At 69.5% G+C, this 52920-nt stretch carries 46 protein-coding genes, 2 tRNA genes and 1 pseudogene; 15 read left to right on the top strand and 34 right to left on the bottom strand.

Annotation, left to right across the window (positions count from 1 at the left end; translation table 11 throughout):
• Nucleotides 1–1533 (top strand): tannase/feruloyl esterase family alpha/beta hydrolase (locus VQ02_RS01815; protein WP_157080455.1); only part of this gene is annotated, 1533 nt, incomplete at its 5' end.
• Between the two features lie 33 nt (nt 1534–1566).
• On the opposite strand, the gene VQ02_RS01810 is transcribed toward VQ02_RS01815, so the two are convergent.
• Complete coding sequence (locus VQ02_RS01810; protein ID WP_048442438.1) at nt 1567–1806, bottom strand: hypothetical protein; 240 nt, start codon at nt 1804–1806, stop codon at nt 1567–1569.
• 218 nt (nt 1807–2024) lie between these two features.
• On the opposite strand from VQ02_RS01810, the gene VQ02_RS01805 reads away from it, so the two are divergent.
• From VQ02_RS01805 to VQ02_RS01780, 5 genes are all read left to right on the top strand, one after another.
• On the top strand, nt 2025–3746 hold the full coding sequence (locus tag VQ02_RS01805) for a sensor domain-containing diguanylate cyclase (protein ID WP_048442437.1): 1722 nt from the start codon (nt 2025–2027) through the stop codon (nt 3744–3746).
• Nucleotides 3747–4336: 590 nt separating this feature from the next.
• A complete protein-coding gene (locus VQ02_RS01800; RefSeq protein ID WP_048442436.1) occupies nt 4337–5128 on the top strand; it encodes an SDR family oxidoreductase in 792 nt (263 codons plus the stop codon).
• Between the two features lie 415 nt (nt 5129–5543).
• Nucleotides 5544–6461 carry a 50S ribosomal protein L11 methyltransferase gene (locus VQ02_RS01790; protein WP_048442434.1) on the top strand — a complete coding sequence of 306 codons (918 nt, stop codon included), beginning with the start codon at nt 5544–5546 and terminating at the stop codon, nt 6459–6461.
• Nucleotides 6462–6659: 198 nt separating this feature from the next.
• Entirely contained in the window at nt 6660–7832 is a 1173-nt protein-coding gene (locus VQ02_RS01785; RefSeq protein ID WP_048442433.1) for a zinc-dependent alcohol dehydrogenase, read from the top strand.
• Complete coding sequence (locus tag VQ02_RS01780; RefSeq protein WP_245239591.1) at nt 7829–8401, top strand: cyclase dehydrase; 573 nt, start codon at nt 7829–7831, stop codon at nt 8399–8401. Before VQ02_RS01785 ends, VQ02_RS01780 begins: the two co-directional genes overlap by 4 nt.
• Before the next feature lie 164 nt (nt 8402–8565).
• Here VQ02_RS01780 and VQ02_RS36655 read toward each other — a convergent pair whose 3' ends face one another.
• Complete coding sequence (locus VQ02_RS36655; protein WP_157080454.1) at nt 8566–8727, bottom strand: hypothetical protein; 162 nt, start codon at nt 8725–8727, stop codon at nt 8566–8568.
• Between the two features lie 414 nt (nt 8728–9141).
• Here VQ02_RS36655 and VQ02_RS01775 point away from each other — a divergent pair, with 414 nt between their 5' ends.
• Complete coding sequence (locus VQ02_RS01775) at nt 9142–10059, top strand: hypothetical protein (RefSeq protein ID WP_053080137.1); 918 nt, start codon at nt 9142–9144, stop codon at nt 10057–10059.
• A 189-nt stretch (nt 10060–10248) separates the two neighbouring features.
• Nucleotides 10249–10776 (top strand): peroxiredoxin, encoded by a 528-nt coding sequence (locus VQ02_RS01770; RefSeq protein ID WP_048442431.1) that lies wholly within the window; start codon nt 10249–10251, stop codon nt 10774–10776.
• On the opposite strand, the gene lpxB is transcribed toward VQ02_RS01770, so the two are convergent.
• The 14 genes from lpxB to VQ02_RS01700 form a co-directional block, all read right to left on the bottom strand.
• Nucleotides 10763–11959 (bottom strand): lipid-A-disaccharide synthase, encoded by a 1197-nt coding sequence (gene lpxB, locus VQ02_RS01765; protein WP_048442430.1) that lies wholly within the window; start codon nt 11957–11959, stop codon nt 10763–10765. The genes VQ02_RS01770 and lpxB overlap by 14 nt on opposite strands.
• On the bottom strand, nt 11956–12849 hold the full coding sequence (locus VQ02_RS01760) for an LpxI family protein (protein WP_048442444.1): 894 nt from the start codon (nt 12847–12849) through the stop codon (nt 11956–11958). The genes lpxB and VQ02_RS01760 overlap by 4 nt, the downstream gene beginning before the upstream one ends.
• Before the next feature lie 8 nt (nt 12850–12857).
• The gene (lpxA, locus tag VQ02_RS01755; RefSeq protein ID WP_048442429.1) at nt 12858–13676 is read right to left on the bottom strand and encodes an acyl-ACP--UDP-N-acetylglucosamine O-acyltransferase; all 819 of its coding nucleotides are present in this window, start codon (nt 13674–13676) and stop codon (nt 12858–12860) included.
• On the bottom strand, nt 13673–14128 hold the full coding sequence (gene fabZ / locus VQ02_RS01750; RefSeq protein WP_425339871.1) for a 3-hydroxyacyl-ACP dehydratase FabZ: 456 nt from the start codon (nt 14126–14128) through the stop codon (nt 13673–13675). Before fabZ ends, lpxA begins: the two co-directional genes overlap by 4 nt.
• 137 nt (nt 14129–14265) lie before the next feature.
• Complete coding sequence (gene lpxD / locus VQ02_RS01745) at nt 14266–15321, bottom strand: UDP-3-O-(3-hydroxymyristoyl)glucosamine N-acyltransferase (protein WP_048442427.1); 1056 nt, start codon at nt 15319–15321, stop codon at nt 14266–14268.
• Nucleotides 15322–15490: 169 nt separating this feature from the next.
• Nucleotides 15491–17992: an outer membrane protein assembly factor BamA gene (gene bamA, locus VQ02_RS01740; RefSeq protein ID WP_048442426.1), complete on the bottom strand. Its 2502-nt coding sequence runs from the start codon at nt 17990–17992 to the stop codon at nt 15491–15493.
• Between the two features lie 323 nt (nt 17993–18315).
• The gene (gene rseP, locus VQ02_RS01735; RefSeq protein ID WP_048442425.1) at nt 18316–19476 is read right to left on the bottom strand and encodes an RIP metalloprotease RseP; all 1161 of its coding nucleotides are present in this window, start codon (nt 19474–19476) and stop codon (nt 18316–18318) included.
• Nucleotides 19477–19629: 153 nt separating this feature from the next.
• Nucleotides 19630–20793, bottom strand: a complete 1164-nt coding sequence (gene dxr, locus VQ02_RS01730) for a 1-deoxy-D-xylulose-5-phosphate reductoisomerase (protein WP_048442424.1) — start codon at nt 20791–20793, stop codon at nt 19630–19632.
• Nucleotides 20790–21674, bottom strand: a complete 885-nt coding sequence (locus VQ02_RS01725; protein ID WP_048442423.1) for a phosphatidate cytidylyltransferase — start codon at nt 21672–21674, stop codon at nt 20790–20792. Before VQ02_RS01725 ends, dxr begins: the two co-directional genes overlap by 4 nt.
• Complete coding sequence (locus VQ02_RS01720) at nt 21674–22474, bottom strand: isoprenyl transferase (protein WP_048442443.1); 801 nt, start codon at nt 22472–22474, stop codon at nt 21674–21676. The genes VQ02_RS01725 and VQ02_RS01720 overlap by 1 nt, the downstream gene beginning before the upstream one ends.
• 90 nt (nt 22475–22564) lie before the next feature.
• A complete protein-coding gene (frr, locus tag VQ02_RS01715; protein ID WP_048442422.1) occupies nt 22565–23128 on the bottom strand; it encodes a ribosome recycling factor in 564 nt (187 codons plus the stop codon).
• 118 nt (nt 23129–23246) lie between these two features.
• On the bottom strand, nt 23247–23990 hold the full coding sequence (pyrH, locus tag VQ02_RS01710) for a UMP kinase (protein ID WP_048442421.1): 744 nt from the start codon (nt 23988–23990) through the stop codon (nt 23247–23249).
• A gap of 336 nt (nt 23991–24326) precedes the next feature.
• Nucleotides 24327–25250, bottom strand: coding sequence for a translation elongation factor Ts (tsf, locus tag VQ02_RS01705; protein WP_048442420.1), 924 nt, complete (start codon nt 25248–25250; stop codon nt 24327–24329).
• Nucleotides 25251–25393: 143 nt separating this feature from the next.
• The gene (locus VQ02_RS01700) at nt 25394–26443 is read right to left on the bottom strand and encodes a 30S ribosomal protein S2 (RefSeq protein ID WP_048442419.1); all 1050 of its coding nucleotides are present in this window, start codon (nt 26441–26443) and stop codon (nt 25394–25396) included.
• Nucleotides 26444–26866: 423 nt separating this feature from the next.
• On the opposite strand from VQ02_RS01700, the gene VQ02_RS01695 reads away from it, so the two are divergent.
• From VQ02_RS01695 to VQ02_RS35280, 3 genes are all read left to right on the top strand, one after another.
• Entirely contained in the window at nt 26867–28195 is a 1329-nt protein-coding gene (locus tag VQ02_RS01695) for a GT-D fold domain-containing protein (protein ID WP_167350697.1), read from the top strand.
• 686 nt (nt 28196–28881) lie between these two features.
• On the top strand, nt 28882–29556 hold the full coding sequence (locus VQ02_RS35285; protein ID WP_083468987.1) for an O-methyltransferase: 675 nt from the start codon (nt 28882–28884) through the stop codon (nt 29554–29556).
• 454 nt (nt 29557–30010) lie between these two features.
• Complete coding sequence (locus VQ02_RS35280) at nt 30011–30949, top strand: glycosyltransferase family 61 protein (protein WP_167350696.1); 939 nt, start codon at nt 30011–30013, stop codon at nt 30947–30949.
• A 248-nt stretch (nt 30950–31197) separates the two neighbouring features.
• On the opposite strand, the gene cynS is transcribed toward VQ02_RS35280, so the two are convergent.
• The 8 genes from cynS to VQ02_RS01655 all read right to left on the bottom strand — a co-directional run bounded on the left by cynS (nt 31198) and on the right by VQ02_RS01655 (nt 37485).
• Complete coding sequence (cynS, locus tag VQ02_RS01690; RefSeq protein WP_048442418.1) at nt 31198–31686, bottom strand: cyanase; 489 nt, start codon at nt 31684–31686, stop codon at nt 31198–31200.
• Nucleotides 31683–32087 carry an oxidoreductase gene (locus VQ02_RS01685; RefSeq protein WP_048442417.1) on the bottom strand — a complete coding sequence of 135 codons (405 nt, stop codon included), beginning with the start codon at nt 32085–32087 and terminating at the stop codon, nt 31683–31685. The genes cynS and VQ02_RS01685 overlap by 4 nt, the downstream gene beginning before the upstream one ends.
• A gap of 148 nt (nt 32088–32235) precedes the next feature.
• Entirely contained in the window at nt 32236–33708 is a 1473-nt protein-coding gene (gene gatB, locus VQ02_RS01680) for an Asp-tRNA(Asn)/Glu-tRNA(Gln) amidotransferase subunit GatB (protein ID WP_048442416.1), read from the bottom strand.
• A gap of 209 nt (nt 33709–33917) precedes the next feature.
• On the bottom strand, nt 33918–34232 hold the full coding sequence (locus tag VQ02_RS01675) for a hypothetical protein (RefSeq protein ID WP_425339869.1): 315 nt from the start codon (nt 34230–34232) through the stop codon (nt 33918–33920).
• Nucleotides 34223–35752 (bottom strand): Asp-tRNA(Asn)/Glu-tRNA(Gln) amidotransferase subunit GatA, encoded by a 1530-nt coding sequence (gene gatA, locus VQ02_RS01670; protein WP_245239590.1) that lies wholly within the window; start codon nt 35750–35752, stop codon nt 34223–34225. Before gatA ends, VQ02_RS01675 begins: the two co-directional genes overlap by 10 nt.
• A 29-nt stretch (nt 35753–35781) precedes the next feature.
• Nucleotides 35782–36069: an Asp-tRNA(Asn)/Glu-tRNA(Gln) amidotransferase subunit GatC gene (gatC, locus tag VQ02_RS01665; protein ID WP_048442414.1), complete on the bottom strand. Its 288-nt coding sequence runs from the start codon at nt 36067–36069 to the stop codon at nt 35782–35784.
• Nucleotides 36070–36195: 126 nt separating this feature from the next.
• Nucleotides 36196–36636, bottom strand: a complete 441-nt coding sequence (locus VQ02_RS01660; RefSeq protein WP_053080132.1) for a hypothetical protein — start codon at nt 36634–36636, stop codon at nt 36196–36198.
• A gap of 147 nt (nt 36637–36783) precedes the next feature.
• Nucleotides 36784–37485, bottom strand: a complete 702-nt coding sequence (locus VQ02_RS01655) for a metal-dependent hydrolase (protein ID WP_048442413.1) — start codon at nt 37483–37485, stop codon at nt 36784–36786.
• A gap of 143 nt (nt 37486–37628) precedes the next feature.
• Between VQ02_RS01655 and ruvX the strand changes: the two genes are divergently transcribed.
• Nucleotides 37629–38123, top strand: coding sequence for a Holliday junction resolvase RuvX (gene ruvX / locus VQ02_RS01650; RefSeq protein ID WP_048442412.1), 495 nt, complete (start codon nt 37629–37631; stop codon nt 38121–38123).
• A gap of 145 nt (nt 38124–38268) precedes the next feature.
• The gene (locus tag VQ02_RS01645) at nt 38269–38937 is read left to right on the top strand and encodes a DJ-1/PfpI family protein (protein ID WP_048442411.1); all 669 of its coding nucleotides are present in this window, start codon (nt 38269–38271) and stop codon (nt 38935–38937) included.
• 7 nt (nt 38938–38944) lie between these two features.
• Here VQ02_RS01645 and VQ02_RS01640 read toward each other — a convergent pair whose 3' ends face one another.
• The 5 genes from VQ02_RS01640 to VQ02_RS01620 form a co-directional block, all read right to left on the bottom strand.
• Nucleotides 38945–40984 (bottom strand): M23 family metallopeptidase, encoded by a 2040-nt coding sequence (locus VQ02_RS01640; protein WP_048442410.1) that lies wholly within the window; start codon nt 40982–40984, stop codon nt 38945–38947.
• A gap of 282 nt (nt 40985–41266) precedes the next feature.
• Nucleotides 41267–42094, bottom strand: a complete 828-nt coding sequence (locus VQ02_RS01635; protein WP_048442409.1) for a class I SAM-dependent methyltransferase — start codon at nt 42092–42094, stop codon at nt 41267–41269.
• Between the two features lie 87 nt (nt 42095–42181).
• Nucleotides 42182–42676 (bottom strand): Ros/MucR family transcriptional regulator, encoded by a 495-nt coding sequence (locus VQ02_RS01630; RefSeq protein ID WP_048442408.1) that lies wholly within the window; start codon nt 42674–42676, stop codon nt 42182–42184.
• Nucleotides 42677–42999: 323 nt separating this feature from the next.
• Nucleotides 43000–43076, bottom strand: a tRNA-Pro gene (locus VQ02_RS01625).
• Nucleotides 43077–43164: 88 nt separating this feature from the next.
• Nucleotides 43165–43241, bottom strand: a tRNA-Pro gene (locus VQ02_RS01620).
• A 323-nt stretch (nt 43242–43564) separates the two neighbouring features.
• Between VQ02_RS01620 and VQ02_RS01615 the strand changes: the two genes are divergently transcribed.
• Nucleotides 43565–45157 carry a histidine kinase famiy protein gene (locus tag VQ02_RS01615; RefSeq protein WP_425339870.1) on the top strand — a complete coding sequence of 531 codons (1593 nt, stop codon included), beginning with the start codon at nt 43565–43567 and terminating at the stop codon, nt 45155–45157.
• A gap of 92 nt (nt 45158–45249) precedes the next feature.
• On the top strand, nt 45250–46602 hold the full coding sequence (locus VQ02_RS01610; protein WP_048442407.1) for an esterase-like activity of phytase family protein: 1353 nt from the start codon (nt 45250–45252) through the stop codon (nt 46600–46602).
• Between the two features lie 449 nt (nt 46603–47051).
• Here the strand turns inward: VQ02_RS01610 and VQ02_RS01605 are convergent, their stop codons facing one another.
• The 5 genes and pseudogenes from VQ02_RS01605 to VQ02_RS38005 form a co-directional block, all read right to left on the bottom strand.
• The gene (locus tag VQ02_RS01605; protein ID WP_048442406.1) at nt 47052–47774 is read right to left on the bottom strand and encodes an ABC transporter ATP-binding protein; all 723 of its coding nucleotides are present in this window, start codon (nt 47772–47774) and stop codon (nt 47052–47054) included.
• A 4-nt stretch (nt 47775–47778) separates the two neighbouring features.
• Complete coding sequence (locus tag VQ02_RS01600) at nt 47779–49833, bottom strand: branched-chain amino acid ABC transporter ATP-binding protein/permease (RefSeq protein WP_048442405.1); 2055 nt, start codon at nt 49831–49833, stop codon at nt 47779–47781.
• 70 nt (nt 49834–49903) lie between these two features.
• On the bottom strand, nt 49904–50776 hold the full coding sequence (locus VQ02_RS01595) for a branched-chain amino acid ABC transporter permease (RefSeq protein ID WP_048442404.1): 873 nt from the start codon (nt 50774–50776) through the stop codon (nt 49904–49906).
• A 101-nt stretch (nt 50777–50877) separates the two neighbouring features.
• Complete coding sequence (locus VQ02_RS01590) at nt 50878–52092, bottom strand: ABC transporter substrate-binding protein (protein WP_048442403.1); 1215 nt, start codon at nt 52090–52092, stop codon at nt 50878–50880.
• 414 nt (nt 52093–52506) lie between these two features.
• Nucleotides 52507–52920: pseudogene (locus VQ02_RS38005) on the bottom strand (hypothetical protein); the annotation flags it as partial.

The following is a 52920-nucleotide window of genomic DNA, read 5'->3' as shown; positions in this document are numbered from 1 at the left end:
GGGATCGCGGCCGGGGTGGTGGCTGGCCTGGCGGCGGGGCCGGCGCTGGCCGCCGAGTGCGGGGCGCTCGCCAGCCTCAAGATCGAGGCGGTGAACCTCCACTCCGCCGCCGAGGTGCCGCCCTCCGGCGATCTGCCGGCCTATTGCCGGGTGCTCGGCACCGTGCGGCCGGCGATCAGCTTCGAGGTGCGGCTACCGCTCCAGAACTGGAACGGCAAGTACTACGGCACCGGCTGCGGCGGCTTCTGCGGCACCCTCGACTCGGACCGGCCGGGCTTCACCAACGCGATGAATCACGGCCTGCGCCGGGGCTACGCCGCCTCGACGATGGATTCGGGCCACTGGGGTACCGGCTCGGTCGACGGTCGCTGGGCCGCCGGCGACCTCGTCGCCCGGATGGATTGGGGCCAGCGCGCGGTGACCGAGACCGCCCGGGCCGCCAAGGTGCTGGTGCGGGCCTTCTACGGCCGGCCGCAGGCGAAGGCCTACTTCGCCGGCTGCTCCACCGGCGGCCGCATGGCCGCCATGGAGGCGCTGAAGTACCCGAAGGACTTCGACGGGATCATCAGCGGCGCGCCCGCCCTCGACTATACCGGCCTCGTCGCCACGACCTTCGCCTGGGTGACGAAGGCCAATGCCGGAGCGGACGGCAAGCCGATCCTGACCACGCCGCGGATCAAGCTCGTGGCTGACGCGGTGGCGGCGGCCTGCGGGGGCGAGGATCGCCGCCTCGGCCTCGTCGCCGACCCGCGGCAATGCGGCTTCAAGCCGGCCTCCCTGCGCTGCACCGGGGCTCCTGCCGCCGAGTGCCTGAGCGAGGCCGAGGTCGGGGTGCTGGAGAAGTGGTACGCGGGCCCGACGGATGCCGGCGGCCGGGCGCTCTACCCGGGCGGCATCCCCCTCGGCTCCGAGGCGCACTGGCCGCGCTGGCTCACCGGCCTCGGCAACGCCCCGGCGATCCTGCCGCTCTTCGCCGGCGATTTCCTGCGCTACATGGCGTTCTGGCCCTCGCCCGGGTCGGCCTACCGGGTGACGGATTTCGACTTCTCCGCCGATCCGGGCCGGATGGCGCTGCAGGCTCAAACCTACAACGCCGCCACCTACGATCCGGCGGCCGGAACGGTGCGCCCCGCCGCCGACCTCGCGCCGTTCCGCGACGCCGGCGGCAAGCTCCTGATCTATCACGGCTGGGGTGATCCCCTGGTCACGCCGTTCATGACCGTCGCCTTCTACGAGGCGCTGGCGAAAGGGGCCGGAGGCCTCGATCCCCTGCGGGACACCGCGCGCCTGTTCATGGTGCCGGGCATGGACCATTGCGGCATCGGCACCGACGGTCCGGGCATCAGCGACACCGGCATCGATCCGCTGACGGCGCTGGAGCGCTGGGTCGAGGCCGGCGAGGCGCCGCGCGAGCTCGTGGCGACGAAGCGCGACGCCGGCGGGGCGGTGCTCTGGTCGCGGCCGGTCTGCGCCTACCCGCAGGTCGCCCGCGCGAGTGCCGACGGGACCGGCCTCACCTGCGCGGCGCCGTGACGAAGCGGCGCGAGGTCGGCCGACCCCGCGCCGCTACGCGTCCGGGACCGAGCGGCGGCCCTGGCTGTGGAGGCGCCGCTCGCGCGCCCCGCGCTCGGCGGCATCGGTGAGATGGGTGATGAGGGCGCCGGCGGTGCCGAGGGGGATCAGCAGGAAGATCGTGTCGCCGTCCGGCCCGTTCAGTTCGGCCGCCAGTGTATCGCCGCCGTCGATGGTGCTGACGGACGTGATGCTGGCGATCGAGAGAACCCGGGGTCGTGCGTCGTTGGTCATGCCTGCCACTCCTGCGGCACAGATGCCACGAAAGCGGCCGGGGGCAACTACTAACAGGGCGCACCCGAGAACAAGTCCGCCCGCCGGGGAGAGGCAGACGGCTTAGGCCGGTCGGCCGGCCGGGGATGGCGGGTGCGATCCGTCGCATTCGAGTGAACGGCTGAACCAATCGTTTCGGCGGTCGGGCGAGAACGGGCCTTCGAGGGCGGAGGCGCGTCGTGTCGTTCAGGAATCGACTCCGGTTCGAGCACCAGCTCGCCGCCCTGGTCGGCCTGCTCTGCCTCGCCCTGGTCGGGGCGACGGTGGGCGGGGCGGTGTGGCTCGAGCGGCAGAGCGCCCTTCAGCTGGCCGAGGCACGGCTCGTGCGCCTCGCCGCCGGCATGGCGGAGACCCTCGACGCGACCCTCAGCGAGCGCTTCCGCGAGATCCAGGTCGTCGCCGGCCTCGCGCCCCTGCGCGAGCACTGGATCGGTGATCCGTCGGTCACCCGCAGCGTCCTCGCCGCCATGCGGACGACGGCGCCGGACTACGCCTGGCTCGGCTTCGTCGCGCCGGACGGGCGGGTGAGGGTCGCCACCGACGGGATGCTCGAAGGCGTGGCGGTGTCCGGGCGGACCTGGTTCGAGACCGGGCTGGTGCGGCCCAATGTCGGCGACGTGCACGAGGCGCTGCTGCTGAACCGCCTCCTCGCCCATGGCGGCGCCGACCCGCTGCGCCTCATCGACCTCGCGGCGCCGGTGCGCGACGCCTCCGGCGGCGTCATCGGGGTTCTCGCCGGGCACCTGAGCTGGGACTGGGCCGCCCGCGTCCGCCGCCGGTTCCTCGACGAGGGACTGCCCGGCACCGACCTGTGGGTTCTCGACCGGCGCGGGCGGGTGATCCTCGGGCCGCATCTCGGCACCACGCCGTTCGGGCCGGCCCGGATCGGCGCCATGGTCGAGCAGGCGAGCGGCAGCTTCGCGGCCGCGATCGGAGGCGAGGCGCGGCTGGCGGGCTTCGCCTCGGCGGCGAAGGGCGGGCGGACCGACATCGCGGCGGGCGACCCCGGCCTCGGCTGGTTCGTGGTCGCGACCCGCTCGGAAGCGGCGGCCCTCGCTCCGGTTCAGCGCCCGGTTCAGGCGCTGATCGGCCTCGGTGGCACCGTGGCGCTGATCGGCATCGCCCTGGCCTGGTGCCTCGGTCGCCGCGCCGCGGCCCCGCTCCGGCGGATGACCGTTGCGGCGGACCGGATTGGCCGCGATGCCGAGGCCACCACGCTGCCGCGCCTCGACGGAGCCCTGGAGTTCGTGGCGCTCTCCGCGGCCCTGCGCTCGCTCCTGCGGCGCATCGGCACCGTCGAGCGGGAGCTTAGCGTTGCCGCCGCCCACTCGACCCGGGTCGCGGACTTCTACCGGCGCCAGATCGAGGATCTGCGCCAGGTCGCCGGCACCGACGCGCTCACCGGGCTCCTCAACCGGCGCGGCTTCGTGGGGCCGGCCGAGAACGCCTTCGCGCAGGCCCGGAGCGGCCGGTGCGGGGTCGCCGTGCTGGTCGCGGACATCGACCACTTCAAGCACGTCAACGACCAGCACGGCCACGATGCCGGCGATGCCGTGATCCGCCACGTCGGCGCCCTCCTGGCGGACGCGGTGAGGAGTTCCGACATCGTGGCCCGCTTCGGCGGCGAGGAGTTCGTGGTGCTGCTCGTCGGCCTCGGCGCGGCCGATGCGGCGCTCATTGCCGAGCGTCTCTGCGCCACGGTGCAGGCGGCGAGCATCGCCTGTGGCGGCCGCGCCATCACGGTCACGATCAGCATCGGGGTCGCGGCGGTCTCCCCGCGCGACCCGGACATCCAGGCGGCAATCGCCCGTGCCGACGCGGCCCTCTACGAGGCAAAGGCCCGGGGCCGCGACCGGGTCAGCCTCGCCGCGGCGATCGACGAGGTCGAGCGGGCGGCGTGAGGCCCGGGCTCATCCATGATCCAGGCGCACGGTCCGGCGCACGACGCCGAAGGCCGAGGTCAGGCTGCCATGGGTCACGAGGGCAGCCGGCCGCGCATCCGCCAGGGCATGTAGCGCTCCGCTTCATGCGGAACCGAACCGCGCCAAGCTCCGTTTCTACACCATCAGAGTATCTGTGGCGTAGAGGAGATAACGATGCTGAAAGGTGGACTGTTGTGGCTGATCGGGATTCCGCTTCCGATCATCCTGATTTTATTCTTCTTGGGTTATCTGCACTGACCGGATCGGCAGAGACTGTCGGCCGCGGCGCCGGATCGGTGTGAAGGCAGGTGCTTCTCTGCCTTCACGCGGCCGGCGAGCGGCCGAAGGCATGTTCGACTTGATCGACAGGGGGCGGCGTCCATCGCGCGCACCGCGCGACCGCCACATCGTGCCCCGTCGCCATGTGGCGTCCCGGACCCTCCCCCCGGGCCGCTCCTCAGCAAGGCCGCTCTTGCGCGGCGCTGTCACAACTTGGCAGACAGGCGCGACGGACGGCCCACCCGACGCACGGGCGCAGGGCTGCCGAACGACGCGGGGAGGAGACGGACATGGCGCATAACGGCACGGCGCAGGAACTCGCCGGCAAGGTCGCCTGGGTGACGGGCGCGGGCAGCGGCATCGGCGAGGCGGCGGCCCTGGCCCTCGCGGGAGCGGGTGCCCGGGTGGTGCTCACCGGGCGCCGGGAGGAGCCGCTGCGGGCGGTGGCCGACCGGATCGCCGCCGCCGGCGGGCAGGCCGAGATCGAGACCGGAGACGTCACCGACGCGGCCCGCATCAAGGCCATCGTCGCCAAGATCGCTGAGCGCTTCGGCCGGCTCGATGTGCTGGTGAGCAACGCCGGCAGCAACGTGCGCGAGCGGCGCTGGGACGCCCTGGCGCCGGAGGGGGCCCAGGCGGTGATCGAGGCCAACCTGTCGAGCGCCTTCTACGCCTCGCTCGCGGTGCTCCCGCTCATGCGCGAGCAGGGCGACGGCGTGCTGATCCACACCGCCTCCTGGGCCGGGCGCTACGTGAGCCCGGTGAGCGGCCCGGCCTACACGGCGGCCAAGCACGCCGTCGTGGCGATGAGCCACAGCATCAACATGGAGGAATGCGTCAACGGCATCCGCTCGACGGTCCTGTGCCCGGCGGAAGTCGCGACCCCGATCCTCGACAAGCGCCCGGTGCCGGTGAGCGACGAGGACCGGGCCCGCATGCTCCAGCCCGACGACATGGCGGCGCTGATCCTGTTCGTCGCGACGCGACCCAGGCACGTCTGCCTGAACGAGGTGGTGATCAGCCCGACCTGGAACCGCGGCTACGTCCCGGATGCCCGCCTGGGGTCGCGACTGGGGGCATGATCTCCGCGTGACCTCCGTTGTTGGAGGCTGCCGGCGCCTCACGCGCCGGCAGACGGGGCATGGGCCTCGGCCTGCCGCTGCAGCTCGCTCCGGTGGAGTCGGCTGAGCAGCATGAGCATGCGGCCCGGGAGAGCCGTGTCCTCGGCGGTGAGCGGCGCCGTCCAGCGCCAAGTGGTCGAATCCCGGAGGGCGGGTGAGTCCTGCCCGGGAGCCTGAGCCTGCCCGGCGGATCCCTCCGGCCGAACCTGCTCGCGAACTCGGGTACGCATCGCACGATCCTTCAACGGCCGGCTTCTGGCGACCGGCGCCGCAATGAACGCCGATTCGCCGTCCCGGTTCCCACGGTGCCGTCCTGATGCCGCGTGGGCGTGACGGGGCGGTGACGGCGGCCGGCGCGGATGCTATTGGCGCCGGCATGCTCGAAGGCCTGCCGCCCCACCGCCCGACCCACGTGCTGCGTCTCGACACGGACGAGCGCGCGGCCCGCGCCATGACGGACCTGATCGGCGAGGTCTTCGACCCGACCGAGACCGCCGTCGCGGCCTTCGAGGCCGAGGACGGCCGGACCTGGCATCTCGAGGCCTACTTCTCCGAGGAGCCCGACGAGGAGGGGGTGCGCGAGCTGATCCGCCCGATCGTCGGCGACGCGGCCGACCGGGCGGTCTTCGTGGCCATCGGCCAGCAGGACTGGGTGCGCGCCTCCCTCGAGGGGCTCAAGCCCGTCCGCGCCGGGCGCATCCTGGTCCACGGCTCCCACGACCGCGGCCGGGTGCGGGCGAACGACCTGCCGATCGAGATCGAGGCGGCGCTGGCCTTCGGCACCGGCCACCACGGCACGACGCTCGGCTGCCTCCTCGCCCTCGTCGACGAGGTGAAGCGCCGCCGGCCGGCCCGCATCCTCGACGTCGGCACCGGAACCGGCATCCTGGGCCTCGCCGCCGCCCGGCTGCTGCACACCCGGGTGGTGGCCGGCGACCTCGACCCGGAGGCGGTGGCGACCGCCCGGACCAACGCGGCCTTCAACGGGCTCTCCAACCTGATGGCCTTCTACGAGGCGCCGGGGCTGCGCCACCCGCTCGTGCGCGCCAGCCGCGGGTACGGCCTCGTCTTCGCCAACATCCTGGCCCGGCCGCTCACGCGGCTGGCGCCGAGCCTCGCCCGCGCGGTGGCGACGGACGGCACCCTGGTGCTCTCGGGGCTGATCCCCCGCGACGTGCCGGGCGTGCTGGCCGCCTACGCGGGACAGGGCTTCCGCCTGCGCCGGCGCCGCCTGATCGAGGGCTGGGCGACCCTGGAGCTGCGCCGCGGCGGTGCCGCGCCCAGGCCGCGCTGAAGGCGCGAGCCTCTTCGTCGATCCGCCCCGAAGGCGCCGACCTCTGGCTCCGGCCGAGGAACAGCCCCGTCCCTGATCGGTTGTCGGAGCAACACCGACTACCGGTGGGGAGTATCTTCCTCCCGGCCGGGGGACGGTCCGTGCGCGCGGAGCCATTCCCGGTTCGTCCGCGGCACCAGCCCCGGAGACCGATCAGCGATGAAGGCCCTCGTCTGGCACGGCACTGCGGATATCCGCTGCGACACGGTTCCCGATCCGACAATCGAGGATGGGCGCGACGCGATCATCAAGGTGACCTCCTGCGCCATCTGCGGCTCCGACCTGCACCTCTACGACCACTTCATGCCCGGCATGAAGTCGGGCGACATCATGGGCCACGAGACCATGGGCGAGGTGGTCGAGGTCGGCCGGGACAACAAGGCGCTGAAGGTCGGCGACCGGATCGTGGTGCCGTTCACCATCATCTGCGGCCAGTGCGACCAGTGTAAGCGCGGCAACTTCTCGGTCTGCGAGCGCACGAACCGCAACAAGACGCTCGCCGACGCCGCCTTCGGCCACACCACCGCAGGCCTGTTCGGCTACACCCACCTCACCGGCGGCTATCCGGGCGGCCAGGCCGAGTACCTGCGGGTGCCCTTCGCCGACGCCACCCACATCAAGGTGCCGAAGGGCATCCCGGACGAGAAGCTGCTCTTCCTCTCCGACATCTTCCCGACCGGCTGGCAGGCGGCGGTGCAGTGCGACATCCAGCCGGAGGACACGGTGGCGATCTGGGGCTGCGGCCCGGTCGGCCAGATGGCGATCCGCTCGGCGATCCTGCTCGGAGCCAAGCGCGTCATTGCCATCGACCGGGTGCCCGAGCGCCTGACCATGGCCCGGGCCGGCGGCGCCGAGACGATCGACCTGAACGAGGAATCGAACGTCGTCGCCACGCTCAACGACATGACCAACGGCAAGGGCCCGGAGAAGTGCATCGACTCGGTCGGGATGGAGGCCCACGCCACCACCTCGCTGGATTCGCTCTATGACCGCGCCAAGCAGGCGGTGATGCTGGAGAGCGACCGGCCGCACGTGCTGCGCCAGATGATCATGGTCTGCCGTCCGGCCGGCGTCCTGTCGATCCCGGGCGTCTATGGCGGCCTGATCGACAAGGTCCCGTTCGGGGCGGCGATGAACAAGGGCCTGACCTTCCGGATGGGACAGACCCACGTCAACCGCTGGACCGACGACCTGCTGCGGCGGATCGAGGAAGGGCAGATCGATCCCTCCTTCGTCATCACCCACACGGTCGGGCTGGAGCAGGGGCCCGAGATGTACCGAACGTTCCGGGACAAGCAGGACGGCTGCATCAAAGTGATGATCCGGCCATGAGGCAGCCCACCATGACTCAACCCGCCATGACCCGCACCGTGAATCCCCGCGCACGCTCCGCCCACGACGCGCTTGCCCGGGGCCTCGGCTGGTTCTCGATCGGCCTCGGGCTGGCCGAGATCCTGGCGCCCCGCGCGCTCTGCCGGTCCCTCGGGCTCGAGGGCCGCGAGACGCTGGTCCAGGCCTACGGCGTCCGCGAGGTCGCGACCGGCGCCGCGATCCTGATGAGCCACGACCCCACGCCCTGGATCTGGGGCCGGGTCGCCGGCGACGCCGTCGACCTCGCCACCCTGGCGACCGGCTTCGAGGGCGACAACCCCCGCGCCGGCAACCTGGCCCTCGCCACGGCTGCGGTGGCCGGCGTCACCCTGGCCGACATCGTCTGCGCCCAGGGTCTGACGGCGGACAAGCGCCCCGCGCCGTCGGGGCGCTTCGAGTACCACAACCGCAGCGGTTTCCCCCGCGGTCTCGCCGCGGCTCACGGCGCCGCCCGGGACTTCGCGGTTCCTCGGGACTTCCGCATCCCGGGCCCGCTGCGGCCCTGGCGTGACGGTCGTCCCGCCGCATGAGGCCACGAGACAGGGCCACTCCCGGGCGGCCCTGTCTCACTGAAGGTTAGCCGGACCGGCGGCCTCGACACCTGGGAGCGCGAGAGCTCCGCACGCGCGAGAACAGCGACCGATCGCCGGGCGATCGGTCGCTGTTCTGTCGAGCGGGGCCGCGCGGGGAGCGCTTACTCCTTGTCGCCGCGGTGGATGCCCTTCTCGCGGTTCTCCTTCAGGCGGCCGTCGTCCGAATGCTGCACGGTGCCCTGGTTCGGCGTGTCGGGATTCTTGTGATTGTGGCGCGTGTGATCAGTATCGTTCGACTGAGACTGCTGCTTCTTGTCCGCCATCTCTGGTATATCCCTTGATCTGCGGCGTGCCGCGGTGAGTGTTCGAACAACAAATGATGGGAGATCGGGTTCCTGATCGAATCGGGAGACTGATCGCTTCGGTCTGCGGCATTCCGCCGGTGCCTGCTCGACGTCGCAGGGGACTGGAAAGATCTCGGCGTCGAGCCAGGGCAGGGGCGGATGTGCCGTCCAGACACCACCCCTTGCGGCGCGATGGGTCGCGCACCGATCCCCACCGGTTCATGGGGCCTGCCCGATGACGGTCCGGTTCACTCCGGGCCGGCACGCGGCGCTAAAGGCCAGAGGTCGGTCCGGCGCCGAACGTCGCGTCGGATCCTCCAACCCGGGATGTTGACGGACCAGCATGGCTATGCCTATCAAATATAGCATAAGCTATAATGATGAGACGAAACCATGCTCTCCCCACACGCCCGGCCTCTCCCCGCTGTTGCCGGCCTGGTTCTGGCCTTCCTCGCCGCGGTGCACGGCACGTCCGCGGCGCACGCGCAGAGCCTGCCCACCGCCGCCGAGAACCTAACGCCCGGCGACCTCGACAGCGAGCACCTGTTCGGCTTCACGGAGGGGAGCGATCTCGGCGTACCGGGGGAGGCGGAGCTCGAGTGGGAGACGACTGGGCGTCTCGGCAAGCGCGTCGGCCGCTTCCTGGCGGTGGATAGCGGCCTTGCGCTGAAGGTGCCGCTGACGAACGACTTCCGCCTCGCGCCGGGCGTCACCTTCAATGCCTACGACATCGGCGTCCCCGGCAGCCCGGTCCGGACCGCGGGGGGCGTCAACGGCGGCTTCCTCGAGACCCGACTGCGCCTGCTGGACCGCCGGGCCGCTCCGTTCGGCCTGACGCTCAGCATCGTACCGGGCTACGGGACCGTCGACGGGGGATCGGGCGCGCCCGCGCGCAGCTTCGCCACGGAGGTGGGCCTGCTGGCCGACCGCGAGCTGATCCCCGGCAAGCTGGTCGCGGCGGTCAACCTGGGCTTCGCGTTCTCCTCGACGCGGCTCGGCATCCCGGAGGAGCGCGTGCTCGGATCGGGGATCGAGGCGGCGGCTGCGCTGGCCTACCAGGTCCGGCCCGGCCTCTTCGTCGGCGGCGAGGCGCGGTATGCCCGTTCCTACGAGGGCCTGGCGCTCGACCGGCTCGCCGGGGAGGCCGCCTATCTCGGGCCCACGCTCTACACCACCCTGTCGCCGCAGGCCTGGGCGTCGATCACCTGGAGCTTCCAGGTCGCCGGGCGGGCGGTGGGCGAGCCGGGGCCCCTCGACCTGTCGAGCTTCGACCGTCACCAGATGCGGCTGCGTGTCGGCTACAATTTCTGATGCGGGATCCGGCCGTCCCGGTTCGAAGGCGGCGCCGGGCAGGTCCCGCCTCCCGGCACCGGCACCCCGGTCGCCATTCGGCACGAGGCTGCTTCTTTCGGCGTGGCGGCGCGGGTTCCCCAGGATTAGGCTCAGTCGACTTGGTTTAGGCTCAGTCGACCTGCGCCGCCCTCGCCACGAGAGTCCCTCATGCATCCCGCCACCGTCCCGGACGTGACCTTCCACACCCGCGTCAGGAACGAGGCCCTGGGCGGGCCCAACCCGTTCGAGTGGAAGGACCTGACCTCGGCCGAGGTCTTCGGCGGCCGCAACATCGTCCTGTTCGCGGTGCCGGGCGCCTTCACGCCCGCCTGCTCGGACGACCACCTGCCGGGCTACGAGCAGCACGCCGGCGACTTCGCGGCCCTCGGCATCGATCAGGTTGTCTGCCTGTCGGTGAACGACGCCTTCGTGATGTACCAGTGGGCCCGGAGCAAGGGCGTCGAGAAGGTGTTCATGCTGCCGGACGGCAACGGCGACTTCACGCGCCAGATGGGCATGCTGGTCAAGCGCGGTCGGCAGGGGATGGGCATGCGCAGCTGGCGCTACGCGATGCACGTCGAGGATGGCGCGATCGCCAAGATGTTCGTCGAGCCGGGTTTTCGCGACGACCCGCCCGGGGTCGGCCTCAAGGTCTCGGATGCCGGGACCATGCTCGACTACCTCAGGGCGCGGTAGGGCGCTGCCGCCCGGCCGCTGCCAGCACGATGCGGGCGGCGCTGCGGCTCGGATCGTCCCCGTCGGGCAGCCGCATGGTGGCATCGAGGCGGGCGAGCGCCGCTTCCTGCGCCGCCCGGGCCGGGCCCTCGGGCAGGAGGGGGGCCAGGGCGTCCGCCAGGCGCTCCGGGGTGCACTCGGCCTGGATCAGCTCGGGAATCGCGTTCTCTCCGAGGATCAGGTTCGGCAGCACGATCGTCGGCACCTGGATCAGGCGGCGCACGATCACCTCCTCGATCTTCGGCACCTGATAGGCCACCACCATCGGCACGCCGGCGAGCGCCAGCTCCAGCGTCACGGTGCCGGAGGCGGCAAGCGCCGCCCGGGCCCGTCGGAAGGTCGCGAGCTTGGCGGCCTCGCCGTCGATCAGGCGCGGGCGCACCGGCCAGGAGCCTGCGAGGCGCTCGATCAGGGCGCGGTGGCGCGCCACCGCCGGCAGCTCGACCGTGAAGGCCTGACCCCGGTCCCGCACCCGCGCCAGCGCGGCGCCGAAGATCGGCATCAGCCGCTCGATCTCCGAGCGCCGCGAGCCCGGCAGCACCGCGAGGACCGGGACCGCGGCCTGCCGGTCCCGGTCCTCCGCCGGCCCGGGCCGCAGCTCGGGCAGGCGCTCGATCAGCGGGTGCCCGACATAGGTGCAGGTCGGCCCGCCGAGGCGCCGATGCGCGTCCGGCTCGAACGGCAGCAGGGCGAGCACGTGATCGATGTAGCCCCGCATGGTCTTTGCCCGCCACGGGCGCCAGGCCCAGACGCTCGGGCTGACATAGTCGACCACCGGCAGGCCGGGCAGTTTGCGGCGCACCCGGCTCGCCACCGCGTGGGTGAAGCCCGGGCTGTCGATGATGACGAGCACGTCGGGCCGGGCCGCCACGCAGGCCTGCACGGTCTGGCGGATGCGCCGCATCAGCAGCCGCAGGCGCGCCGCCACCGCGAGGTAGCCGATCACCGCCACGTCCTCGAGGGGAAACAGCGAGGCCATTCCCTCCGCCGCCATGGCGTCGCCGCCGACGCCGGCGAGCGCCAGGGGCTCGGGCGAGAGGGCGCGCAGGGACCGGATCAGCTTGGCGCCGAGCTGGTCGCCGGATTCCTCGCCGGCCACCAGCCAGATCGTGAGGGGGCGGTCATTCCCGGACGGGTCGTTCATCGGGCCGGCTCCGGGTCGGGTGTCAGGCCGAGGAGGAAGAGGCCGAGGCGGTCGGCGAGGGACACGGTTTCCGGCCGGTCGAGCACCAGGGTGTCGCCGGCCCCGACCGCGATGCCGATGCAGCCCGCCTCGGCCGCGCGCCTGACCGTGCGCGGGCCGATCGCCGGCAGGTCGACCCGCAGGTCCTGGCCGTCCTTCGCGCGCTTCACCAGCACCATCCCGGCGGGCGGGCGCCCGAGGCCGAGGGGGCGGCGGGCGAGGCTCCGGGCCCGGGCCAGCATCCGGTCGGTGCCCTCCGGGCCCTCGACCGCCAGCACCCGCCGGCCCGCCACCACGGCGGCCTGTCCGACGTCGTGCGGCGAGAGGCTGGCGAGCAGCGCCCGGCCGGCCTCGACCGAGGCCTCCGCCGGCTCGTCCGGCCCGAGGGTGCCGAGGCGGCCGGCCGGCGCCATCAGGCCGGGAGCGAGGTCGCGCACGCCGAGCACCTGCAGGCCGTGCTCCTCCAGGAGGGCGAGGACGCCGCGCAGCAGGTGGTCGTCCCCGCCCGAGGCGAGGGAGCGCAGGGCGTCGCGGTTGCGATAGGCGGCGAGCGTGTTGAGGAGGGCGGCCGGGCTCGGCCGCGCCACCGCGCCGGCCAGCGTCACGCCGGCGGGAGCCCAGGCGCACAGGGTGTCGAGGGCGCCGCGCACGTCGAGGAGGTCGACCGTGGCGTCGGCGCGCCGCCGGGTCGCCGGATCGGCGAAGCCCCGGATCGCGAGCACGCGGCACGACCGCCCGGCCCTCTCGAGGGCGGCGGCGATGAGGAGCGGCAGCCGGCCGGCCCCGGCCACGATCGCGACCGGGCCCGCCGGCGCCGGCGCGGCCGTCGGTGCAGCAGAGTCTGCCGCCATGGCGGCCATCAGGCGGCGCCCGGCGCCTCGCGGGGCGTGCAGACCGAGCGCTTGCCGCCCTCGCGGATGAAGGCCAGGATCTCCTGCACGATCGGGTGCTGGTCGAACTCCGCCGCCACGTCCTCGACCCGCTCCATCAGGGTGCCTTCCAGCGCGAAGAGCAGGCGGTAGGCGCGGCGCAGCGCGTGGATGTCCTCGCGGGAGAAGCCCCTGCGCTGCAGGCCGATGATGTTGAGCCCCGACAGGTAGGCGCGGTTGCCGACCGCCATGCCGTAGGGGATCAGGTCGTTCTCGAGGCCCGAGAGGCCGCCCACGAAGGAGTGCGGGCCGACCCGGGCGAACTGGATCACCGCGGCGCCGCCGCCGAGGATCGCGTAGTCGCCGACCTGGCAGTGCCCGGCCAGCATCACGTTGTTGGAGAACACGACGTGGTTGCCGACCCGGCAATCGTGGCCGACATGGCTGTTGGCCAGGAAGGCGCAGGAATCGCCCACCACCGTGGCGAGGCCGCCCCCGGCGGTGCCGGGGTTCATGGTCACGCCCTCGCGAATCTGACAATCGGCGCCGATCGTCAGTGTCGAGTCCTCGCCGCGGTACTTCAGGTCCTGCGGCGGGTGGCCGATCGACGCGAAGGGATAGATTCGGGTGCGCGGGCCGATCGTGGTGCGGCCCGCCACCGCGACGTGGCTCAGGAGCCGCACGCCATCGCCGAGCACGGCCTGCGGCCCGACGTGGCAGAACGGGCCGATCTCGACGCCGGCGCCGAGCACCGCACCGTCCTCGACCACCGCGCTCGGGTGGATGCGGGTCTCGCGTGCGTCGGTCATTCGGTCACCAGCATCGCGCCGATCTCGGCCTCGGCCACGAGGGTGCCGTTCACCTTGGCCTCGCCCTTGAACCACCACATGAAGCGGCGGTTGCTGGTCTTGCGCATGTGGTACTCGACGACGTCGCCGGGCACGACGGGCTTGCGGAACTTCGCCTTGTCGATGGTCATGAAGAAGACCTTGCTCGGCTTGGCGTCGCCCTTGAGCTTGTGGGCGCAGCAGATCGCGCCAGCGGTCTGAGCCATGCCCTCGATCAGCAGCACGCCTGGGAAGACCGGGGCGGCCGGGAAGTGGCCGGTGAAGTGCGGCTCGTTGATCGTGACGTTCTTGATGCCGATGCAGCTCTCGTCCCGGTCGATCTGCACGATCTTGTCGATCATCAGGAAGGGATAGCGGTGGGGCAGGAGCTCCATCACCCGCAGGATGTCGGCCGTACCCAGCTCGGCAGGCATCTCGGTCATGGTGTCAGGCTCCCTCATGGCTGCCCCGGATACGCCCCGGTCGTCGGTGCGCCGTCTTTGGCGAGAAGCGGCGCGGATGCAAGCCCATTGCGGCAGGAGCGCGGCGGCGCGCTCCCCGCGCCGCGGCCTCAGTCCTCACCGGTCTCGTCGCGGCCGCGGGCCGCGAGGTTCTTGAGCGTCGTCATCTCGCGGAACCACTCGCGCACGGGCTTGGCCGGGGTGCCGCCCCAGCGGGCGCCCGCCGGCACGTCCTTGTTGATGTTGCTCGAGCCCGCGACCTGGGCGCCCATGCCGATGCGCAGGTGGCCGACCACGCCGACCTGGCCGCCGAGCACGACGTAATCCTCGAGGGTGGTCGAGCCCGAGATGCCGACCTGGGCGACGATCACGCAGTGACGGCCGATGACGACGTTGTGGGCGATCTGGACGAGGTTGTCGATCTTGGTGCCCTCGCCCACCACCGTGTCGCGGCTGGCGCCCCGGTCGATCGTGGTGTTGGCGCCGATCTCGACGTCGTCCTGGATGATGACGCGGCCGACCTGCGGCACCTTGAGGTGGCCGCCCGGTCCCATGGCGAAGCCGAAGCCGTCCTGGCCGATGCGGGCGCCGCCATGCACGATCACCCGGTTGCCCAGGAAGGCGTGCAGCACCGAGGCGCCCGGCCCGACGGCGCAGCCCCGCCCGATCCGCACTGCGGGTCCGATGACGCAGCCCGCCGCCAGCACCGTCTCGGCGCCGATCTCGGCCTCGGGGCCGATCACCGCCCCCGGATCGACCACGACGCCGGGCTCGAGCCGGGCGGTCGGGTGGACGAAGGAGCCCGGGGAGATGCCGGTTGCGCCAAACAGCGAGGTCGGCCGGGCGGCGCTGGGGAAGAGGCGGGCCAGCACCTTCGCGAAGCCCCGGTAGGCCTGCGGCGTCACCAGGGCGACGGTGCCGGCGGGCACCCGGGCGGCGAAGCGCGGCGTGACCAGGCAGGCGCGGGCCCGCGTCCGGCTCAGGGCCTCGGCGTACTTGGCGTTGTCCATGTAGGCGAGGTCGTCCGGCCCGGCGCTCTCGAGGGGGGCCGCCGCGCGGATCACCGCCTCGCCGTCGGCCTCCGGCGGCAGGGCCGCGCCGGAGAGCGCCGCGACCTCGCGTAAGCAGACGGGGCCCGCGAGGGGAAAGAAGACCGGTTCCGACATCACCTGCATCCGCTGGGGCCCGGCGGGCCGGAGACCCGTCCGCCCGTCGAGGGGAGGGCGCCCGGACTAGCGGGTTGAGCCGGAGGGCACAAACGAAAACAGCCGCGGGGCTGGAGGCCCCGCGGCCGTCGATCGATGGCGCGGCGCCCTTCGGCGCCCGCGTCGAGCCTCAGAAGCGCGAGCCGCCCGAGAAGCGGAAGGCCTGCGTCTGGTCCTTGCCGACCTTGCCGAAGCCCGTGTTGAGGCCCTCGTCCTTGGTCAGCGCGTAGGCGTAGTCGAAGCGGATCGGGCCGAGCGGCGAGTTCCACAGGATCGACGCGCCGACCGACGAGCGGATCGTGGCCTTGTCGCGAACGTTCACGCATTCCGGCTCGACGGCGATCGCTGTCGGGCCGATGGCGGTGAAGTTGCAGCCGCCCACCGGGCTGAAGCCGTTGATGAAGCCGTCGCCGTTGACGTCGAAGGCGCGGCGGCCCTTGTAGCCGAACAGCGTACCGGCATCGGCGAAGACCGCGCCCTTCAGGCCGAGGTCGCGGGGCAGGCCCCAGATCGGGAACTGCACCTCGACCGAGGCGCCGACATAGGTCGTGCCGCCGATCGCGTTCGAGCGGGCATCGCCCGAGCCGACGTCGCGCGGGCCGATGCCGTTCGGCGCGAAGCCGCGCACCAGCGACGGGCCGAGGAAGAACTGGTCGGTGACCCGGAGCGTGTTGCCCTCGGTCGGCAGGATGTGGCCGCCCTGGAACTTCACGAAGCCGACGACGTCCTCCCACAGCTCCTTGTAGTAGCGGGCCTCGCCGGTGACGCGGAAGAACTTCGAATCGCCGCCGAGACCGGCGAATTCGGGCTTCAGCTCGCCGTAGAAGCCGTTGCGCGGCAGCTGCAGGTTGTCGAGGGTCGAGTAGGCGAGGGTCACGCCGGCGAGCGAGGTCAGCGTCGAGCCCACCGCCTCCTTGAGGGCGATCGAGGCCTCGCCGTCATAGGCGCAGTTCGGGTAGATCGCCTGCCCGGCCGCGTTCGTGGCCGTGTAGCCGGCGAGCGGGAACGAGCAGTCGTTGTACGGCCGCTTGAGCGTGTTCGGGATCTTCAGGTCGGTGTTGTAGATCGAGTAGCGCAGCGTGACGCCGAACTCCTCGGTGATCGGAAGGCCGAGGCGGAGCTGGCCGCCGACCACGTCGGTCACGTAGCGCGAGTAGCGGGTCTGGTCGCTGTACTTGTTGAAGACGTCGAAGCCGGCCGCGAGGCGGTAGCCGAGGAAGTACGGCTCCGTGAACGAGAAGTCGACGCCGCGGGTGTACTGGCCGGCGGTGCCGGCGATGCGGACGTACTGGCCGCGGCCGAGGAAGTTCGACTCCGAGACCGAGACCTCGCCGATGATCCCGTCCGCCGTCGAGTAGCCGCCGGCGACCGAGAACGAGCCGGTCGGTTGATCCTCCACGTCGATGTTCACGATCACCCGGTCGGGGGCCGAGCCGGGCTCGTTGGAGAACCGCACCTTCTTGAAGAAGCCGAGGCCGTTCAGGCGCCGCTCGGCGCGGTCGACCAGCACGCGGTTGTAGGCGTCGCCCTCGGTGAGGTCGAGCTCGCGCCGCACCACGTAGTCGCGGGTGCGGGTGTTGCCGCGCACGTTGATGCGCTCGATGTAGACCTTCGGGCCGTCCTCGACGATGTAGCCGAGGGCCACGGTGCCGGTGGCGCGGTCGCGCTCGCCGGTCGGCCGGACCTGGGCGAAGGGATAGCCGCTGCGCGCCACCGAGGTGGTGACGCCGGTGAGGGTCTTCTCGACGTCCTCGGCGTTGTAGACGTCGCCGACGCCGGTGCGCAGCTCGTCGCGCAGCACGGTGCCGTCGACGCCGGGGATGCGCGAGTCGACCGAGACCGCGCCGACCCGGTACTGCTGGCCTTCCTCGACCGTGATGGTGATGATCCAGCCGCCGGCGGCGTCGTCGAAGCGCGCATCCGCGGAGGCGACCCGGAAGTCGGCGTAGCCGTTCTTCAGGTAGTAGCGCCGGATCAGGTCGAGGTCGTTGGCGAGCCGGTCGGGATCGTAGACGTCCGACGTCTTGATGAAGCTGAGGAGGTTCATCTCCGACAGCGTCATCAGGTCCTTCAGCCGGCTGTCCGAGTAGACCTGGTTACCGACGAAGCGGATCTCCTTGACGCCGGTCTTGTCACCCTCGTCGATGGTGTAGACCACGTCGACGCGGCCGTTCGGCAGGTCGACGGTGCGGACCGAGACCTTGGCCGAGCCGCGGCCGGCGCGGCGGTAGACCTCGCGGATGCGCTCCACGTCGGCGTTGATGAGGGCCTGGCTGTACGGCCCGCGGGACTTCGACTCGACGATGCTCTCGAGCGTTCCCTTCTCGACCTTCTTGTTGCCCTCGAAGAAGACCCGGTTGATCGTGTTGTTCTCGCGCACGGACACGATGATGCGCCCGCCGCTGTGCGACACGCGCGCGTCCGAGAACATTCCGCTGGCGATCAGGTTGCGGCGGCCTTCCTCGGGCGACACGCCGACCACGTAGGAACGAACCGTCTCCGCATCGATCCGGGAGTTGCCCTGAACGACGATCTGCTGCGCGAAGGCGCTGCCGCTGGCGGCAATGGTAGCGGCCATGACAATGGCGCCCTTCGCCGACGCACGCCGGCGCTTACCCGTCATCGACATCATCAAATGGCCCGTCTCATTTTTTGTCGGCACGGGTTTGCACCCGCAGACGAACGCCCTCTCACGAGGGTCGAAGGTCCCTGGTCCTAGCCCCGCTTCTATCGGGAATCCCTGGCGAAGCAAACGCCACGCTCCCAGCCGATCGGGATTTTGCCCAGACGTGGCCTTCCTGTCACGGGCTGCGGCCAAGCTTTTCACAGCGCAGGGTCAGCGCGCGGTGAACGGCACCCCGGGGCAGGTGCTCCGGAATGGGACAAATTTTACGAAAATTCTCGGGAAATCCGGAGGACCCGCCCGAAACCCGGACGGGTCCTCTCAAGGCCGTCTCAGGTGCCCCGGTTGAACGAGGCGCCGATGTGCAGGATGTCGTTCCAGGTCGCGAACAGCATCAGCATCAGCACCAGGGCGAGGCCGATGCGGAAGCCGATTTCCTGCGCCCGCTCGCTCAAGGGGCGGCCGCGGACGATCTCGACGGCGTAGAACATAAGGTGCCCGCCATCGAGCATCGGCACCGGGAACAGGTTGATGAGCCCGATCGAGACCGACAGCACCGCGATCAGCCCGACCAGGGCGCTCATGCCCCCGACCTTCGCGGCCTGGCCCGAGACGCGGGCGATGCCCATCGGGCCCGACAGCTGATCCGCCGATTCGCGGCCGGTAATCAGCTTGCCGATATAGTTGAAGGTGCGGTCGACCACGAAGTAGGTCTCGTAGGCGCCGATCTTCAGCGAGTCGAGCGCGCCGTAGCGCACGAGCTTGACCTCGGCGGCGTCCCGCGGCCCCTGGATGCCGAGCCGCCCGATCCGCTGGGTGCCGAACGGGGTCTTCTCCTCGAAGCTGTCCGGGGTGGCGGTGAGCGGCGTGGTGACGCCGCCGCGGTCGACCGTGAACGCGAGCCGGTCGCCGGCGGCGCCCGAGACGGTGCGCTGCATGTCGGCGAAGTTGTGGACGGCGCTGCCGTTGATCGTCAGCACCACGTCGCCCGCCTGGAAGCCGGCGCGGTCGGCCGCGCTGCCCGGCTGCACCGCCGAGACCCGGGGCGCCACCTCGTAGCGCCCGGTGGCGTAGACCGCCCCGGCGAAGACCGCGATGGCGAGGAGGAAGTTCGCGACCGGTCCCGCCGCCACGATGGCGACTCGCTTCCAGACGTTCTGGGCGTGGAAGCTCACCGCCCGGTCGGCCGGGTGCATGCGCGAGATCGCGTCCGGGTCCGGCACGCTGGCGCCGTTCATGTCGCCCACGAACTTGACGTAGCCGCCGAGCGGGATCGCCGATATCTTCCAGCGGGTGCCGCGGCGGTCGTTGAAGCCGATGAGCTCGGGCCCGAAGCCGATCGAGAAGCTGGTCACCCCGACGCCGCACCAGCGCCCGACCAGGAAATGGCCGAGCTCGTGGATGAAGACCACCACGGTGAGGACGAAGAGGAACGGCACGATGTAGCCGAGCAGGTTCGTCGTCGCCCCGCCCACGACGTTGAGCAAATCCATGGTCACCTCGATGCGGCGCGGCAGGTCGTCCCGGGCCCGGGACGGCCGCCTGGCCGATCTCCCTCATACAGGTTCCGATGGCCCGCGAACAGGCTCGCGGAGCCCGCCAACTGACGCGACGGCCGGGGGGTTCGACCGTCAGGTCGCGCCGGGTCAAGCCGCGAGGGCCGCCTCGCTCCAGCGGCGCACCTCGGCATCGATGGCGAGCGCCTCCTCGACGTCGCCCGGCGCCGCGGGAAAGCGCGCCGCGAAGTGCTCGCAGGCCCGCTCCACCAGGGCGGCGATGTCGTAGAAGCCGATCCGCCCGGCGATGAAGGCCGCGACCGCGATCTCGTTGGCGGCGTTCATCACCGTCGGCTGCGCGCCGCCGGAGGCGAGCGCGGCCTTGGCGATGCGCAGACAGGGGAAGCGCTCCTCGTCCGGGCGCTCGAAGGTGAGGCTGCCGGTCGCCGCGAGGTCGAGGGGCTTGCCGCGGGCGATGGTCAGGCGGTCGCCGAGGCCCAGGCAATGGGCGATCGGCACCCGCATGTCGGGAACGTAGAGCCCGGCCGTCACGGCGCCGTCGCGCCAGGTCACGAGGGCGTGGACGATCGATTGCGGGTGCACCACGGCGTCCAGGCGCTCCGCCTCGATGCCGAACAGGTGGTGGGCCTCGATCAGCTCCAGCCCCTTGTTCATCAGGGTGGCGGAATCGATGTTGATCTTCATGCCCATCGACCAGGTCGGGTGGGCGGCGGCGTCCGCCGCGCTCGCCGCGGCGATGCGCTCGCGGGTCGCGGTCCGGAACGGCCCGCCGGACGCCGTGATGGTCATCCGGGTGATGTCGTCGATCCGGCCAGTGCCGATCGACTGCTCGAGCGCGTTGTGCTCGGAATCCATCGGCAGGAGGCGGGCGCCGAACTTCTTCGCGTCCCGCATGAAGGCGTCGCCGGCGCAGACCAGGCTCTCCTTGTTGGCGAGCGCCACGGTGCGGCCCTGGCGAATCGCCGCGCAGGTGGGGCTGAGCCCCGCCGCCCCGCTCACCGCCGCCACCACGAGGTCCGCCTCGCGGGTCGCCGCCTCGATCACCGCCGAGGGGCCGGCGCCGCAGGCGATGCCGGAGCCGGCGAGCGCATCGCGCAGGGCAGGACCGCCCTCCGGATCGGCAATCGCCGCGAACTCGGCGTTCAGCGCGCGGGCGACGCGGGCCAGCGCCGCCGCGTCGCGGCCCCCGGCGACGGCGCCGACCCGGAAGCGGTCCCGGTGCTGGTCGAGCAGGTCGGCGGTGGAGCGCCCGATCGAGCCGGTCGCGCCCAGGACGGAGACGGTGAGGGTCAAGGCTGTGCGTGTCCCGTGAGATAGAGGCCGATGAGCAGGAGGCCGGCGAGCGCCGCCACGGCGAAGAAGCCGTCGAGACGGTCCATCACGCCGCCATGGCCCGGGATCAGGCGGCCGGAATCCTTGGCGCCGTAGGCGCGCTTGAGGGCCGATTCGGCGAGATCGCCGCCCTGGCTCAGCACCGAGGCCAGGGCCGAGAGGGCGCAGGCCAGCGGCACGGACAGGGCTTCGGTCGCCCCGAGGTGGCGCGCCCCGGCCGCGACCGCGCCGCCGACGATCGTCGCCCCGACGAGGCCGCCGCAGAAGCCCGACCAGGTCTTCTTCGGACTCACCGCCGGCCACAGCTTCGGCCCGCCGAGGGAGCGGCCGGTGAAGTAGGCGGCGATGTCGGTGGTCCAGACCACGCCGAACAGCCAGAGCGGGCCGGCGAGCCCGATGCGGGGATCGTCGCGCAGCAGCACCGGCACCAGGGCGACGACGAGGGCGCTGGCGAGGCTGGCCGGCGCCCAGATCCGGCCGACCGCCGGCCGGGCGATGAGCGCCAGCGCCGCGAGGCCGACCGCCACGGCGCCCGCGAGCCAGGGGAGGGGAGCGCCGAGCCGCGCGCCCACCACCACGCCGGCGAGGACGAGCCCGGCGAGCGCGAGAAGCGGCCGGTGCGGGGCGGTGCGGGTGATGGCGAGCCACTCGCCGACGACGGCGAGGCCGGCGAGCAGCCAGATCACCGCGAAGATCCAGCCGCCGTTCAGGGTCGCGCCGAGCACCAGGAGGCCCAGCACGATCCCGGAGACCGTGCGGGCGCCGAGCTCCGTCGCCGGCCAGGCCGGGCGGCCGACCGGCCGGCCCGCGCCCGGGGCCTTCGTACCGTCGAGGTCCGGCATCACCCGGCCCGGGCGCTGAGGCCGCCGAAGCGGCGGTCGCGGTTCTGGTACTCGCCGATCGCCGCCAGGAAGGTGGCGTGGTCGAAGTCCGGCCAGAAATCCGGCACGAACACGAACTCGGAATAGGCGGTCTGCCAGGTCAGGAAGTTCGACACCCGCTGCTCGCCGGAGGTGCGGATGACGAGGTCGGGGTCGGGGATGCCGTCGGTGTCGAGGGCGGCGGTGATCGCCGCGACGTCGATCGCCGCAGGCGCCAGGCGCCCCTCGGCCACGGCCTCGGCGAGCTTCTGCACGGCGCGCAGGATCTCCTGGCGGCCGCCGTAGTTGAAGGCGACCACCAGGGTCAGCCGCGTGTTGCGGGCGGTGCGCTCCTCGGCCTCGCGCAGGAGGCCGGCGATGTCCCCCGGCAGGCCCTCGCGCTCGCCGATGATCCGCACCCGGACGCCGTTGGCGTGGAGGTCGGCGAGGTCGCGGCGCACGAACAGCTTGAGCAGGCCCATCAGGTCCGCCACCTCGGCGGCGGGCCGGCGCCAGTTCTCGGACGAGAAGCTGTAGATGGTGAGGTAGGGGATCCGCAGGTCGATGGCCGAGCGCACGGCCCGGCGCACCGCCTCGACCCCGCGGCGGTGGCCCTCGACCCGCGGCAGCCCGCGGCGGGCGGCCCAGCGGCCGTTGCCGTCCATGATGATGGCGACGTGCCCGGGCATGGACTTGTCCGGGGCCGGGCCGGCGCCCGCCGCCTGCGCGCCCTCCGCCTGGCCTGCGTCCAGCAGGGTCACCGTCTCGCTGTCGCCTGCCATGCTGGCCCCGACCCCGGCGGAGCCGCTCCCCGGCTCCGCGCTCCTCACGCGCTCGTCCACGTCAACCCGGCCCGTCATGCCGGTCCTGCGTCAGACCTGCATGATCTCCTTCTCCTTGGCCACCAGGGTCTGGTCGACCTCGGCGATGTGCTGGTCGGTCGCCTTCTGCACCTGGTCGGCCTGGCGCTTCTCGTCGTCCTGGCTGATGGCGCCCTCCTTCTCCAGCTTCTTCAGGAGGTCGAGGCCGTCGCGGCGGACGTGACGGACCGCGACGCGGGCCTCCTCGGCATATTTGTGCGCGACCTTGACCATCTCCTTGCGGCGCTGCTCGTTCATCTCGGGGATGCGCAGCCGGATGGTCTGGCCCTCGGTCATCGGGTTGAGGCCGAGGTCGGATTCGCGGATCGCCTTCTCGACCGCCGCCACCATGCCGCGGTCCCAGACCGAGACGCTGAGCAGCCGCGGCTCCGGCACGCTGATCGTGGCGACCTGGGCCATCGACATCGCGGCGCCGTAGGCGTCGACCTGGATCGGGTCGAGGAGCGACGGGCTGGCGCGGCCGGTGCGCAGGGAGCCGAGGTCGTGCTTCAGGGAGTTCAGCGCGCCCTGCATGCGCCGCTTGAGGTCGTTGAGGTCGAAGGAGGGGGTGGCCATTCCTGCGCGTCCCGAGGCGTCTTGAGGAGAACGGGGGAGGGCGCGCTGCGCGCGCCCTGGTTCGGCTTCAATGAACCAAAACCCGACCCGTCGCAAATGATGCGGCGCGGGCGCCGCCTTACGGGGCGACCAGGGTCGAGGGCGCGGCGCCGGTCAGGATCGCCGTCACCGAGCTCGGGGCGTGGACCGAGCCGACGATCAGCGGCAGCCCGCCGTCGCGGGCGAGCGCGAAGGCGGCGGTGTCCATCACCTTGAGGTCGCGGGCGATCGCCTCGTCGTGGCTCAGGCGCTCGTAGCGCACCGCGTCCGGATTCGTCTTCGGGTCGGCGGAGTAGACGCCATCGACCTGGGTCGCCTTGAGCACCGCGTCGCATTTCAGCTCGGCGGCGCGCAGCACCGCGGCGGTGTCGGTGGTGAAGTAGGGGTTGCCGGTGCCGCCGGCGAGCACCACGACCTGGCCCTTGTCGAGGTGGTGCAGGGCCGGCTGGCGGGCGTAGGTCTCGCAGATCGTCGGCATCGACACCGCCGACATGGTGCGGGCGGTGACGCCCGCGGCGTTGAGGGCGGTCTCGAGCGCCAGCGAGTTCATCACCGTCGCCATCATGCCGAGGGAGTCGCCGGTCGCGCGGTCGATCCAGCCGGCGGCGGAGACCCGGGCGCCGCGGATCACGTTGCCGCCCCCGACCACGAGGGCGATCTGGAAGCCCTGGTGAACCGCCCGGGAGATGTCATCGGCGAGCGCCGCCAGGGTCGGTGGGTGCAGCCAGTAGCCGTCCGGGGCCGCCAGGGCCTCGCCGGAGAGCTTCACCAGGACGCGGCGGAAGGGGGTCGGGCCTTTCTCCGGCAGGGGATGTTCCGGCATGGGCGCTCCTCTCGCCGCCCGTCGCGCGAGGGGCGGCCGCTGTCGTGCTCGAGAGCATCTTGCGACGCGGCGGATGCCGGTTCGTCGCGAAAAATGCGGCAAAATCGAAGACTTGGCACGCCGCACGGGGGCGTCGCGATCGGGCGTCGCTCCCAGCGTCGCTGACGAGTCGGCGGTTTCTAGCCTGTCGGTCCGGGCCCGTCGAGGCGGCAGCGGGCCGGAATCGGCGCAGCCGGGGTCGGAAGGCCGGCACGAAAAAAGGGGGCCCGCATTGGGCGGACCCCCTTTCTCGCGCCGGCGCGGAATGCGACCGGGCTCGTGTCTGGCCGCCGGCCGTCAGCCCTTGGCCGCCGCCGCGACCTCGGCGGCGAAGTCCGGGGCCTCTTCCTTCTCGATGCCCTCGCCCAGCGCGTAGCGGACGAAGCCCGTGAGCTTGACCGGACCGCCGGCCTTGCCCTCGGACTCCTTGAGCACCTGGGCGACGGTCTTCGAGCTGTCGTGCACGAAGGGCTGCTCGAGGAGGGTGACCTCCTTGTAGTAGCTCTTCAGGCCGCTCTCGACGATCTTGGCGAGCACGTGGTCGGGCTTGCCGGCGTTCTTCTCGCGCAGGATGTTGCTCTCGCGCTCGACCGTGGCGGCGTCGACGCCCGAGGCGTCCAGCGCCACCGGGTTCGTCGCCGCGACGTGCATGGCGATCTGACGGCCGAGCTGGCTGAGGACACCGACGTCGCCGGCCGACTCGAGGGCGACCAGCACGCCGATCTTGCCGAGACCCTCGGAGACCTGGCTGTGGACGTAGGACGCGATGACGCCCTTCTCGACGGTGAGCTTGGCGACGCGGCGCAGGGTCATGTTCTCGCCGATGGTGGCGATCAGCTCCTGCAGCTTGTCCTTCACCGTGGTCTCGGCGCCCGGGAAGCGGGCGGCCTCGAGGGCCTCGACGCTGCCGTCGGCGTTCAGCGCCAGCTTGGCGGCCTCGCGGACGAAGGCCTGGAAGCTGTCGTTGCGGGCGACGAAGTCGGTCTCGGAGTTCACCTCGACCACCGCGGCGTGATGGCCGGCGGACTCGACCGCGACCAGGCCCTCGGCGGCGACGCGGCCGGCCTTCTTGGCGGCCTTGGCGAGGCCCTTCTTGCGCAGCCAGTCGATGGCGGCCTCGAGATCGCCGGCGGTCTCGTTGAGGGCCGACTTGCAGTCCATCATGCCCGCGCCGGTCTTCTCGCGCAGCTCCTTGACCATCGCTGCCGTGATGTTGGCCATCGTGGGATCCTCTCGATTGGCGCCCCGGCGCGCCCGGGGGCGCCGGTCGGCGGATAAAGGGAGCCCGGCGCCGTGGCGGCGCCGGGCTTTAAAGAGCGTCCGGTCCGCGGGACAACGCGTCCCGCGTGAGATCCGTGCCGGCGTTACGCCGCGGCGGCGGCCTCGACGAAGCCGCGGGCCTGGTTCACCCAGCCATCGCGGTCGATGCGGCCGTTGAGCTTCAGCTCGCCGTCGACCTTGGCGATGTCCTCGGCCGACATCGCGGCGATCTGCCAGTAGTGGTAGATGCCGGCGTCGTTGAGCTTCTGCACGAGCTGCGGGCCGACGCCCGTGAGCTTGGTCAGGTCGTCCGGCGCGCCGCGGGGGGCGGCGAGCAGCTCGAAGGGCTCGCCGACATACGGCTCGGCGATGTCGACCGTGGCGACCTCGGGCTCGTTGGCCAGCGGCGGCAGCTCCTCGGCCATCGGCTCCTCGGACTCGCCGAGGTCGATGCCGAGGGCACCCTGGCCGCGGGAGATGCCGTCGATCGCCGCACGGGCGACGAGGTCGCAGTAGAGCGCGATGGCGCGGCCGGCATCGTCGTTGGCCGGGACCACGTAGGTGATGCCGTCCGGGTTGCAGTTGGTGTCGACGATGGCCGCGACCGGGATCTTGAGGCGGTTCGCCTCCTTGATCGCCAGCTGCTCCTTGTTGGTGTCGATGACGAACAGCAGGTCGGGCACGCCGCCCATGTCCTTGATGCCCCCGAGCGCCTTCTCGAGCTTGTCCTTCTCGCGGGACAGCATCAGGCGCTCCTTCTTGGTGAGGCCCTGGCCGCCGCCGGCGAGCACCTCATCGACCTTGCGCAGGCGCTGGATCGAGCCCGAGATGGTCTTCCAATTGGTCAGCGTGCCGCCGAGCCAGCGCGAGTTCACGTAGTACTGGGCCGAGCGCTTGGCCGCGTCCGCGATGGTGTCGGCCGCCTGGCGCTTGGTGCCGACGAACAGCACCCGGCCGCCCTTGGCGACGGTGTCGCTCACCGCCTGCAGCGCCTGGTGCAGGGCCGGCACGGTCTGGGCGAGGTCGATGATGTGGATGTTGTTGCGCGTGCCGAAGATGTACGACTGCATCTTCGGGTTCCAGCGGTGCGCCTGGTGGCCGAAATGCGAGCCGGCCTCGAGCAGCTGGCGCATGGTGAAGTCGGGAAGGGCCATGGTCTTCGTTCTCTCCGGTTGTCTCCGCCGCGGAGGAAGCGACCGGCGCCTGACAGGCCATTGCGAAGGAGCAACCGCCAGGGAGCCACCGGCCACCGGAAGCGCCTCATTCAGGCATGAAGCCGGCTCCGCGTGTGGGATGGGCGGGCCTTTATCCGATCGGGGGTGGGATGGCAAGGTGGTGCAAAGAAGGCCGGTGGTGCGCGTCAGAGGCAATCCGGCGGTACGCTGGTCCGCTGCCACTAGCGGCCGATAGAGAGTTAGGACATGCTGCAAGGGCAGGTCGTTAGCTCTAGCGATTCCCTGTTGTTCGGGTGGGCGCCTTTGCAGTATCGGTCCCCCCGTGACCGCCCGTACCTCGGCCCGGGCAGACGGCTCCGGCGTGGCACCGCGGTTCCCTTGGTTTTGAGGCACATAGCGCACATGACGCTTCAGTTCTGGCACGACGCGGAAGCTGCTCGGCACGACAAGGCTGCGCTTGCCGAGGTGGCACGCCGTGTCCTGTTCCATAGCTTCACATCGACGAACGAGGTCAGGGCGGCCCGCTGCGTGGAGATCGGGATCTTGGCACGTGATTCCGGTCTGCACGCGGAAGCCGTCGCGCTGTTCGATCGCGCAGCTGCGGCCGATCCGGCCGATATCCCGTCCCGGTACGAGAAGGCGATTCTGCTCCTGCACGAGGGCAGCCATGTCGAGTGTGTGCAGACGCTGCGGCAGATCCTCGCCCATCATCCGCACGAGGACCGCACCAACATCCTCGCGGCGCGCGTGTTGTACGCCCTAGGGGCGCATCATCAGGCCTCTGCCTGCCTGGACGCGATCCGGCTCGACAGTGTGCATGACCGTCAGGCGTGGGAGCGCCAGATCCGGATCGTTCACGACTTCGGCCGCTACGTGGCTCGGTTTCCAAAGTACGATGCTATTGCCATGGCTGAGCGGCACGAGCGCTCGCCGAACCACCTCTCGGTTGGTGCGCTCACCGAGCGAATCACTGCGGCGCTCGACAGTCGCTCAGGCTTCAGCTTAGTTCGCGCCGGTGACGGGGAAGGGGCCTTTGCGTTCCTCAGCAATACCGACGAGGCCGAGTTTGCTCATCTCTACCAGCACAATCGGCACGACCGCGCTCGGGTCTGGTTCGCCGACACGGTCGATGCCACGGCCCATCCCTTTCTCGGTGAAGCGTTCCGTATCACGGATGTCGTTCGCGACGCTGACGTGGTCGGGATGCCCTATCCCGGCTGGATCCGGCACGAGCATACGATCTTGAGCGTTACCGGCATTTCGTCTCTTACCAACCTGTTGAGAATTGAGCGACGTCCCAACGCTGCCACCTGCACCCAGCTAATCCATGTCGAGTTGCACAACTCAAAGTTGCTCTATCAGATCATGCGTACGCAGACGCGTGTGGGCTTGATCTCCTGTCATCCGGAACTGCCAGAGCGACTGCGGTCAGTGTTCGGCTATGAGCACGTGGACTACCATCATGTGCCCGGCGAGAAGGGGCACAGCCACTTGCTGAGCGAGGAGGCCGTGGCGGGTAGTCACTGGCCCGAGCGTTATCCGCAGATTATCGAGGCTTTGTCGATGCCGATGGATGGAGTTCTCTACATCGTAGCCGCCGGCATTTTAGGGAAGTTCTACTGTGATCGTATTAAGAAGTCCGGCGGCGTAGCACTCGATATCGGTTCTATCGCTGACGGATGGGTGGGATCGCGGACTCGGCCGGGGTTGGAGCAGCTTGTCATTGGATAATATTATTCATATGAAGCGAAATCTCACGAGCGCCTGTCGTGCCTGTCGGTTGCCGATCTCTTGTGGAGATTGGGCGAGCAGTTTGGTTGTATTTTGTAAATGCCTGAATTTGGATCGGTAGGTCAAGAGTTTTTTCGTGAGATAAAATCAGAAGATATCAAAGATGCCGGTTCTCTAGCTTTCCGAAAATTACGTTGGCTTGGTATCCAGTTTGGTTCCATTTGACGAGAGTGTTGGCTAAAATGACTGACTGTTTAAAGGTCACGTCGAGGATAAGACGCGGTCGGTGTCGCGAGCGGGGGCCGCTGCTCGCATGGGCATTGCTCAACAACAATTTTCGCACCTGCTCGTCATGCTGTTGAACCATTTTTTGCTTCTAAGAGAGCAAGTACTGGCATCACTGGACGGGGTTCCAGCTTTAGATGAGTTAAGCAGCAGTGCAAGCACAGGCATAGTGTGGACAGGATGAAGCGCATTTGTCGTCCATGGCGATCTTGTCTCGTAAGAGAACATGCAAGACAATGCTGAGCTTGGCGTGCCTTGGAATCCAATAAAAACTGGATTTTGGGGTCGAGCTGAGCCTTGCCTGTCATTCGTTCGATCGAAGTTGACCCAGACGCAATTTTGTATCAGACCCGTAGCCGCGCGTCCGCCATTGTGGAAGCGATTTTAATCGAGGTAGAGACATGTCGACTGCATACGCGCACTTTCTCAATCATACTGGGCGGCCGATTCATAAGAGCACGCATTACTTTCTCGCATATGAGAGACATTTCAGTCCTTTCATTAATCGGCCGCTGACATTTCTCGAGATTGGCGCCGGAAACGGGGGGTCGTCAGAGTATTGGAAGGCTTATTTTGGGCCCCTTGCAAGAATTGTTACTTTGGATATCAATCCGGCTTGCAAAGAGTTTGAGGATGAGCAGGTTTTCGTGCGCATCGGAGACCAAAGCGATCCTGGATTTCTGCAATCTGTAATCGACGAGTTTGGCGCTTTCGATATCGTCTTAGACGACGGAAGTCACATGATGCCACACGTCAAGGCAAGCTTTGATTATCTTTATCCGAGGATGAGTAAGAACGGCGTCTACATGGTCGAGGATATGCACACTGCCTATTGGGAAGAGTACGGTGGCGGACTCAAATCGCAGGCGTCCTTCGTAGAGCGCTTCAAAGATTTTATTGACGATATTAATGTGCGCTTCATCAGAGACAATAACGGCTCGGTTCAGGGATTAGATGGTGCATATTGTCTTTCGATTTATGAGAGCATCCTAGTTATCGAAAGATCTTCTTTCATTAACGGAAAAATGACCTTGCTGGGTGATTCTCAGCGTCGCGTCAACCTGAATGCATCGTAACAGGTTTGATATGCTGGAAGGTCGATACATCGTAGTACCCTGCCTAAAATAACTTCTGAAACGGACAAAATTGGTCGCGCGCGAAAGCTTGCATAATTCTTAAGCGCGTGGCCGATTTTTGGCTCCAGGTTATCTGCATCCCCAGTGGTGATAGTGAAGTCAAAGTGCGACATGCTGACCAAAGCTCTAATGCTCCTGTACAAGACCGGTGGATCTTGAGGCAGGTAGATTTAGAATTTTTACTCGCAAAATAGAATGTAAAATCTGAAAATTTCACTTGATGCATGTCGATGAAACGTAGTATGTAAGCAAAAGCTGTCGGCCCAGCATTTGCTATTCATAACGCTAAGTGAGTTCACAAATGACCAGCTTGCGCCGCTGTGTTAGATACTCGAACAAGGTTGACGCTCGTCTGTCTGATCCGTCAGTCGAAATATGGCGCCGAGCCTACTACGTGCCCATCAACGACAGGGTTGCATGGGAACATGGGGGTGGATGGGGTCTGTTCGACGCCGACGGAGCGACCATCGAGGCCTCGAACTATTATCGCGGCCCCGGTAAAAATGTTGTTGGGCAGGGCCTTTCGACTGACTTGCCCTTATCTTCGATCGATGTCGCTCCGCCCGGCAAGTACCTCTATGGCGGCAATCTTATTAACCATTATGGACATTTCCTCTTGAGTACGCTATCGAGATTTTGGCTTGCTCATATTGAAGACATAAGTCATTACCGTATCGTTTGTCATGCCGCAGGTACTCCCAGTTCCTGGTTTTCAAATCGGTTTGTCCGAGATATATTTGGAAGCCTCGGGCTGACAGAAAAAAATTTCGTTGTATTTAAACGTCCAACACTACTGCCGGAAGTCATGGTTCCGCGTCCAAGCGCGGAAGAGCATAATTTTACACATCAGATTTATAACAATTTAGGCCGCACTATCGGACAAAATTTTTTGCGTGACTTTGAGCTTGAGATTAATGATCGACCGATTTGGCTTTCTAAAACGAAGCTTGGATCTGGAGTACAAGGAATTGCCAATGAGGATAGGATTGTGGAACTGATGGAGGCAGAAGGCGTCGAAATCATTCATCCCCAAGAGCTGTTTCCTCTTGCGCAAGTTATGATGTTCAATACTCGCAGTAAAATTATGAGTGCTGCCGGATCCGCGCTCCATACAAAGTTGTTTGGCGCTGCAGGTCGGGTAATATGCTTAATAAATCATGAAACGATAAATAGCAATTATGCGCTCACCGAAACATTTTCTCCGAATCCTATAGAATTTTATACATGTGATATGCATGAGTCTACCAGTGCTACAAAAAAATTCAACCAAAGTTTAGTTATCGAGAATCCTGAAAATGTCGCTAGAGAGCTTTTGAGCGCAATACATAATTAACGATTGAATGAAAGTCTCCGATCTTGATGGGTTAGAGTAAGAAGTCCGCGGTTCTTGAATTGTCCGTCGACGAAGTCTCCCATTTTTAGCTTGACAGCTCACAATGGGAGGCTTCTTCAATGGACGAGTATCGTCCTCTAGACCACTTAAAGTGGAGCTGAAAATATCATATCGGCTTCATTGCTTAATTTACGTGATGCGATGAATTATATCTATAATACAATCTGTTTTGATGGCGTATTTGATGATCAATCTTCCTTAAACCCATACTCCGGCACTCCCTCCTCATTCCCATAATACTTATACGGCAGAAATTTACCCGACATCTGCAGCTTCACCCGGTCGCCCTTGTTGTTCGGTTCGCGTTCCATCGTCATATTGAAGTCGATCGCCGACATGATGCCGTCGCCGAACTCCTCCTGGATCAGCTCCTTCCAGGTGGTGCCGTAGACCATCACCAGCTCGTAGAAGCGGTAGATCAGCGGGTCGGTCGGTGGCATCGTGGGAATTGAGCCGCGGTAGGGTGCCTCGTTCAGCATCCGCTCCTCGGCCTCGCTCAAGCCGAACAGGGCGGCGGCCTTCGCCGCCTGGGCCTTGGGCAGCTTCATCTGGCCGAGGCAAGCGGCGGTGATCAGGATCGGCGAGAGGCCGCCGATCTCGTCCTGGATGTGCTTCCAGGCCCAACCCTTCTCGCGCTTGATGTCGAGGAGCTTCTCCGTAAGGTCTTCGCGCTTCATGAGTCTCTCCCGTGGTGAAGGGTGTCAGGTGGATGGTCGGGCGGCAGCTGCCGCTTGCCCTCCCAGGGCTTCTGCTCGCTGCCTTTCCGCCCGGTATGCCCGAGCTGGATCGCCGGCACGCCGCCCATCTCCTTGATGATGCGGGTGACGCGGGCGAGGCCCTCGATGTGCCGGTCGTCCCAGAGGCCGGCGCAGGCGATCGTGGTGCGCCCCTCCGGCGTGATCGCGATCTGCTCGGGAAAGACGAGGCCGAACCCGCCGGCCGCCCGCGAGCCGTAGAGCATCACGTGGTAGTCGCCCATCACCCCGTCGACCGAGCGGTGCATGGTCATCGGCGACATCGCGATCCGGTTGCGGAGCGTGACGTCCTTCAGGGTGAAGGGGCTGAACAGGTCGGGCATGGCGGCCTCGCGGGAAGGGGCAGGCCGCGCGGCATCCTGCGCAACCGCCCGTCCCCCATGCCTACGCTCCGGAAACCATTGCCCGCAAGGGAGTGGGACGGTGGAGGATCGTCCACCGTCCTCCCATCAGCGTGAGGCGGTCACCACCTCACTCGATGCCGAGCTTCGCCTTCAGCAGCGCGTTCACCGCCGCCGGGTTGGCCTTGCCGCCGGTGGCCTTCATGGTCTGGCCGACGAACCAGCCGAGCAGGGTCGGCTTGGCCTTGGCCTGCTCGACCTTGTCCGGGTTGGCGGCGATGATCTGGTCGATCGCCGCCTCGATGGCGCCCGTGTCGGTGACCTGGCGCAGGCCGCGGCTCTCGACGATCTGGCGCGGGTCGCCGCCCTCGCTCCAGACGATCTCGAACACGTCCTTGGCGATCTTGCCCGAGATGGTGCCGTCGCCGATGAGATCGACGACCGCGCCGAGCTGCGCCGCCGAGACCGGGCTGTCCTCGATGCCCTTGCCCTCCTTGTTCAGGCGGCCGAACAGCTCGTTGATGACCCAGTTCGCGGCAATCTTGCCGTCGCGGCCCTTGGCCACCGCCTCGAAGTAGTCGGCCGAGGCGCGCTCGGCCACCAGCACCGTCGCGTCGTAGGGCGACAGGCCGTACTCGGCGATGAAGCGGGCCTTCTTGGCGTCGGGCAACTCCGGCAGGTCGGCCGCGAGCCTGTCGACGAAGGCTTGGTCGAACTCGAGGGGCAGCAGGTCCGGGTCGGGGAAGTAGCGGTAGTCGTGCGCCTCCTCCTTGGAGCGCATCGAACGCGTCTCGCCCTTGTTCGGGTCGAACAGTCGGGTCTCCTGCTCGATCGTGCCGCCATCCTCGATGATCGCGATCTGGCGCCGGGCCTCGACCTCGATCGCCTGGCCGATGAAGCGGATCGAGTTGACGTTCTTGATCTCGCAGCGGGTGCCGAAGGGATCGCCGACCTTTCGCACCGAGACGTTCACGTCGGCGCGCAAGTTGCCCTTCTCCATGTCGCCGTCGCAGGTGCCGAGGTAGCGCAGGATGGTGCGCAGCTTCGTCACGTAGGCCTTGGCCTCCTCCGAGGAGCGCAGGTCCGGCTTCGAGACGATCTCCATCAGCGCCACGCCGGACCGGTTGAGGTCGACGAAGCTCATCGTGGGGGACTGGTCGTGCAGGGACTTGCCGGCATCCTGCTCGAGGTGCAGGCGCTCGATCCCGACCCGGATGCTCTCGCCCTCCGGCAGGTCGACCAGCACCTCGCCCTCGCCGACGATCGGGCTCTTGTACTGGCTGATCTGGTAGCCCTGCGGCAGGTCCGGGTAGAAGTAGTTCTTCCGGTCGAACACCGAGCGGTGGTTGATCTGCGCCTTGAGGCCGAGGCCCGTGCGCACCGCCTGTGCGACGCATTCGCGGTTGATCACCGGCAGCATGCCGGGCATCGCGGCGTCGACCAGCGAGACGTTGTCGTTCGGCTCGGCCCCGAAGGCGGTCGGCGCGCCGGAAAACAGCTTCGAGCGGCTGGTGACCTGGGCATGGATCTCCATGCCGATCACCACCTCCCAGTCGCCCAGCGCGCCCTTGATCAGCTTCTTGGGGTTCACGGGAGCGTTCATGAGGGTCTTCTGTCTCTCGGAATCCTCCCCTCTTCCGTGTGGGAGAGGGGCAGGGGGTGAGGGTGCTACGGTCCCGAGCCATGCTCGACCGTCGCGCTGCCAGCGCCACGCTCAGCGATTGACACTGAAGCGTGTCAGCCTCACCCCTGCCCCTCTCCCGAACGGGAGAGGGGTACGTTGCGCCTAGTAGGAAGTGTCGTGCCCGCCGGTCAAGCGCGCGGCGCGATCGTCCGGCGGGCGGTGTAGCCGATGACCGCGTAGATCAGGGCCGCCGCCGTGCGCACGGGGAAGAAGGTCGGCAGCTCGCGCCCGATCGGGGCCGGCCAGGGCACGCCGAGCCCGGTCAGCACCCAGGAGACCAGCACCGAGACGACGAGGGCGATCATCGCCACCAGCACGACCTTGCCGAACTGGTCGGCCTTCCAGCCGAGGTAGAGCGCGATCCCGATCAGCACGGGATCGAACGCGGCCCAGATCCAGACTTCGGGCGGGTAGTAGGGGACGGTGGGGTGGTTCACGCCCACCACGCCTGCGGCAGGGCGATGCGGCCGGCCGCCTCCTCGATCACCTGGCCCGCCGCGAACAACGTCTCCTCGTCGAACGGCCGGCCGATGAGCTGGAGGCCGAGCGGCAGGCCCTGCCCGTCGAGCCCCGCCGGCACCGCGATGCCGGGGAGGCCCGCCATGTTCACCGTCACGGTGAAGACGTCGTTGAGGTACATCTCGACCGGGTCGGCATTCGCCTTCTCGCCGATGCCGAAGGCGGCCGACGGCGTGGCCGGGGTGAGGATCGCGTCGACGCCGGCGGCGTAGGCCTGCTCGAAGTCGCGCTTGATCAGCGTGCGGATCTTCTGGGCCCGGACGTAGTAGGCGTCGTAGTAGCCGGCCGAGAGCACGTAGGTGCCGATCATGATCCGGCGCTTGACCTCGCGGCCGAAGCCGGCGGCGCGGGTCTGCTCGTACATCCCGACGATGTCCTTGGCCGGGACGCGCAGGCCGTAGCGCACGCCGTCGTAGCGGGCGAGGTTCGAGGAGGCCTCCGCCGGCGCGACGATGTAGTAGGCCGGAAGCGCGTACTTGGTATGCGGCAGCGAGACCTCGACGATCTTGGCGCCGGCGCTCTTCAGCCACTCAGCGCCCTGCTGCCACAGCCGCTCGATCTCGGCCGGCATGCCGTCGACCCGGTACTCCTTCGGGATGCCGATGGTCAGGCCCTTCACGCCGCGGTTCACCGCCGCCTCGAAGTCGGGCACCGGCAGGTCGACGGAGGTGGTGTCCTTGTCGTCGTGGCCGGACATCGAGGCGAGCAGGATCGCGGTGTCGCGCACCGTGCGGGCGATCGGCCCGGCCTGGTCGAGGGAGGACGCGAAGGCGACGGTGCCCCAGCGCGAGCAGCGGCCGTAGGTCGGCTTGATGCCCACGGTCCCGGTGAAGGCCGCCGGCTGGCGGATCGAGCCGCCGGTGTCGGTGGCGGTGGCGCCGAGGCAGAGCCGGGCGGCGACCGCGGCGGCCGAACCGCCGGACGAGCCGCCGGGCACCAGCTTGGCGTCCGAACCCTGGCGCCGCCAGGGCGAAACGACGGGGCCGTAGGCGCTGGTCTCGTTCGACGAGCCCATGGCGAACTCGTCGAGGTTGAGCTTGCCCAGCATCACCGCGCCGTCGCGCCACAGGTTGTGGCTGACGGTCGACTCGTAGTGCGGCTGGAAGCCTTCGAGGATCTTCGAGCCCGCGGTGGTGACGACACCGTGGGTGCAGAACAGGTCCTTGATGCCGAGCGGCAGGCCCTCGAGGGGCCGGGCCTCGCCGGCGGCGAGCTTCTGGTCGGCGACCGCCGCCATGGCCAGCGCCCGGTCGGGGGTCTCGAGCAGGTAGGCGTTGAGGACGCGCGCCTTCTCGATCGCGTCGATGTGGGCCTGGGCCAGCTCCCGGGCGGAGAAATCCTTCGCCCTCAGGCCGTCGCGGGCCTGTGCCAGGGTGAGGTCGGTCAGCGCTGCCGGCTTGGTGCTCACGATCGTTTCGTCCTGTCGCGGGCCTGCCGGCCCCATCGGTGCTGTCGCGCGGGTCCGTGTCGAGGCTACTCGACGACCTTCGGCACCAGGAAATAGTTGTCCTCGGTCAGCGGCGCGTTGAACACGATCTCGCGGGCGTGGCCGCCGTCGGTGATCACGTCCTCGCGGCTCTTCATCGCCATCGGGGTCACCGAGGTCATCGGCTCGACGCCCGAGACGTCGACCGCGCCGAGCTGCTCGACGAAGGACAGGATGGCGTTGAGCTCGTCCTGGAGCGGCGCCACCTCCTCGTCGGTGACCGCGATCCGCGCCAGGTGCGCGATGCGCCGGACCGTCTTGGCGTCGACCGACATGGGCACTCCGTTCGGGCAAGCGAGGGGCCGAGCTTCGCAACCCGGCAGCAGCCGGGCAGGGCCGGCCGCGGGGCGCTATAGCACCGGCCTTCGCGGCGCCGCAACGGGCGCTGCCCGTGGGGCGGCTCAGATGCGCGCCATGGCGATGGCGTGGGTCGTGGCGTGCGGCACCTCGATCAGCACCGCCCGGGGCTTCCAGTGCTTGCGCGCCTCCATGCCGCCGCTCCACAGCACGGCGGCGGCGGTCACCAGCATCAGCTTGTGCTTGCGGGGCATCCGCCGGAGCGCCGGCACCGCGGCGACCGCCGCCTCGCGGGCGGGCGGCGGCGCGCCGACGGGCCGGCGAAGCCGGCCGCCGATGGCCAGGATGGCGTCCGCCGGCACGCGCCGGCGGGGCAGGGCCGGAGCGAAGCTGTCGGTGGCGGCAGGCAGCCCGCCGCGCAGCGGGCTCAAGGACCCGTCGAGGTCCAGGGTCATCCAGCCCTGCGGCCGGGGGCTTAAATCCGGCGCGAGGCCCCGCACCTGCCGAACGGTCGTGAGGGCGAAAGGAAGGATGACGGCAGCCACGGCGACCTCGGTCGGGCGAGAACGGCAGATTAACGATTTGGTAACCTCGTCGGAGGCGTCCCGCCACGTCAACCTTCCGTTAACCCTAACCGCGCCGCCGGCGCCGCCACGCTGCGGCCGCCCCCGGGGGAGGGCGGCCGCGCGGCCCTACTGCACCGTGACGGCCGTGCCCTTGTGCGGCACGATCACCTGCACGCCGCTGCCGTCGAGGGCGGCGACGAAGCGGTCGGCGCTCGGATCGACGATCGGGAAGGAGCCGTAGTGGCAGGGGATGACGGCCTTCGGCTTGAAGAAGCGCGTCACCGCGAGCGCGGCGGTCTCCGCCCCCATGGTGAAGCGGTCGCCGACCGGCACCATCAGCACGTCGGGGCGGTAGATCTCCTGGATCAGCGCCATGTCGCCGAAGATGTCGGTGTCGCCCATGTGGTAGATCGTGGGCTCGCCGTCGGCGCGCACGATCACGCCGTTCGGGAGCCCGAGCGGCACCGTCACCCCGGCCTCGCTCATGCCGGCGGAGTGGTCGGCCCGCACCAGGCTGACCCGGAAGCCGCCGACATCGACGGTGCCGCCGGTGTTCATCGGCTCGAACTGGGTCACGCCCTTCGAGGACAGCCACATGCAGAGGTCGTAGTTGGTGACGACCTTGGCGCCGGTCTCGGCGGCGATCTCGACGGTGTCGCCGACGTGGTCGCCGTGGCCGTGGGTGATGAGGATGTGGGTGGCTCCCTCGGTCGCAGCCTTGCGGTCGCCCTCGAAAGCCGGGTTGCCGCTGAAGAACGGATCGATCAACACGTGGGCGGAGCCGAAATCGAGGCGGAACGCGGAATGGCCGAACCAGGTGATGCGCATCGGGCGATCTCCGGACGAGGGGGCAGGCGGGCGGGGGACCGGCATCGGGCCGGAACCCAGCGGCAGGGCGTGGCTCCGGACAGGGCCGGCGCCACGGCGCCGTCCTGCGCGGACGCCGCGTACTTAACGCGCCGGGGCCGGCCGTGAACCGGGAGGCGATCGAAGCCTTCGCGGCTGAATCCCGCGGCGGCGCCCGCCTGCTCGGGCTCGACCTCGGCACCAAGACCATCGGCCTCGCCCTCTCGGACGTGCAGCGCCGGATCGCCTCGCCCCTCGAGACGATCAAGCGGATCAAGTTCACCCCGGACGCCGCGTCCCTCGCCGCCATCGCGACACGGCACGCGGTCGGCGGGCTGGTGGTCGGCCTGCCCCTCAACATGGACGGGAGCGAGGGGCCGCGGGTGCAGTCGACCCGGGCCTTCGTGCGCAACCTCAAGCCCATCCTGCCGCTGCCGGTGCTGTTCTGGGACGAGCGGCTCTCCACAGCCGCCGTCACCCGCACCCTGCTCGAGGCCGACGCCTCGCGGGCCCGCCGCGGCGCGCTCGTCGACAAGCTCGCCGCCGCCTACATCCTGCAGGGCTGCCTCGACGTGCTGGACGGGCTCGGCGACGAAGGGGCCGATTTCGACGAGGGATGAGATCGGCCCGCCGGGGGAGGAGCGCGCACGGGCGGGAGCGGGGATGTCGTCCGGCCGGAATCCGGGAGATGTCCCATCACTTCGCAGTCCTTGCGTCCCGGTCCCCTCTCGTAAGATCCTGCCGGGCAACCGGGAGGCCACCCCCTTGTCGCTCAGCTTCGGAATCCTCGTCTTCCCCCAGATCCAGCAGCTCGACCTCACCGGTCCCTACGAGGTCTTCGCCTCCGTGCCGGACAGTGCGGTCCACCTCGTCTGGAAGGACGGCGAGCCGGTCCGCTCGGCCACCGGGCTGCCCTTCGTGCCGACCGCGACCTTCGACACCTGCCCGCCCCTCGACGTGCTCTGCATCCCCGGCGGCAGCGGGGTGAACGCGCTCCTCGAGGACGAGGCGGTGCTGGACTTCGTGCGGCGGCGCGCCGGGGAGGTCCGCTACCTCACCTCCGTCTGCACCGGGGCGCTGGTGCTCGGCGCGGCCGGCCTGCTGCAGGGTCGGAAGGCCACGACCCACTGGTACGCCCACGACTTCCTGGCCCGCTTCGGCGCGGTGCCGGTGCAGGACAGGGTGGTGCGCGACGGTACCCTGATCACCGCCGGGGGCGTGACCTCGGGCATCGATTTCGGGCTCGCCGTGGTGGCCGAGCTCCTCGGCCGCGAGGAGGCCGAGACGGTTCAGCTCGCGCTCGAATACGCCCCGGCCCCGCCCTTCGACGCCGGCACGCCGGCCGAGGCGTCGGCGGCGGTGGTGGAGCGCGCGAAGAAGCGGCTCGCCGGCTCGCGAGCCGCCCGCGAGGCGATCCTGGCGCGCATCGCCTGAGGCGACCTCAGCGCATCGCCTCGCGTTGCGCCAGCGTCGTTGGCGCGCCGGACTTCTGGATCAGCCCGTCGATCTGGTCGCGCTGGCGCCGGAACTCGGCGAGCAGCCGCCCGTCGAGCTCGCGGCCGCGGGGCACGCGGATCTTCATCGGGTCGACGAAGTGGCCGTTGATGATCACCTCGTAGTGCAGGTGGGCGCCGGTGGAGAGGCCGGTCGAGCCGACATAGCCGATGATCTGGCCCTGGCGCGCCTTCGCGCCGGCGGTGACGCCGCGGCCGAACCGCGACATGTGGTTGTAGGTGGTGACGTAGCCGTTGGCGTGCTGGATCTCGACCCGGCGGCCGTAGCCCGAATCCCACTCCGCCTTGATGACGGTGCCGTTGCCGGCGGCGAAGATCGGGGTGCCGATGCGGATCGACCAGTCGACGCCGGTGTGCAGCTTGGCGTAGCCGAGCACCGGGTGGCGGCGGTAGCCGAATCCGGAGCTCATGTTGCCGTCGGCCACCGGCTTGCGCAGCAGGAACTTCTTGAGCGAGCGGCCGGCCTCGTCGAGGTAGTCGATGGTACCGTCGTCCGGTGACTGGAAGCGGTAGATCCGACGCGCCTCGCCGCCGAGGTTGAGCGCCGCGAACAGGATGTCGGGCCGCTCGGCCGAGCCGCCGGCCTCCTCGTCGTAGGTGTAGAACAGCTCGATGCCGTCGCCGGTCGCGACCCGGCGCTGGAAATCGACGTCGTAGCCGAAGATCCGGACCAGGTCCTCGACCGTCGAGCGGGGCAGGTCGTGGCGGGCCGCGGTCTCGTAGAGGCTGGCATAGAGGCGGGCCCCGGTGCCCTCCTCGTCGTCGTCCGCCTCCGGCGTCGGCGCCGGCTTCTGGGCGGCGCCCTCCGGCACCGGCGGGGCGACCGACACGAAGGCGCCGCGGTCGTTCATGGCGGCGATCGCCTCGACGCCGGACTCGCCGTAGAGGATCACCCGGGTGAGCTGGCGCGGGTCGCCGGTCCGCGGGCCGGGTCCGATCTGGAGCCGCATCTGCTGGCCCTCGCCGATGGCGCCGGCCCGGACCCGGGCGCCGAGGGCGGCGAGGATCGGGCGGACCTGCTCGTCGAGGCCGCCATTGGCCTTCAGCACGCCCTCGAGGGTCTCGCCGCGCTTGATCGCGACGTCGCGCTCCTCGACCAGCGGCGCATCCCGCTCGCGCTCGATCTTGGGCAGGTCGGTGACGTTCTCGCGCATCACCCGGACCTCGATCGACTTGAACGGGCCGGAGCTGCCGCCGAAATCGCCTCCGCCGTCGAGGCCCGGCAGGGCGCTCATGCTGCGAAGCGTCCGCGAGAGCATGAGCTGGGGCGCGATGGGCAGGGCCGCGCGCCGCCCGGCCTCGGCGGCGAGCCGCCGCTCCTCCTCGATCTGCGCCGCCACGTCCTCGTCCGAGAGGGCGGGGGCGCCGGCCGGCACCGCGACGTCGCCGAGGTCGCGCTTGACCACCGAGACCTCGGCGTCCGGCGCGTCGGTCGTGGCCTGCGCCTCCGGCGCGCGGTCGTTCCCCGGGTCGCTGAAGAAGCGCATCGGGTCGAAGGGCGGGATGTCCGTCGCCGCCATCCCGGCGGTGGTCGAGAGGGCGGTGGCGATCCGGACGAAGGGCCGGACCTTGATGATCTCGCGCTCGCCCGCCCGCAGGGTCACCGGTGCCTTGAAGCTCTGCTTGGCCAGCGCCACCATCGGGTTGCGCACCAGGCGGTCGCCCTTGCGGGCGAGATTGGTGCCGCCCTCGCTGGCGACCGGGCGGGGCGCCACCGCCACCGCTTGCGGCAGCTCCGCGAAGGTGACCTCGCCCTGGAGGGAGACCCAGATCGCCGAGCCGATCAGGCCAGCGCCGGTCATGCCGGTGAGCACGCAGGCGGCGAGCCAGCGCAGGTTGACGTCGCGGCGGTCGGCTTTCGGCGAGGCGGCGCCCGACAGGTCGAGGGGCGGCTCGCGGCCCGGATCGGCGGACCGGCCGCGGGGCGCCTGCTGGGATCCAACCGGGTCGAGCCGCGCGCGCTTCACCGTGTCTCCTTCGCCTTCTGGTTCGGGCGGCGCCGCGGCGACCGCACGACGGGGCAGGGGGCGCTCCGCGCTGCCGCGACCATGCGTGGCTCACGCAGGGAAATCAACGGCGGAGGGCGGACGGATCCCCAGGGGGCAGCCCGTGCGGGGACATCCCGGGCCGACGCTGTCTCTCCGGCCCCAGCGTGTCAGGATTGAGGCGTCATCGACCCGTGATCCGCGCCCGCGGCACCGGGCGCTTGCTTGATCCCGATCGGGGTCGCGCGGCGGGTGCCGCGAGGCTCAGGCGGGATTGACCGCGGTCGCGAGCCAGCAGGCCGCGCCGAGGCGCACCGGCCGCTCCCGCGGCATCGCCGCCCGCACCGCCGCCGCCGCCCGGTCCCGCAAGGCCTCGTCGAGGTCGCGCAGCAGGCCGGCGACCGGCCCGACCGTGAGGCAGAAGCGCCCCGCCTCGTCCGCGTCGTCGCCGAGCGTGAGAAGCGCGTCGACGGGCGCAACGGCGACGTCGGCGAAGCCCGCCCCGGCGAGGACGGCCGCCAGCCCGTCCCGGTCCGCGAACCGGAACGGCCCTGGACCGCCCGGCGGCACCGGCGCGGGCTCGGGCACCACGCCGAGCGCCGCGTCGCGGGCCACGCTCACCCAGGGGTTCTCCTGGAGGGCGCGCCAGCACAGGACGGCGAGCCGGCCCCCCGGCCGCAGGCCCCGACGGATAGTGGCGAAGGCTGCCCGCGAATCGTCGAAGAACATCACCCCGAAGCGCGACAGGGCGAGGTCGTGCTCCGGCGCGAAGGGGTGGGTCTGGGCGTCGGCCTCGATCCAGGTGATCGGGGCGCCGGAGGCCGGCCGGGCGCGCGCCCGGGCCAGCATCGGCCGCGACACGTCCACTGCCGTGACGCCGCCGTCGGGCCCGAGGCGGCCGGCCGCGAGCAGGGCGGTCTCGCCGCAGCCGCAACCGATGTCGAGCATGCGCTCGCCGGGACGGGGCGCCGCGCCGTCGAGCAGGGCGGCCGTCAGGGGCGCGAAGACCCGGTCGAGCTCCGCCTGCATCGCGGTCCAGCGCTCGCCGACCTCACTGTTCCAGTACTCCGTCTGGGAGATCGGCTCTGGCATCGCGTCGGTTCCGTTCTGCGCCCACCGCCGCCAAGGTAGGCGGCGGCCGGTGATGGGCAAGAACCGCGCGTCCCGAGCGATCCCCGGTCAGGTGGTCCTGCTGCCCCGGGGACGACCCCGCCGCCCGGCCGGAGCGGCGCCTCCCGTACCGCCGTCGCCGTTGCTCTCGCCGCCGCGCAGGCGGCGCCGGCCGAGGCCGCTGTTCTTGGCGAGTTCGGAGCGCTGCGAGGCGTAGTTGGCGGCGACCATGGGGTAGTCGCGCGGCAGCCCCCACTTCTCCCGGTACTGGTCCGGCGTGAGACCGCGGCCGGCGAGGTGGCGCTTGAGCGTCTTGTACGGCTTGCCGTCCTCGAGGCTGATGATGTGGTCCGGCGTGACGGTCCGGCGGATCGGGATCGGCGGCTCCGGCTTCGGCGCCTCGGGCGGAGGCGGCGCCATCAGCTGGGTCAAAGTCGAGTGTACGGCCCCGATCATCGGCGGCAACTCGTTCGGCGGCACCGCATTGTTGGATACATAGGCCGTGATGATGGCGGCGCAAAGATCGACGACGCGGTCACCAGAGCCATTCTCCTCGACGTTCATCGCCCAACCCCTCTGCATTCGTATTGAAGAATGCATGACGACGATCAAACGTCAAACAGACTGAGCGTTCACAGAGGTTAATCCTGTGGACGTAACCGCTGTTCACCAGTCAACAACGGCGAAGGAAAACTAACTTATGTTTATGAAACGGGCTACGCTCTTGGATGTAGGTGCGGCGTTGCGACGAGGCCAGCGCGCCTGCAGAATGCGTGCTTCGGCTGCGCCGCATCGACTGCGGCAAGGACGCGAATGCGCGCCATCGCGCGCGGCTCAAGAGGCTCTGGGCATAAGTCGAGAGAGGATCCGCCCGGCCGGCGGATGAATGGTCGGAGTGGCAGGATTTGAACCTGCGACCCCCACGTCCCGAACGTGGTGCGCTACCAGACTGCGCTACACTCCGACGCGCCCGAAGGCACGACTATCATACACTCAGAACATCTTGTGCAGATGTTTGATGGTCTCGGGAAGACTCAGGCTCGCGAGAGCGCTGGTCGGAGTGGCAGGATTTGAACCTGCGACCCCCACGTCCCGAACGTGGTGCGCTACCAGACTGCGCTACACTCCGAACGGTCGGCCGCCGGCCGACGACGGGGCTTATAGCGAGGGCATCCCGGGGCCGCAAGGCCGTTGATGCGCGATGGCCGAGTTTCTTCCGCCGAGCGTCCTCGGCCGGGTTTTCCCGGCCGCCCGCCGTGGGCGGCGGCAGGGTATGGTGCGAGCGCCGGGCCCGGGAGAAGGCCTTGCGCGATCCGTTTCCGCACCCCATTGTCGCCCACGAAGGTAGTCGGCACCGGCGGGGTGGCGGATGGCGAGCCGAGTGGCGGCGTGAGCGACGACAAGGCCGTGGTGCCGGAGCCGGGGGTCGACCACTCCGCGGAGGCGCCGTCTTTGGCGCATCTGACGTCGGCCGTGATCCGTAAGCCGGGGCTCGACGACCGCGGCAGCGTGTTCTTCGCGGCGATCGAGATGACGCGGATGCCGATGATCCTCACCGATCCCCGGCAGCCCGACAACCCGATCGTGTTCGCCAACCGGGCATTCCAGGACCTCACCGGCTACGCGCAAGCCGAGCTCGTCGGCCGCAACTGCCGCTTCCTGCAGGGGCCGGAGACCAGCCGCGAGACCGTGGGCAAGCTGCGCGAGGCGGTGCGCGAGCGCCGGGCGATCGCGACCGAGATCCTCAACTACAAGCGTGACGGCTCGCCGTTCTGGAACGGCATCTTCATCGGCCCGGTCTTCGACGAGGCCGGTGAGATCGTGTATTTCTTCGCCTCGCAGCTCGACGTGACCCGGCGGCGGGTGTCCGAGCAGGCCTTCCGCCAGGCGCAGAAGATGGAGGCGATCGGCCAGCTCACCGCCGGCCTCGCCCACGACTTCAACAACCTGCTGCAGGTCGTCACCGGCAACCTGGAGCTGGCGCGCAGTTCCGTCACCAGCGAGCGCGCCCAGCGCCAGCTCGCCAACGCGGCCGGCGCGGCGGAGCGCGGCGCGAAGCTGACGAAGCAGCTCCTCTCCTTCGCCCGCAAGGCCCGGCTCGAGCCGCGGTCGCTCAACCTCAACGCCCTGGTGCTCAACCTCGCCGAGGTGGCGGAGAGCACGCTCGGCAGCACCGTCTCGGTCCGCCTCGACCTGACGCCGCGGCTGCCGGCGGTCACCCTCGACCGCACCAACCTGGAGATGGCGCTCCTCAACGTCCTCATCAACGCCCGCGACGCGATGCCGGCGGGCGGCACGGTGACGATCTCGACCGCCGCGCTCCACCTCGACGGCGACGGCAAGGCCCGCAACCTGCCTCCCGGCGACTACGTCGCCCTGCGGGTGCGCGACGAGGGGGAGGGGATGCCGCCCCACGTCGCCGAGCGGGCGACGGAGCCGTTCTTCTCGACGAAGGGGCCGGGCAAGGGGACCGGCCTCGGGCTGGCCATGGCGCACGGCTTCGTGCAGCAATCCCGCGGCCGGCTCGAGATCGAGAGCCGCTCCGGCGACGGCACCACCATCACCATGCTGTTTCCCGCCGGCTCCGGGACCGCCGTCGAGGAGGAGCCCGCCGAACAGAGGGCGGTGCTGCGGCGCGGCGACGAGACCGTGCTGGTGGTGGAGGACAGCGACGACGTGCGGGCGCTCGCCCGCGAGTACCTCGAGAGCCTCGGCTACGGGGTGCTGACCGCACGCGACGGCGACGAGGCGCTGCGCATCCTCGAGCAGGAGGAGCGGATCGACCTCCTGTTCTCCGACATCGTCATGCCGGGCAGCCTCAACGGCCTGATCCTGGCGGAGCGGGCGCAAGCCCGGCGCCCGAACCTGCCGGTGCTGCTGACCACCGGCTACAACGAGGACCTGGTGGCGGAGGGGCCCGCCACGCCGACCATGGACGTGCTCGGCAAGCCCTACCGCAAGGCCGAGCTGGCCGACCGGATCCGCGCCGCCCTCGACCGCGGCGTCCGACCGCTGCCGGCTCCGGGCGAGCCGCACCACGGCTGAGCCGAACGCCCACCCGGCGAATACCGCGTGTCGTCACCTCGGTGACATGCACCTCGCGCAAGAACGGCCCCGCTCATCCCCGCGAGGATCCCATGCCGCGCCGTTCCCTTCTCGCCCTCTCGCTGCTGCTGCCGGCGGCTCCCGCCGCCTTCGCGCAGGCCCCGCAGGCCTTCCCCGCTACCCTCGCCGGCCACGCCGTGCTGCCGGCGGAGAGCTACGTGCCGACGCCGGAGGACGCGCCCAAGGATCTCGCCACGCCCGGCAAGTTCACCACCGGCCGTCGCGTCGAGGCGGTCGGCACGATCGAGGCCCAGTCGATGGGCCGCCCGACCAGCCTCAAGCTGCCGCTCAAGGGCCAGCCGCTCCAGGGCCATTCCGGCATCAAGCACATGCCGGACGGCACCTACTGGGTGCTGACCGACAACGGCTTCGGATCGAAGGCGACCTCGCCTGATTCGATGCTCTACCTCAACCACTACAGGATCGACTTCGACAAGGGCGGCGTCGAGCGCCTGGAGACGATCTTCCTGCGCGATCCGGACAAGAAGGTGCCGTTCCGCATCGCCAACGAGGCGACGGAGAGCCGCTACCTCACCGGCAGCGACTTCGATCCCGAGAGCTTCCAGTTCGTCGGCGACCAGATCTGGATCGGCGAGGAGTTCGGCCCGTTCCTGATCAAGGCCGACCGCACCGGCAAGGTCGAGGCGGTGTTCGAGACCCTGGCCAACGGCAAGCCGGTCCGCTCCCCCGACAACCCGGCGGTGACGACCCCAGCCATGCCCGGCGGCGCGGTGGCGTTCAACGCCCGCCGCTCCAAGGGCTTCGAGGGCATGGCGGCCTCGCCCGACGGCAGCCGGCTCTACGCCCTGCTCGAGGGCCCGCTCTGGGATGCCGAGGCCAAGGCCTTCGAGACCCGCGACGGCCGCGAGGTGCTGCGCATCCTCGAATTCGACACCAAGGCGCAGGCCTGGACCGGCCGCTCGTGGTTCTATCCCCTCGAGGCCAACGGCAACGCCATCGGCGACTTCAACATGCTCGACGCCACCACCGGCCTGATCATCGAGCGCGACGACGGCGAAGGCACCGCCGACCGCGCCTGCCCTGCGGGCCAGAAGGGATCCGACTGCTTCTCGGTCCCGGCCAAGTTCAAGCGCGTCTACAAGATCGAGATGACCGACGCTAACCAGGGCGGTCCGGTGCGCAAGATCGGCTATATCGACCTGATGCGCATCGCCGATCCGGCGAAGAAGGCCCGCAAGCCGCTCACCGACGGCGCGCTCGCCATGCCGTTCCTCACAATCGAGAACGTCGACAAGGTCGATGACCGCCACATCGTCGTCGGCAACGACAACAACCTGCCGTACTCGGCGAGCCGCGACCCGCGCAAGGTGGACGACAACGAGTTCGTGCTGCTGGAGGTGGGGGATTTCCTGAAGGCGAAGTAGGATCGGTGAGCCCCTCGCCATGGTGGCGAGGGGCTGCCTCGTTCAGTTTTCGCGCCACCCTGTCCCGGGCGACCGGGACGGAGTGGCAGGAGATCCGGGATCCAGCACAGGATGTGCCGCGAAGCGGCTCTATAGTTACAACGTTGCAGCATACAGAGCCGCTTCGCGGCGAGTCCTTACGCTGGATCCCGGATCTCCTTCCGCTCCGCTACAGTCGTCCGGGAAAGGGGGAGGAGCTTGGCTGGACTGCCGGTCCGGCAGCTCCGGGCACTGCCGTGTGCCGTGGATCAATGGGACGCCGCGAAGCGGCTCTGCATGCTGCACCTTTACAGACAGGCAGGCGGCCGCTTCGCGACGTTTGCTTGCGGGTTCCTCCGGCCGCATGCCGCCGACGCAGCATGCGCGCCGGTCCGGAACGGACCTGGGAAAAGGGGAGGCTGACAGCCTCCTCAATGCCCCCCGCCCAGATATGCCGCCCGCACCTGGGGATCGTCCCGCAGCTTGGCCGCCGGGCCCTGGAAGCGGATGCGGCCGTTCTCCAGGACGTAGGCGTGGTCCGCCACCCCTAAAGCCGCCATGGCGAACTGCTCGACCAGCAGCATCGTCACCTGCTCCTCCTTCAGGCGGCGGATGATGCGGAAGACCTCCTCCACCAGCTTCGGCGCGAGGCCCATCGAGGGCTCGTCGAGGAGCAGGATCTCCGGGCGCAGCATCAGGGCTCGGCCCATGGCGAGCATCTGCTGCTCGCCGCCCGAGAGGGTGCCGGCGAGCTGGGTGCGGCGCTCCTTCAGGCGCGGGAAGAGGGTGTAGGCCCGCTCCCGGTCGGCGTTGACGTCGCCCTTCGGCCGCGAGCCGGTGAGGCGCGGGAAGGCGCCGAGCGTCAGGTTGTCCTCGACCGAGAGGGTCGGGAAGACCCGCCGCCCTTCGGGCGAGTGGGCGAGGCCGGTGCGGGCGACGTCGTGGCTGTCGAGGCCGCCGATCTCGCGGCCGTTGAGCTGGATCGAGCCGGCGCGCGGCTTGATCATGCCGGAGAGCGCCCGCATCGTGGTGGTCTTGCCGGCGCCGTTGGAGCCGATCAGGGTCACGACCTGACCCTTGGGCACCGAGAAGGTGAGGCCGTGCAGGACCTCGATCTGGCCGTAGCCGGCCGACAGGCCGCTGACGTCGAGCATCTGTCTACTCCGCGGCGTCGGCAACCGGGCTGCCGAGATAGGCTTCGATGACCTTCGGGTCGGACTGGACCTCGCGGGCGCCGCCCTCCGCGATCTTGTGGCCGAAGTCGAGCACGCTGACGCGGTCGCACAGGCCCATCACCACGTCCATGTGGTGCTCGATCAGGATCACCGTGATGCCGGCGTCGCGGATCTTGCGGATGATGACCGTGAGTTCGGCGATGTCGGGAGCCGTGAGGCCGGCCGCCGGCTCGTCGAGGAGGAGCAGCACGGGATCGAGGGCGAGCGCCCGGCCGATCTCGAGCAGCCGCTGCTTGCCGTAGGGCAGGTTGCGGGCCTCGACCTGGGCGAGCGGCCCGAGGCCGACGAAGTCGAGGATCGCCATGGCGCGGGCGCGCGCCTCGCGCTCCTCGCGCCGGCGCTTCGGCGTGCCCAGGATCGCGTCGAACAGCGTGCCCTGGAAGCTGTGGTGCAGGCCGACCAGCACGTTCTCCAGCGCCGTCATCTCCCGGAAGAGCTGGACGTTCTGGAAGGTGCGGGCGACGCCCGACAGGGCGATCTCGGAGGGGGTGCGCCCGTCGAGGCGCTTGGCCGCGTCGGTGCCGGCGGCCAGCGTCACCCCGCCGGCGGTCGGCTTGTAGATGCCGGTGAGCACGTTCATCATCGTGCTCTTGCCCGAGCCGTTCGGGCCGATGAGGCCGTGGATCGTGCCCGGCCGCACCGCGAGGTCGACCTCGTTGAGGGCCTTGAGGCCGCCGAACTGCATCACCGCGCGCTCGACCTTGAGCAGCGGGTCGGCGCCGGAGCGGCCGCCCTGGCGGATCAGCGCCTCGCCGGAGGCCGAGAGCTCCTGGGTCGCGCCGGTGTGGCTCGGGCGCAGGAAGGGCAGCTTCTCGCGCAGGAAGCCGACAATGCCCTCCGGCAGGTAGTAGACCACGAACAGGATCATCAGGCCGAAGACGGTGAGGCGGAAATCCGTCACCGACTGCATCGCCAGGGTCGCCGGGAAGAAGGCGAGGCAGAGCGCACCCGGGATCAGCAGCGTCATGCGGTTCTCTTGGCGGCGCAGGAACGCGAGGCCGACCACGACGACGGCGAGGCCTGCGATGAGCCCGGCCATGATCCGCACCAGGCCGATATCGGCCAGGATGTTCGGCATCATCACGATGATGGCGGCGCCGATCAGCGGCCCGGCGCGGGACTTGCGCCCGCCCATGGTGACGGCGAGCAGGAAGAGCACTGTCAGCTCGAAGCCGTAGGAGTTCGGCGCGACGTAGCGCTCCGACCAGGCGAACAGCGCGCCGGCGAGGCCGGCCAGCGCCGCCGAGATCACGAAGGCGTAGACCTTGTAGCGGTAGACGCTGACGCCCATGCAGTCGCAGGCGATCGGCGAGTCGCGCAGGGCCTCGAAGGCGCGGCCGAAGGGTGAGCGCACCACCCGGTTGACCACCAGGATGGTGGCGAGCAGGCAGGCGCAGACGAGATAGTAGAACTCGAGCTTGCGCCCGGCCGCGCCCCAGGGGGCCTGCATGCCGATCAGCGAGAAGTCGAGGACGCGGGCCGGCGGCAGGGTGATGCCGAGCGGGCCGTTGGTGAGATCCGTCATCTCGTTGATGAAGATCTGGATGATGGTGCCGAAGGCGAGCGTCACCATCGCGAGGTAGGGGCCACTCACCCGGAGCGCCGGGATCGCCAGCAGCAGGCCGAAGGCCGCCGTGACGCCGATGCCGGCGAGCAGGCCCACCCAGAGCCCGAGCTTGAACTTGAGGAACAGCACGGCGGCGGCGTACGCGCCGACGCCGAACAGGCCGGCATGGCCCAGCGAGACTTGGCCGGTGTAGCCGACCACGATGTCGAGGCCGAGGATCAGGATCGCGTAGATCGCGATCACCACCAGCAGATGAATGTAGTACTGGCTGGTGACGACGTGCGGGAACGCCGCCAGGAAGACGACGAGGAGCGCGGCCCCGAGGAGGCCGACGTAGCGGCCGAGCCCGGCTTGGGGGACCGGCGGAGCGGTTTGCCGGGCAAGGGCCGGCGCGGAGGCGGACTGCGCCATGATCGTGAGGAACCCTGGAAAAGACGGGGGCGAAGGCCGCTCCCGCGTTCCGGGAGCGGCGCGGACGAGTTCAGACCTTCTTGATCACGGCCTTGCCGAACAGGCCGACCGGGCGCACCGCCAGCACGGCGAGCAGCAGGATCAGGCCGGGTACGTCCTTGTAGCCGGTCGAGATGTAGAAGCCGGTCAGCGTCTCGGCCACGCCGAGGATCAGCCCGCCGACGATGACGCCGAGGCCCGATTCGAGGCCGCCGATGATCGCGACGGCGAAGGCCTTGAGCGCCAGCACCGAGCCCATCGTGGCGCCCGTGAGGGTGACGGGGGCGACGAGCACGCCCGCGAAGGCCGCCGTCATGGCGCTGATCGAGTAGGACAGGGTGATGACCTTGCGGGTGTTGATGCCCATCAGGCCGGCGGCGTCGATGTCGTTCGAGGTCGCCACCACCGCTTTGCCCCAGATCGAGCGGCGGTTGAACAGCTCGACGGCGAGCATCATCAGGAGCGCGCCGGCGACGATCATCAGCTCCATCGGCAGGATCCGGACGCCGCCGACCGTCATCGCCGTCTCGGGGAGCGGCGAGGGGAACTTGAGGTCGTCGCGGCCCCAGATGTTCTCGGCTACGTTCTTGAAGATGATGCCGAGCGCGATGGTGGCCATGATCCACCCGTACTCGGACTTGATCTTCACCGCCGGGCGCACGCCGAGGCGCTCGACCACGGCGCCGAGGGCGAAGCCGAAGACCAGCACGAGCGGCAGCATCAGCCAGTAGCCGGTGAAGGGCACCAGCGTCAGGCCGAACAGAGCGCCGAGCATCAAGGCCTCGCCCTGACCGAAATTCAGGGTCTTCGAGGTGGCGAAGGTGAGCTGATAGCCGAAGGCGATCGCGGCGTAGATCATGCCGACGGCGACGCCGCTCGCGACCAGCTGAAGGAAGATTTGCATGGGGGGAAGGCTCGTCTGGACGGGCGGCGTCCGCGCTGGCGGGGACTTACCCCGCACCGGCGGGGGGCGGGCCCCGCCGGTGCGGGGCCCCGGGAGGGCGCTCAGTTCGAGGCCTTCTCCTTGATGCGCACGACGCCGGCGTTCTTGGCGTCCTCGTCCTTGGCGTAGACGATCTTGCCGTCCTGGACCTTGCCGAACACCACCATGTTGCGGGTGATGGCGTTGTGGTCCTTCGCGGTGAAGGGCTTGTCGTAGGTGGTGACCACGCCCTCGACCTTGGTCTTCAGGTCCTCCAGCGCCGCGCGCACCTTCGGGCCCTCGGTCGTGCCGGCCTGCTGGATCGCCGCGGCGAGCAGGAACACCGAATCGTAGCCCTGTGCCCCCGCCACCGGGGTCGGGATCTTGTTGACCTTGAAGGTGGCGTAGTAGCCGTCGAGGAAGGCCTTGCGCTTGGGCAGGGTCTTATCCTCGATGAAGGTCTGGGGCATGATCACGCCGTTGCCGTTGGCCCCGGCGATATCGATGAAGCTCTGCATCGAGGCCGGCCACGAGGTGATCATCGGTACCTTCCAGCCGAGCTTGGCCATGCCGTTGGCGACCTGGGCCAGCTCCGGGCCGATGCCGTAGGCCAGGATCACGTCCGCGCCCGCCGCCTGCGACTTCAGCAGCTGGGGCGTCATGTCGACGTCCTTGATGTTGAACTTCTCCACCGCGACCGGCTTCACGCCCTTGGCCTTGAGGTACTTCTCGAGGTCTTCGCGGCCGAGCTGGCCGTAATTGGTCGAGTCGGCCAGGATCGCGATCTTCTTGAAGCCCTGCGCGATCGCCTCGTCGGCCATCATGCCGGCCTGCAGCACGTCGTAGGCCGAGGTGCGGAAGACGTAGTTCGCGTCGTAGTCCGGCGGGTTGAACTGGTTGGTGATGATCGTGCCGGTGGCGACGTTGTTGATCACCGGGATCTCGGCTTCCTGGTAGAAGCGCTGGGCGGCGAGCGCCACGCCGGTGTTGATGAAGCCGAGCGTCGCGACGACCTTCTCCTTGTTGATCAGTTCCTGCGCGACCTGGGCGCCGACCTCGTTCTTGGCCTCGTCGTCGCGCTCCACGAGCTGGATCTTGCGCCCGAGCACGCCGCCGTTCTTGTTGATCTCCTCCGCGGCCAGCCGCACGCCGTCGCGCATCGACACGCCCATCGAGGAGGAGCCGCCGGTATAGGGGCCGGTCACGCCGATCTTGATCGGGTCGGCCGCGCGGGCCGGGACCGCGAAGGCGGTCGCGCAGGCGAGCGCCGCCGCGAGAGCGGTCAGGGATGAGCGCATCTGGATTCCTCCGGGGGACCGTTTCTTGCCGTCCCGGCCTCAGGCGGTCGGGTATCGGGGTGCCGGATAGAACCGAAGATGGCAGCGCTTGTCGAGCGCGTCTTTCGATCTAGAGGGCCGGATCGGGGCGGGGGCGGAGTGCTGGGACGCTGATCGCGTCGCGGGGCGAGTCGAAGGTGTGCACTTCGATGAATTTCCTCGCCATCCCGGGGCTCTGCCGAAGGCGAGAACCCGGGATCCATGACCGTCGACGTCGGAGGATGAAGCGGAACACGTTCCGATCTCCTCTCCGGCGGCATCAGGCCATGATCCCGGGCCCCGCTGCGCGGCCCCGGGATCATGGGGAGGACGTGAGACCTGGCGGCGGACTTGCGGAAGTGGACGAGACCGAAGGTGCCTTCGTCCCCAGTCCGCTCAATCCTTCGCGGGCTCGTCCTTGCCCGGGACCTGCGTGACGCCGCCGATCACCCGCACCGGGCGGTTGCCGTCGGGCGGGGTCTTCCAGCCGCCGTCGGCAGACTTGGCATCCGGGGCCGTGGGCGCGGCGGCCTCGGCCGCCTTCGCGGGCCGGGCCTCCGGCTTCGGGGCGGGCTCGGACTTCGGTGCCAGGGGCGGCACGAGGGCTGCGGGGGTGTCGACCTTCTCGGGCGGTTTCGTGCGCGCCGCGGTCTTGCGGGGCGCCTCGGGCTTGCCGCCCTCGGGCGCGGCCTCGCGGCGCGGCGCCGCGCCGGTGCGGGCGGCCGGGCTGTCGGGGTTGAGGCCGAGCGGGTTCGGGCCCGCAGCGCGCGCGGGAGGCGCGGCGCGCGGGGCGGGGGGGGGCGCCGCCGG

The organism is Methylobacterium variabile (assembly GCF_001043975.1).
In the GTDB taxonomy this organism is placed as follows: domain Bacteria; phylum Pseudomonadota; class Alphaproteobacteria; order Rhizobiales; family Beijerinckiaceae; genus Methylobacterium; species Methylobacterium variabile.
The sequence above is the reverse complement of the archived record's forward strand: the minus strand, read 5'-3'. Positions and strand labels throughout refer to the sequence as shown.

What these genes read in the sequence shown, in the direction of transcription:
- lpxA (WP_048442429.1), bottom strand. Translation starts at nt 13,676, where the DNA reads ATGACCGACGCACGCGAGACCCGCATCCACCCGAGCGCGGTGGTCGAG.
- VQ02_RS01760 (WP_048442444.1), bottom strand. Translation starts at nt 12,849, where the DNA reads ATGGCGGCAGACTCTGCTGCACCGACGGCCGCGCCGGCGCCGGCGGGC.
- VQ02_RS01800 (WP_048442436.1), top strand. Translation starts at nt 4,337, where the DNA reads ATGGCGCATAACGGCACGGCGCAGGAACTCGCCGGCAAGGTCGCCTGG.
- VQ02_RS01610 (WP_048442407.1), top strand. Translation starts at nt 45,250, where the DNA reads ATGCCGCGCCGTTCCCTTCTCGCCCTCTCGCTGCTGCTGCCGGCGGCT.
- VQ02_RS01655 (WP_048442413.1), bottom strand. Translation starts at nt 37,485, where the DNA reads ATGCGCATCACCTGGTTCGGCCATTCCGCGTTCCGCCTCGATTTCGGC.
- frr (WP_048442422.1), bottom strand. Translation starts at nt 23,128, where the DNA reads ATGGCCACCCCCTCCTTCGACCTCAACGACCTCAAGCGGCGCATGCAG.
- VQ02_RS01605 (WP_048442406.1), bottom strand. Translation starts at nt 47,774, where the DNA reads ATGCTCGACGTCAGCGGCCTGTCGGCCGGCTACGGCCAGATCGAGGTC.
- VQ02_RS01685 (WP_048442417.1), bottom strand. Translation starts at nt 32,087, where the DNA reads ATGCCCGACCTGTTCAGCCCCTTCACCCTGAAGGACGTCACGCTCCGC.
- VQ02_RS01695 (WP_167350697.1), top strand. Translation starts at nt 26,867, where the DNA reads ATGACGCTTCAGTTCTGGCACGACGCGGAAGCTGCTCGGCACGACAAG.
- VQ02_RS01600 (WP_048442405.1), bottom strand. Translation starts at nt 49,833, where the DNA reads ATGGCGCAGTCCGCCTCCGCGCCGGCCCTTGCCCGGCAAACCGCTCCG.
- rseP (WP_048442425.1), bottom strand. Translation starts at nt 19,476, where the DNA reads ATGGATTTGCTCAACGTCGTGGGCGGGGCGACGACGAACCTGCTCGGC.
- VQ02_RS01700 (WP_048442419.1), bottom strand. Translation starts at nt 26,443, where the DNA reads ATGGCCCTTCCCGACTTCACCATGCGCCAGCTGCTCGAGGCCGGCTCG.
- VQ02_RS01635 (WP_048442409.1), bottom strand. Translation starts at nt 42,094, where the DNA reads ATGCCAGAGCCGATCTCCCAGACGGAGTACTGGAACAGTGAGGTCGGC.
- bamA (WP_048442426.1), bottom strand. Translation starts at nt 17,992, where the DNA reads ATGATGTCGATGACGGGTAAGCGCCGGCGTGCGTCGGCGAAGGGCGCC.
- lpxB (WP_048442430.1), bottom strand. Translation starts at nt 11,959, where the DNA reads ATGAACGACCCGTCCGGGAATGACCGCCCCCTCACGATCTGGCTGGTG.
- VQ02_RS01810 (WP_048442438.1), bottom strand. Translation starts at nt 1,806, where the DNA reads ATGACCAACGACGCACGACCCCGGGTTCTCTCGATCGCCAGCATCACG.
- VQ02_RS01785 (WP_048442433.1), top strand. Translation starts at nt 6,660, where the DNA reads ATGAAGGCCCTCGTCTGGCACGGCACTGCGGATATCCGCTGCGACACG.
- VQ02_RS01780 (WP_245239591.1), top strand. Translation starts at nt 7,829, where the DNA reads ATGAGGCAGCCCACCATGACTCAACCCGCCATGACCCGCACCGTGAAT.
- pyrH (WP_048442421.1), bottom strand. Translation starts at nt 23,990, where the DNA reads ATGCCGGAACATCCCCTGCCGGAGAAAGGCCCGACCCCCTTCCGCCGC.
- lpxD (WP_048442427.1), bottom strand. Translation starts at nt 15,321, where the DNA reads ATGTCGGAACCGGTCTTCTTTCCCCTCGCGGGCCCCGTCTGCTTACGC.
- tsf (WP_048442420.1), bottom strand. Translation starts at nt 25,250, where the DNA reads ATGGCCAACATCACGGCAGCGATGGTCAAGGAGCTGCGCGAGAAGACC.
- VQ02_RS01775 (WP_053080137.1), top strand. Translation starts at nt 9,142, where the DNA reads ATGCTCTCCCCACACGCCCGGCCTCTCCCCGCTGTTGCCGGCCTGGTT.
- fabZ (WP_425339871.1), bottom strand. Translation starts at nt 14,128, where the DNA reads ATGCCTGCCGAGCTGGGTACGGCCGACATCCTGCGGGTGATGGAGCTC.
- cynS (WP_048442418.1), bottom strand. Translation starts at nt 31,686, where the DNA reads ATGAAGCGCGAAGACCTTACGGAGAAGCTCCTCGACATCAAGCGCGAG.
- VQ02_RS36655 (WP_157080454.1), bottom strand. Translation starts at nt 8,727, where the DNA reads ATGGCGGACAAGAAGCAGCAGTCTCAGTCGAACGATACTGATCACACG.
- VQ02_RS01590 (WP_048442403.1), bottom strand. Translation starts at nt 52,092, where the DNA reads ATGCGCTCATCCCTGACCGCTCTCGCGGCGGCGCTCGCCTGCGCGACC.
- gatA (WP_245239590.1), bottom strand. Translation starts at nt 35,752, where the DNA reads ATGGGGCCGGCAGGCCCGCGACAGGACGAAACGATCGTGAGCACCAAG.
- VQ02_RS01630 (WP_048442408.1), bottom strand. Translation starts at nt 42,676, where the DNA reads ATGAACGTCGAGGAGAATGGCTCTGGTGACCGCGTCGTCGATCTTTGC.
- VQ02_RS01725 (WP_048442423.1), bottom strand. Translation starts at nt 21,674, where the DNA reads ATGCCGGACCTCGACGGTACGAAGGCCCCGGGCGCGGGCCGGCCGGTC.
- VQ02_RS01720 (WP_048442443.1), bottom strand. Translation starts at nt 22,474, where the DNA reads ATGGCAGGCGACAGCGAGACGGTGACCCTGCTGGACGCAGGCCAGGCG.
- VQ02_RS01770 (WP_048442431.1), top strand. Translation starts at nt 10,249, where the DNA reads ATGCATCCCGCCACCGTCCCGGACGTGACCTTCCACACCCGCGTCAGG.
- VQ02_RS01790 (WP_048442434.1), top strand. Translation starts at nt 5,544, where the DNA reads ATGCTCGAAGGCCTGCCGCCCCACCGCCCGACCCACGTGCTGCGTCTC.
- gatB (WP_048442416.1), bottom strand. Translation starts at nt 33,708, where the DNA reads ATGAACGCTCCCGTGAACCCCAAGAAGCTGATCAAGGGCGCGCTGGGC.
- VQ02_RS01595 (WP_048442404.1), bottom strand. Translation starts at nt 50,776, where the DNA reads ATGCAAATCTTCCTTCAGCTGGTCGCGAGCGGCGTCGCCGTCGGCATG.
- gatC (WP_048442414.1), bottom strand. Translation starts at nt 36,069, where the DNA reads ATGTCGGTCGACGCCAAGACGGTCCGGCGCATCGCGCACCTGGCGCGG.
- VQ02_RS35285 (WP_083468987.1), top strand. Translation starts at nt 28,882, where the DNA reads ATGTCGACTGCATACGCGCACTTTCTCAATCATACTGGGCGGCCGATT.